Annotated in this window: 37 protein-coding genes, 1 tRNA gene, 1 CRISPR repeat array and 1 riboswitch; of the genes, 15 read left to right on the top strand and 23 right to left on the bottom strand. The window is 73.8% G+C overall.

Features of this window, described 5'->3' with window-relative positions; all coding sequences use genetic code 11:
- From ABD879_RS16975 to ABD879_RS16960, 4 genes are all read left to right on the top strand, one after another.
- The coding region (locus tag ABD879_RS16975; RefSeq protein ID WP_345022396.1) for a hypothetical protein at nt 1–194 on the top strand (194 nt) is incomplete at its 5' end.
- Nucleotides 191–1285 (top strand): hypothetical protein, encoded by a 1095-nt coding sequence (locus tag ABD879_RS16970; RefSeq protein WP_345022395.1) that lies wholly within the window; start codon nt 191–193, stop codon nt 1283–1285. The genes ABD879_RS16975 and ABD879_RS16970, both read left to right, overlap by 4 nt.
- 99 nt (nt 1286–1384) lie before the next feature.
- A complete protein-coding gene (locus ABD879_RS16965) occupies nt 1385–2851 on the top strand; it encodes a hypothetical protein (RefSeq protein ID WP_345022394.1) in 1467 nt (488 codons plus the stop codon).
- Nucleotides 2848–4233 carry an AAA domain-containing protein gene (locus ABD879_RS16960; RefSeq protein WP_345022393.1) on the top strand — a complete coding sequence of 462 codons (1386 nt, stop codon included), beginning with the start codon at nt 2848–2850 and terminating at the stop codon, nt 4231–4233. The genes ABD879_RS16965 and ABD879_RS16960 overlap by 4 nt, the downstream gene beginning before the upstream one ends.
- 40 nt (nt 4234–4273) lie before the next feature.
- Here ABD879_RS16960 and ABD879_RS16955 read toward each other — a convergent pair whose 3' ends face one another.
- On the bottom strand, nt 4274–5080 hold the full coding sequence (locus ABD879_RS16955) for an ABC transporter ATP-binding protein (RefSeq protein ID WP_345022392.1): 807 nt from the start codon (nt 5078–5080) through the stop codon (nt 4274–4276).
- Between the two features lie 255 nt (nt 5081–5335).
- Between ABD879_RS16955 and ABD879_RS16950 the strand changes: the two genes are divergently transcribed.
- Together ABD879_RS16950 and ABD879_RS16945 are read left to right on the top strand one after the other, a co-directional pair.
- Nucleotides 5336–5851, top strand: coding sequence for a hypothetical protein (locus tag ABD879_RS16950; RefSeq protein ID WP_345022391.1), 516 nt, complete (start codon nt 5336–5338; stop codon nt 5849–5851).
- Between the two features lie 267 nt (nt 5852–6118).
- Complete coding sequence (locus ABD879_RS16945; RefSeq protein ID WP_345022390.1) at nt 6119–6907, top strand: hypothetical protein; 789 nt, start codon at nt 6119–6121, stop codon at nt 6905–6907.
- Nucleotides 6908–6998: 91 nt separating this feature from the next.
- Here ABD879_RS16945 and ABD879_RS16940 read toward each other — a convergent pair whose 3' ends face one another.
- From ABD879_RS16940 to ABD879_RS16925, 4 genes are all read right to left on the bottom strand, one after another.
- Complete coding sequence (locus ABD879_RS16940) at nt 6999–8546, bottom strand: coiled-coil domain-containing protein (RefSeq protein ID WP_345022389.1); 1548 nt, start codon at nt 8544–8546, stop codon at nt 6999–7001.
- Nucleotides 8547–8651: 105 nt separating this feature from the next.
- Nucleotides 8652–12599 (bottom strand): ATP-dependent RNA helicase HrpA, encoded by a 3948-nt coding sequence (gene hrpA, locus ABD879_RS16935; RefSeq protein WP_378268819.1) that lies wholly within the window; start codon nt 12597–12599, stop codon nt 8652–8654.
- Between the two features lie 350 nt (nt 12600–12949).
- Nucleotides 12950–13855: an SDR family oxidoreductase gene (locus ABD879_RS16930; protein WP_345022386.1), complete on the bottom strand. Its 906-nt coding sequence runs from the start codon at nt 13853–13855 to the stop codon at nt 12950–12952.
- The gene (locus tag ABD879_RS16925; RefSeq protein ID WP_345022385.1) at nt 13852–14646 is read right to left on the bottom strand and encodes an SDR family oxidoreductase; all 795 of its coding nucleotides are present in this window, start codon (nt 14644–14646) and stop codon (nt 13852–13854) included. Before ABD879_RS16925 ends, ABD879_RS16930 begins: the two co-directional genes overlap by 4 nt.
- Nucleotides 14647–14711: 65 nt before the next feature.
- On the opposite strand from ABD879_RS16925, the gene ABD879_RS16920 reads away from it, so the two are divergent.
- The 4 genes from ABD879_RS16920 to ABD879_RS16905 are packed head-to-tail and all read left to right on the top strand — an operon-like array spanning nt 14712 to nt 18158.
- Nucleotides 14712–15485, top strand: coding sequence for an enoyl-CoA hydratase family protein (locus tag ABD879_RS16920; protein WP_345022384.1), 774 nt, complete (start codon nt 14712–14714; stop codon nt 15483–15485).
- The gene (locus ABD879_RS16915) at nt 15482–16342 is read left to right on the top strand and encodes a CoA transferase subunit A (protein WP_345022383.1); all 861 of its coding nucleotides are present in this window, start codon (nt 15482–15484) and stop codon (nt 16340–16342) included. Before ABD879_RS16920 ends, ABD879_RS16915 begins: the two co-directional genes overlap by 4 nt.
- Nucleotides 16339–17070, top strand: a complete 732-nt coding sequence (locus ABD879_RS16910) for a CoA-transferase subunit beta (RefSeq protein WP_345022382.1) — start codon at nt 16339–16341, stop codon at nt 17068–17070. The genes ABD879_RS16915 and ABD879_RS16910 overlap by 4 nt, the downstream gene beginning before the upstream one ends.
- Complete coding sequence (locus tag ABD879_RS16905; RefSeq protein WP_345022381.1) at nt 17067–18158, top strand: NAD(P)H-dependent flavin oxidoreductase; 1092 nt, start codon at nt 17067–17069, stop codon at nt 18156–18158. Before ABD879_RS16910 ends, ABD879_RS16905 begins: the two co-directional genes overlap by 4 nt.
- A gap of 7 nt (nt 18159–18165) precedes the next feature.
- On the opposite strand, the gene ABD879_RS16900 is transcribed toward ABD879_RS16905, so the two are convergent.
- A complete protein-coding gene (locus ABD879_RS16900) occupies nt 18166–18786 on the bottom strand; it encodes a TetR/AcrR family transcriptional regulator (protein ID WP_345022380.1) in 621 nt (206 codons plus the stop codon).
- A gap of 60 nt (nt 18787–18846) precedes the next feature.
- Here ABD879_RS16900 and ABD879_RS16895 point away from each other — a divergent pair, with 60 nt between their 5' ends.
- Nucleotides 18847–19425 (top strand): peroxiredoxin-like family protein, encoded by a 579-nt coding sequence (locus ABD879_RS16895; protein ID WP_345022379.1) that lies wholly within the window; start codon nt 18847–18849, stop codon nt 19423–19425.
- A 210-nt stretch (nt 19426–19635) separates the two neighbouring features.
- Nucleotides 19636–21303 carry a long-chain fatty acid--CoA ligase gene (locus ABD879_RS16890; RefSeq protein WP_345022378.1) on the top strand — a complete coding sequence of 556 codons (1668 nt, stop codon included), beginning with the start codon at nt 19636–19638 and terminating at the stop codon, nt 21301–21303.
- Between the two features lie 199 nt (nt 21304–21502).
- Nucleotides 21503–22018: direct repeats of the CRISPR family, unit length 28 nt; unit sequence GGAACATCCCCGCGTGCGCGGGGCCGAC.
- Nucleotides 22019–22093: 75 nt separating this feature from the next.
- Here ABD879_RS16890 and ABD879_RS16885 read toward each other — a convergent pair.
- Nucleotides 22094–22324 (bottom strand): hypothetical protein, encoded by a 231-nt coding sequence (locus ABD879_RS16885; protein ID WP_345022377.1) that lies wholly within the window; start codon nt 22322–22324, stop codon nt 22094–22096.
- 66 nt (nt 22325–22390) lie between these two features.
- Between ABD879_RS16885 and ABD879_RS16880 the strand changes: the two genes are divergently transcribed.
- Nucleotides 22391–22552, top strand: coding sequence for a hypothetical protein (locus tag ABD879_RS16880; RefSeq protein ID WP_345022376.1), 162 nt, complete (start codon nt 22391–22393; stop codon nt 22550–22552).
- Between the two features lie 13 nt (nt 22553–22565).
- Here the strand turns inward: ABD879_RS16880 and ABD879_RS16875 are convergent, their stop codons facing one another.
- The 14 genes from ABD879_RS16875 to ABD879_RS16810 all read right to left on the bottom strand — a co-directional run bounded on the left by ABD879_RS16875 (nt 22566) and on the right by ABD879_RS16810 (nt 40286).
- Nucleotides 22566–23234, bottom strand: a complete 669-nt coding sequence (locus ABD879_RS16875; protein ID WP_345022374.1) for a TetR/AcrR family transcriptional regulator — start codon at nt 23232–23234, stop codon at nt 22566–22568.
- 290 nt (nt 23235–23524) lie between these two features.
- A complete protein-coding gene (locus ABD879_RS16870; protein WP_345022373.1) occupies nt 23525–24130 on the bottom strand; it encodes a hypothetical protein in 606 nt (201 codons plus the stop codon).
- Between the two features lie 294 nt (nt 24131–24424).
- Nucleotides 24425–25606 carry an acyl-CoA dehydrogenase family protein gene (locus tag ABD879_RS16865; protein ID WP_345022372.1) on the bottom strand — a complete coding sequence of 394 codons (1182 nt, stop codon included), beginning with the start codon at nt 25604–25606 and terminating at the stop codon, nt 24425–24427.
- A gap of 97 nt (nt 25607–25703) precedes the next feature.
- Nucleotides 25704–26510, bottom strand: coding sequence for an HTD2 family dehydratase (locus ABD879_RS16860; protein ID WP_345022371.1), 807 nt, complete (start codon nt 26508–26510; stop codon nt 25704–25706).
- Nucleotides 26507–27652: a CoA transferase gene (locus tag ABD879_RS16855; RefSeq protein ID WP_345022370.1), complete on the bottom strand. Its 1146-nt coding sequence runs from the start codon at nt 27650–27652 to the stop codon at nt 26507–26509. Before ABD879_RS16855 ends, ABD879_RS16860 begins: the two co-directional genes overlap by 4 nt.
- Nucleotides 27653–27686: 34 nt before the next feature.
- Nucleotides 27687–28841, bottom strand: a complete 1155-nt coding sequence (locus ABD879_RS16850) for an acetyl-CoA C-acetyltransferase (RefSeq protein WP_345022369.1) — start codon at nt 28839–28841, stop codon at nt 27687–27689.
- A gap of 25 nt (nt 28842–28866) precedes the next feature.
- Entirely contained in the window at nt 28867–29484 is a 618-nt protein-coding gene (locus ABD879_RS16845) for a TetR/AcrR family transcriptional regulator (RefSeq protein ID WP_345022368.1), read from the bottom strand.
- A 13-nt stretch (nt 29485–29497) separates the two neighbouring features.
- Nucleotides 29498–30283 (bottom strand): SDR family oxidoreductase, encoded by a 786-nt coding sequence (locus ABD879_RS16840; RefSeq protein WP_345022367.1) that lies wholly within the window; start codon nt 30281–30283, stop codon nt 29498–29500.
- Nucleotides 30280–31494 carry an acyl-CoA dehydrogenase family protein gene (locus ABD879_RS16835; protein WP_345022366.1) on the bottom strand — a complete coding sequence of 405 codons (1215 nt, stop codon included), beginning with the start codon at nt 31492–31494 and terminating at the stop codon, nt 30280–30282. The genes ABD879_RS16840 and ABD879_RS16835 overlap by 4 nt, the downstream gene beginning before the upstream one ends.
- A gap of 64 nt (nt 31495–31558) precedes the next feature.
- On the bottom strand, nt 31559–34039 hold the full coding sequence (locus tag ABD879_RS16830; protein WP_345022365.1) for a SpoIIE family protein phosphatase: 2481 nt from the start codon (nt 34037–34039) through the stop codon (nt 31559–31561).
- Nucleotides 34040–34129: 90 nt separating this feature from the next.
- Nucleotides 34130–35413: a glycosyltransferase gene (locus ABD879_RS16825; RefSeq protein ID WP_345022364.1), complete on the bottom strand. Its 1284-nt coding sequence runs from the start codon at nt 35411–35413 to the stop codon at nt 34130–34132.
- Nucleotides 35406–38243, bottom strand: coding sequence for a bifunctional glycosyltransferase/CDP-glycerol:glycerophosphate glycerophosphotransferase (locus tag ABD879_RS16820; RefSeq protein WP_345022363.1), 2838 nt, complete (start codon nt 38241–38243; stop codon nt 35406–35408). The genes ABD879_RS16825 and ABD879_RS16820 overlap by 8 nt, the downstream gene beginning before the upstream one ends.
- Before the next feature lie 197 nt (nt 38244–38440).
- The gene (locus tag ABD879_RS16815) at nt 38441–39112 is read right to left on the bottom strand and encodes a CHAP domain-containing protein (RefSeq protein WP_345022361.1); all 672 of its coding nucleotides are present in this window, start codon (nt 39110–39112) and stop codon (nt 38441–38443) included.
- 56 nt (nt 39113–39168) lie between these two features.
- Nucleotides 39169–39320: riboswitch (cyclic di-AMP (ydaO/yuaA leader) on the bottom strand.
- Nucleotides 39321–39551: 231 nt separating this feature from the next.
- On the bottom strand, nt 39552–40286 hold the full coding sequence (locus ABD879_RS16810) for a serine hydrolase (protein ID WP_345022360.1): 735 nt from the start codon (nt 40284–40286) through the stop codon (nt 39552–39554).
- 197 nt (nt 40287–40483) lie between these two features.
- On the opposite strand from ABD879_RS16810, the gene ABD879_RS16805 reads away from it, so the two are divergent.
- Nucleotides 40484–40557, top strand: a tRNA-Pro gene (locus ABD879_RS16805).
- A 437-nt stretch (nt 40558–40994) separates the two neighbouring features.
- Nucleotides 40995–42239, top strand: a complete 1245-nt coding sequence (locus ABD879_RS16800) for a hypothetical protein (protein ID WP_345022359.1) — start codon at nt 40995–40997, stop codon at nt 42237–42239.
- Here the strand turns inward: ABD879_RS16800 and ABD879_RS16795 are convergent.
- Complete coding sequence (locus ABD879_RS16795; protein ID WP_345022358.1) at nt 42194–42745, bottom strand: GNAT family N-acetyltransferase; 552 nt, start codon at nt 42743–42745, stop codon at nt 42194–42196. The genes ABD879_RS16800 and ABD879_RS16795 overlap by 46 nt on opposite strands.
- A 1266-nt stretch (nt 42746–44011) precedes the next feature.
- The coding region (locus ABD879_RS16790) for a transposase (protein WP_345022397.1) at nt 44012–44168 on the bottom strand (157 nt) is incomplete at its 5' end.

The following is a 44168-nucleotide window of genomic DNA, read 5'->3' as shown; positions in this document are numbered from 1 at the left end:
CCGGCGCCTCGCGCAAGAGCGGCACCGCCGCACGCAAGAGCACCGCCGCCGCATCCCGCACGAAGACGCCCCGGCGCCGCTCGTCCGCGCCGGCCCGGGGCGGCGAGGCGGCACCCCGCACCTCCCGTCGGACGAGCGACCCGGCCCCGCCGCGGCGCCGTCCGGACGGCGCCAGCAACGGAGACGACCGATGACCGACACCGCACTCGCCCTCGACCGGCTGCGCGGCGGCGCGCCGCCGCGCAACCACGACGCCCGCACCATCGCCGCGCTGACCGCCAACCCCGGCTGCGCGCGGCGCGGCCTGATGGACGCGGCCGGGGTGGACAAGGACGCCGTCGCCCGCGCGCTGGGCTTCCCCGCGCAGTTCGGCCAGTCGCAGTTCGCCATCACGCGCGGCAACGCGTTCGAGGCGCAGGTGAAGGCCGACGGCTGCGCCGAGCTGCTCACCCTGCTGCGCGACCGCCTCGGCCTGCAGCTGCCCGAGGTCGCCTACGACGACCTGGAGGTGGTCGGCGGCAACGAGGGCCGCGAGCTGCGCTACACGCGCACCCGGCGGCTGCTGGCGCGGGCGCTGGAGTCGGGCGAGGGCACGCTGTTCGACCATCCGCTGCTGCGGCTGGACATCGCCGGGCAGCCCGCCTACCTGGAGCCCGACGTCATCGCCTTCCAGCTCGAAGGGCGCTTCCACGTCATCGAGATCAAGTCGTTCGCGGTGATCGACGGGCAGGCCGAGCCGGACCAGGTGGCCGCCGCCGCCCGCCAGTCCGCGGTGTACGTGCTGGCGCTGCGCCGCCTGCTGGCCGAGCTGGGCGCGCCCGCCGACCGGGTGTCGCACGAGGTGTTCCTGGTGTGCCCGGAGAACTTCTCCAACCGGCCGACGGCGTCGCTGCTGGACGTGCGGCCGCAGCTGGCCGTGCTGGAGCGGCAGCTGGCCCGGCTCACCCGCGTCGACCGCATCCTGGAGGAGCTGCCGGACGACCTGACCTTCGCGCCCGGCGACGCGCTGCCCGAGGCGGTGCGGACGGTGGCGGCCCGCTACGCGCCCGAGTGCATGTCCACCTGCGAGATGGCGTTCTTCTGCCGGGAGGAGGCGCGCGCGTGCGGCTCGACGGGCGCGCTCGGCCGGTCGGTGCGCGACGACCTGGGCGGCGTCGACTCGATCGGCACCGCGCTGGGGCTGGCCGACGGCACCATCGAGCCGTCGCCCGACCTGGTCGAGACCGCCGAGCAGCTGCGCACCGCCGCCCGGCTGCGCCGCGAGGCCCTGGAGGGTGCCGCGTGACCCGCGCCCCGCGCACGCCGGCGGAGGGGGCCCGGTGATGAACGGGCCGGAGGGGACGCGGCGCCTTCCCGGCGCCGCGGGGGCCCGCGGGGGCCAGGGGTGAGCGCGCTGACGTCGCTGGCGCGGCTGGAGGCGGTCGCCACGGGCCGCGCGCAGCCGCTGGCCACGGTGCGGCACTGCCATCTGGCCGAGGCGCCGCTGGTGATGGTGCCGCTGAAGCTGGCCGGTGAGGCGGCCGCGCCGCTGGCGGTGATGCTCGGCACGCGCCCGTCCGACCCGGCGCTGCTGGTGGTGCCGCAGCCGCGCAACCGCGACCTGCGGTTCGCGTTCGCCGCCGACCTGGCCAAGGTGGTGCTGGACCACGTGGAGGCCAGCCGCGGGTCGGTGGAGCAGCTGCCGCCGGGACGCGACGGCGAGGCCAAGACCCGCTACAGCGACGCGCCGCAGCTGCTGGTGCCCAACCGGGGCGGGGTGGCGTTCCTGCGGATGCTGGGGCGTTCCACCCGGTTCCGCCGCACCGAGGGCCCGTACGCGGTGGACGCGGCGGTCCCGGCGCTGGGCCGGTGGCTGACCTGGTTCACCGAGCGCCACGACCACCCGGGCAGCTCGCTGCTGCTGGCGATGACCGAGGTGCTGCGGCTGCACTGGGCGACCGGGCAGAGCTCCCTGGAGGACGGCAACCTGGCGGCGCTGCTGGGGTGGATCGACCCGCCGGAGGGCATGGACGGCCCCGCGGCGGCGGCGCTCGCCGAGGACCCGGTGGCCTGTCCCCCGGCCGGTCCGGCGACCGACCCGACGTTCGACAACGAGGTGCTGGCCCCGGCCATCGCCGCCTACAACGAGGGGGCGCCGCAGGCGGAGGAGAAGATCCGCCAGGCGTTGGAGAGCCAGCTCGCCCCGACCTGGGAGCTGATGTGGCGGGCGGTGCGGCTGCTGCGCGGACTGCCGGAGGGCGCCAGCGTGCCCGCCCGCTGGGAGCGCGACCGCGATGCGTTCACCTACTACCACCAGACCTTCGGCGAGGGGTATCCGCAGGCGCGCCGCGACCCGCCGGTGCGGGCGGCGCGGCGGCTGCACGACCTGGAGCGCGCCCAGGAGAGCTACGAGGCGCAGCGCGCGTTCGACGATCCGCTGGTGATGGCCGAGCACCGGCTCGCGGGCCAGGCGTTCGGCGGCGTGGTCACCGAGTGCGACCCGACCCGGCTGGACGAGTCGGGCAAGCGGCCCCGGCTGCGGCCGTACCTGCGGGTCGGCACCGAGGACCCGGTGCAGCTGGAGCCCGGCACGACGGTGTGCAGCGCCGACCGGCCCGCGCTCAAGGGCCGGGTGGTGGAGGTCGGCGCGGGCGGTGTGCTGCTGGAGCTGACCGGCGGGATGGGGCGCAGGCTGACGCCCGAGCCCGGGACGGTTCCGCAGGTCGGCGACCGGGTGTGCTTCACCTCGCGGGTCGCCGACTCCTGGGGCGCGGCCCGGTTCCCCGACCGGGAGGAGACGCCGTGGACGCACGGCGGCCCGACCGAGGACTACGTGCCCACCGACGAGGACGCCGCGGAGGAGTGGTCATGACGGACCGTACGGTCGCAACGGGCGCGCGCCCGCCGGCTGCGGGGCCGCTGCGCCTGGTGCGCGGGCCGCAGGACGAGCCCGACCCCGCGGTCGCGGCGGCCCGGGTCGTGGACGCGGTGCTGGCCGACCTGGCGGGCGAGCACCGGGGCGTGGTGGTCGACTCCCCGCCCGGCGCGGGCAAGTCGACGCTGGTGGTGCGGGCCGCGGCGCACCTGGCCGAGGCCGGGGAGCGCCTGATGATCGTCGCGCAGACCAACGAGCAGGTCGACGACCTCATCGACCGGATCGCCGCCAGGCATCCGGGGCTGAGCATCGGGCGGCTGTCGGCGTCGGCCTACGCGCCGTCCGCGCGGGTCGCCGCGCACCCGTCGGTGCGGGTCGCGCAGAAGGCCGACGACCTGGCCGACCGCGACATCGTGATCGCCACGGCGGCCAAGTGGGCGACGCTGGCGGACGGGTCGTGGCCGTGGGCGATCGTGGACGAGGCGTACCAGATGCGCTCGGACATGCTGCTACGCATCGCCGGCCGGTTCGAGCGGGCGCTGTTCGTCGGCGACCCCGGGCAGCTCGACCCGTTCTCCACCGTGGAGGTGGAGCGGTGGGCGGGGCTGACCTGGGACCCGCTGCGCAGCGCCGTGGCGGTGCTGCTGGCGCACAACCCCGACCTTCCGGTGCACCGGCTGCCGGTGTCGTGGCGGCTGCCCGCGTCGGCGGCGCCGCTGGTGTCGGAGGCGTTCTACCCGTTCACCGGGTTCCGTTCGGGCACCGGGCCGGGCGACCGGCGGCTGGAGTTCGGCGCGGGCGGCATGGGCACCACCTACGACCGGGCGCTGGAGGAGGCCGCGGCCACCGGCTGGGCGCTGTACGAGCTGCCCGCCCGGCACACGCTGCGCACCGACGCCGAGGCGGTGCGGGCGACGGCGGCGCTGGCGGTGCGGCTGCTGCAGCGCGGCCCGGTCGCCCACTCCGAGCTGGGCAGCAGGCCGGTGGGCGCGGACCGGGTGGCGATCGGCGCGGCGCACCGCGACCAGGTCGCCGCGATCCGCGCGGCGCTGGGCCCGCTGGGCGAGGGCATCACCGTCGACACCGCCAACCGGCTGCAGGGCCGCGAGTACGACGTGACGATCGTGCTGCACCCGCTGTCGGGCCGCCGCGACGCCACCGCGTTCCACCTGGAGTCGGGGCGGCTGTGCGTGCTGACCTCGCGGCACCGGCACGCGTGCGTGGTGGTCGCCCGCGCCGGGATCCCCGAGCTGCTGGACGCCCACCCGTCCACCGAGCCGGTGCATCTGGGCGTTCCGGTGAAGTTCCCGGACGGGTGGGAGGCCAATCAGGCGGTGCTGGCGCACCTGGCCGCCCACCGCGTGGCCGCCGACGCCTGACGCCCTCCCCCGCCGCGCGCGTTCTTGCGGGCGGGCCCGGCTAGGGGGTTCCGGCGGTGGCGGCCCAGCGGCCGTTGTGCCGGGTGATCGTCACGGGGTGCTCGAAGCACGCGCTGACCTGCTCGGTGGTGAGCACCTGGTCGGCCGGTCCGGCGGCCAGCACCCGGCCGCCGTTGAGCAGGAGGGCGTGGGTGGTGCTGGTGGGCAGCTCCTCCAGGTGGTGGGTGACCAGCACGGTGGTCAGGTCGCGGCGCCGCCGCCGCAGCTCGTCCAGGCCGGCCAGCAGGCGTTCGCGGGCGGCCAGGTCCAGGCCGGTGGCGGGCTCGTCGAGCAGCAGCAGCGGCGGGTCGGGCATCAGCGCCCGCGCGATGAGGGTGCGGCCGCGCTCGCCCTGCGACAGGGTGGGCCAGCGGGCGTCGGCGCGGTGCGACAAACCCATCAGCCCGATCAGCTCGTCGGCGCGGGCCAGCTCCTCGCCGGTGGGCGTCCAGCGCGGCATCAGCTCGATGGTGCCCGTCACGCCGGTGAGGACGACCTCGCGGACGGTGCGCGCCGACTGCAGCGGGTGCCGCGGGTTGACCTGCCCGATGAGGGTGCGCAGCTCGTGCACGTTGACCCGGCCGAGGCGGTGCCCGAGGATCTCGGCGGAGCCGCGCGTGGGATGGGTGTAGGCGCCGAGGATGCCGAGCAGCGTGCTCTTGCCCGCGCCGTTGGGGCCGAGCAGCGCCCAGTGCTCGCCGGCGAGCACCGTCATCGACACCTGGTCCAGCAGCGTCCGGCCGTCGCGGACCACGTCCACCTTGTCGGCGTTGAGGACGACATCGGTGCGGGCGGGAGCGAGTGGCACGCATACCTCCTCGGACAGGCTCGGACGGGCTCGGACGGGGAACCGGCGCGGACGGCCGGATGCGGCGGCCGGAGGCGAAAGGGACGGGGCTGCCGGGATCGCCGGAAGCGCACCGGGAAGAGGATCATCAAGGTACCCGACGGTGCGGCGTGCCCGCCCGCCAGGGCGCCGCTCGTCGCGGTGACCGCCCGGACGGACGAGCACGGCCGCGGCCGGATACTGTGAGAGCCGGTGGCCGGCGAACCGGGGAGGGACATGGAGGACATCGGCTTCATGTGCGCCCGCTGCGGCGGCGAGGTGCATGACGTGACGCACAACCGCGAGGGCACGCTGGACGGCGTCGGCTACCGCCACAACCGGCGGGTGGAGCCGTGGGACCACGAGCTGGAACTGGCCGTGGGCGCCCCCGAGCAGCGCGACCGCACGTGCGACTTCTGCGGCTGCCCCGGGCCGAGCTGGCTGTACTACCCCACCCTGGACCCCGACGACACCGACATCTTCGAGGTCGAGCTGGACACCACCCACCTGTCGGACGACGACACGGCGGTGGCCGTGCTCAACATGCTCTACCCCTGGTACGCCTGCGACACGTGCTCGGTGCTGGTCGCCGACCGCAACGTCGAGCAGCTGATCGCCCGGGCGCTGGAGCGCACGCCCGTCCCCGAGGACGGTCCGGTGGACGAGGCGACGGTGCGCGCCCGGCTCACCGGGTCGCTGTCGGTGTTCTTCAGCACCCGGCCGGGCCGCCCCCAGCCGTCCCGCGCGCTGTGACCGCGCTGTCGTCCTGACGGAAACGGCCGCCCTGACGCGAACGGGGGGAACGGTCGCCCGCTCCGCCGCGTCACAGTCTCGCGGGCGCGGGCCCCGGCGGGACGTGCCCGCCGCCGGGAGTGGTCCTCGGCGCGGCCGCCCGTTCCCGGGCCGGACATGGACCGTTGCTGACGGTAGTAGCGGCAGCTCACCCGGGGGCCGGCCTGTCGGGGCGGCTCACTATTATCGGCGGGGTTTCATGCCGTAGCGGACTACGGGGGATTTCAGTTGATCATAGATGCGCGGTTCCGGGGTCCCGAGGGCTCGGGAAACGGCGGCTACGTGGCCGGGCTGCTCGCCGGCCACCTGTCCACCGACACGGTGACCGTCACGCTGCGCCGTCCGCCGCCGCTCGGCACCGAGCTGCGGGTGAGCGTGGACGACGAACGCGGGCTCAGCGCGCGGCTGTGGGACGGCGAGGCGGTGGTCGCCGAGGCCCTGGCGGGCGCGATCGTGGTGCCCCCGGTGGCACCCGTGCCGTACGAGGAGGCGCTCGCGGCGGCCGCCGGCTTCCGCGGCGCGGCCGACCATCCGTTCCCCGGCTGCTTCGTGTGCGGCACCGACCGCGACCCCGGCGACGGGCTGCGGCTGGCGCCCGGCCGGGTGGCCGACGACACCGTGGCGGCCCCGTGGACGCCGGCCGAGGAGCCGGGCCCCGAGCTGGTGTGGGCGGCGCTGGACTGCCCCGGCGCGTGGGCGTTCCTCCAGCCGGGCCGAGCGTCGGTGCTGGGCACGATGACCGCGCAGGTCACCGGGCTTCCCGCGGCGGGCGAGCGGTGCGTGGTGATGGGCCTGGCGCGCACCCGCGAGGGCCGCAAGACCCACGCGGCGACGGCGCTGTACGGGGCGGACGGCCGGCTGCTCGGCCGGGCCGAGCAGATCTGGATCGAGGTGGATCCCGCGCGGTTCGCGCCGTCCGCCGCGTCCGCCCCCGCGGCCAAGCCCGAGATGTCCCCTCCGGTGAACCTCTCGGTGGAGGAGACCGCCCCGGCGACCGAGCACTGCTGGTCGTCCTGACCGCGGGTCGCACGTCCGGCGGCCGCCCGCCTTCCCCGGCGCCGGCGCGGCGGCGTTCCCGGTGGCGCCGCCAGGGGCGCCGGCGGGGGTGTCACGGACCGGCGAACAGCGGGTCCTCTCGGTCGGCCGACGTGCCGCCCTGCTGCCCGCCGGCACCTCCCGACGGGCCGCCCTGGACGGGGAGGCCGGGGACGGTCGGCGACGCGCCCTGCTCGCCGCCCTGCTGCCCCAACAGCGCGTTCGGGTAGGGCGGGGGCGTCCCGAACTGCGGCGAATGCCCGGCCGGGGGCGGCGGGGCGGGCACGAAGTTCGACGCGAGCGTGTTCTGCGTGAGCTGGTCGATCTGACGGCGCGCCCGGTCGGCCTCGGCGCGGGCCGCGTCGCGCTCCTCGGCCAGCGCGGCGAGGGCGGCCTGCTGCTCGGCCACCGACTGGGCCAGCTGCCGCAGCTGCAGCGCCTGGTCGTTGACCTTGGTGGCCAGCTCGTCGCGTTCGGCGGTGGCCTGCCGGGCCTGCGCGAGCGCGGCGTCGCGTTCCTTGACGGCCTCCTCGGCGCGGGCGTTGGCCCGCACCACCTCGGCCTCGGCCTCCGACTGGGCGCGCAGCGCGGCCGCCCGCTCGGCCTCGGCCTTGCTGGCCGACTGCATGGCGCGCTGCCGCTGCGCCTCGGTGTCGCGCATGGCGGCGCGCAGGTCCTCGGCGCCCTGCTTGGCGACGGCGGCCTCCACCCGCTGGGCCTCGACCGCGCTTTCGGCCTCGGCCAGCTTGGCGTGCAGGGCGACCAGTTCGGCGCGGGTGTTCTCCAGCGCGGCCAGCAGTTCGGTCTCGCGGGCGGCGATGCGGTCGCGTTCGCTCTCGGCGGCCAGCTTGGCCGACACCGCCTGCTGGGCGATCTGGTGGGCCTCCTCCCACGCCTGCTGGGCGGCGTCCCGCTTGGAGGTGGCCAGCTTGGCCTCCTCGCGGGCCTTGGCGGCGGCGCGTTCGGCCTCCTCGGCGCGCTTGCGGGCCGCGGCGGCCTCCTGCCAGGCCTCCTCGGCGCGCCGCTGGGACGCGTCGCGCTCGCTCTGCGCGACGGCCAGCTCGCGGGCGGCCTCGGCCCGCACCTCGGCGACCCGCCGCTCCACGCCGGCGACGCTCAGCTCCTGGGTGAGCGACTCGGCGAGCAGGTCGGCGGTGCGCTCCAGCCGCTCCACCATCTCCCAGGTGGCGGCGACCTGCCCGGTCAGGCCGGGCGCGTCCCGGCCGCGTTCGCGCCGTTCGCGCGCCTCGCGGGCGCAGGCGCCGTCGTTGTCCTGGCAGTAGCGGACGGTGCGCACGGCCCCGACCGGCTGCGGCACCGGGCGGCCGCAGTTGGCGCACGGCCAGACCGCGACGGGGTCCCCCACCCGCGCCACGGCGGCGTCGGGGCCGGGCTGGGCCGCCACGGCGGAGGTCCCGGTCGTGGCGACCGCCTTCTCCCCACCGGTGTTCCCGGCGGTGCTCTCGTCGCCGTTCCCGGCGGCGTTGTCGGCGGTGGCGTTCTCGGAAGCGGCGGAGGAGCCCTCGGCCGGCTGCGCGCCGCCTGCCTCTGCGACAGCGGATTCGGGAGTCACGGTCTGCCCCCCGGGACCGCTGTTGTCGCGCTCATCGCTGTTAGGCATGAGATGAACCTTACGCACTAGTGCACGTGGCCGCAGTGACTTGCGGGGCGTCAGAGATGATCAACACTCGGGCGGCGGCCGCCGGGCGGCCGCCGGCGCCCCGCCTCAGACCGCGATCTGCGCCATCGCCTTGCGGATGCGCTTGTCCGACACCGGCACGCGCGTGCCGAGCTGCTGGGCGAACAGCGACACCCGCAGCTCCTCCAGCAGCCAGCGGATCTGCCGGACCGCCTCCTCGTCGCGGCGCGCCGGCGGCAGCCGGTTCAGCAGCGCCTCGTACTCCTGCTCCACCTGGTGGACCTGGAAGGTCAGCTGCCGGTCGCGGCCGGGGTTCTCCGGCAGCTTGTCCAGCCGGATCCGCACGGCCCGCAGGTAGCGGGGCAGGTCGGGCAGCCGGTGCCAGCCGGTCGCGGTGACGAACCCGGGGCGGATCAGCCGGCCGAGGTGCTCGCGCACGTCGGTCAGGGCCGGCACCAGCGTGAGGCTGGTCGTGCCGCGCAGGCGCCGGTCGATCTCGTGCGCCTCGGCCAGGATCCGCTCGACCTGCGCCACGATCGCGGCGGTGGCGTCGTGCAGTTCGGCGCGCACGTGGTCGTACAGGCGGCGGAACCCCGCCTCGTCCCACGCCGGCCCGCCCGCCTCGGCGATCAGCCGGTCGGCGGCGGCGGTGACGCAGTCGTCGAACAGCTTGGCCACCGAGCCGTGCGGGTTGTGGCTGAGCGCCAGCTTGCCCTGGTTCGTCAGCCCCTTCTGGATGAGCTTGGCCGGGGACGTGCAGTTGAGCAGCACCAGGCGGCGGGTGCCGAGCCACATGGCGCGGCGCTGCTCGGCCTCGGTCTCGTACATGCGGACGGCGACCGTGTCGCCCTCGTCGGTCAGCGCCGGATACGCCTTGACCTCGTACCCGCCCTGGCTGCGCGCGTAGGTGCGCGGCAGCTCGCCGATCGTCCACTCGCGCAGCCCGGCGCGTTCGATGCCCTCGCCCGACGCGGCCTTGGCCAGCGTGCCGCGCATCGTGCCGCGCAGCTTGCGCTTCAGCGCGTCCAGGTCGGTGTGCTCGCCGAGGACGCGGCCGCGTTCGTCCACCACCCGGAAGGTCATCCGCAGGTGGGCGGGCAGGCGCGCCAGGTCCCAGTCCTCCCGGGCCACCGGCACGCCGGTCATGGCGGTCAGCTCGCGTTCCAGCGCGGCCAGCAGCGGCTCGGTGCGCGGCGCCACCCGCTCCAGGACGCGCCGCGCGAAGTCGGGCGCCGGGACGAAGTTGACGCGCACCGGCTTGGGCAGCGACCGGATCAGCTCGGTGACCAGCTCCTGCCGCAGCCCCGGCACCTGCCACTCGAACCCGTCGGGCCGCACCTGGTTGAGGATCTGCACGGGGATGTGCACGGTGACGCCGTCGGCGTCGGTGCCCGGCTCGAACTGGTAGGTCAGCCGCAGCCGCAGCGGCCCCTGCTGCCAGGCGTCGGGGTAGTCGGCCTCGCTGACGTCGCCCGCGCCCTGGTTGATGAGCATCGACTTCTCGAAGTTCAGCAGGTCGGGCTGGGTGCGTCCGGCCTTCTTCCACCAGGCGTCGAAGTGCCGGCCCGACACCACCTCCGGCGGGATCCGCTCGTCGTAGAAGTCGAACAGCGTCTCGTCGTCGACGAGGATGTCGCGGCGCCGCGCCCGGTGCTCCAGCTCCTCCACCTCGTCCAGCAGCGCCCGGTTGTCGTGGAAGAACCGGTGCCGGGTGTCCCAGTCGCCCTCGACCAGCGCGTGCCGGATGAACAGCTCCCGCGACAGCTCCGGGTCGATGCGGCCGTAGTTGACGCGGCGCTGCGCCACGATCGGCACCCCGTACAGGGTGACCTTCTCGTACGCCATGACCGCCGCCTGCTTCTTGGACCAGTGCGGCTCGCTGTAGGAGCGTTTGACCAGGTGCTGGGCGAGCGGTTCGACCCACTCCGGTTCGATGCGGGCGTTGATGCGGCCCCACAGCCGGGAGGTCTCCACCAGCTCGGCGGACATCACCCAGCGGGGCGGCTTCTTGGCCAGCGCCGACCCGGGGAACAGGGCGAACCTGGCGCCGCGCGCGCCCAGGTACTCGACCTGCGGGCGCCGCCGCTGGCCGCCCTCGTCCTTCTTGCGGTCGTCCTGCAGGCCGATGTGCGACAGCAGGCCCGACAGCAGCGCCATGTGGATGCGGTCGGGGTCGGCGTCGGCGCTGTTGACCGTGACGCCCAGCGCCTTGGCGACCTGCTTGAGCTGGGAGTGCAGGTCCTGCCACTCCCGCACCCGCAGGTAGTGCAGGAACTCCTCGCGGCACATCCGCCGGAACGCGCTGCCCGACAGCTCGCGCTGCCGGTCCCGCAGGTAGTTCCACAGGTTCAGGTAGGCCAGGAAGTCCGACGTCGGGTCGGCGAAGCGGCGGTGCTTGTCGTCGGCGGCCTGCTGGTGCTCGGCGGGCCGCTCCCGCGGGTCCTGGATGGACAGCGCCGAGGCGATCACCAGCACCTCGCGGACGCAGCCGGCCTCGTCGGCCGCCAGGATCATCCGGCCCAGCCGCGGGTCGATCGGCAGCTGCGCCAGCCGGCGGCCCAGCGGGGTGAGCCGCTTGCGCGGGTCCTTCTCGGCCGGGTCGATGGCGCCCAGCTCGTGCAGCAGGTCCATGCCCGCCTTGACGTTGCGGCGGTCCGGCGGCTCGACGAACGGGAACGCGGCGATGTCGCCCAGCCCCAGCGCCGTCATCTGCAGGATGACCGACGCCAGGTTGGTGCGCAGGATCTCCGGCTCGGTGAACTCCGGACGCGACTCGAAGTCCTCCTGCGAGTACAGGCGGATGCAGATGCCCTCCGACACGCGCCCGCAGCGGCCCTTGCGCTGGTTGGCCGACGCCTGCGAGATCGGCTCGATCGGCAGCCGCTGCACCTTGAGCCGGTGGCTGTAGCGGGAGATGCGCGCGGTGCCGGGGTCGATGACGTACTTGATGCCGGGCACGGTCAGGGAGGTCTCGGCGACGTTGGTGGCCAGCACGATGCGGCGTCCGGAGTGCGGCTGGAACACCCGGTGCTGCTCGGCCGCCGACAGCCGCGCGTACAGCGGCAGCACCTCCGTCTGCGGCCCGCGCCGCCCCTTGAGGTGCTTGGCCAGGGCGTCGGCCGTGTCGCGGATCTCCCGTTCGCCGCTGAGGAACACCAGGATGTCGCCCGGCGCCTCGCCGGACAGCTCGTCCACCGCGTCGCAGATCGCCTGGATCTGGTCGCGGTCGGGGTCGGCCTGCGGGTCGTCGGGGTCGACCAGCGGCCGGTAGCGGACCTCCACCGGATACGTCCGGCCCGACACCTCCACGATCGGCGCGTCGTCGAAGTGCTTGGAGAACCGCTCGGGGTCGATGGTGGCCGAGGTGATGACCACCTTGAGGTCGGGCCGCTTGGGCAGGATCTCCTTGACGTACCCGAGCAGGAAGTCGATGTTGAGGCTGCGCTCGTGCGCCTCGTCGATGATCAGTGTGTCGTAGCGGCGCAGCAGCCGGTCGGTCTGGATCTCGGCCAGCAGGATGCCGTCGGTCATCAGCTTGACCAGCGTGTCGTCGCTGGACCGGTCGGTGAAGCGCACCTTGTAGCCGACCGCCTCGCCGAGCTCGGTGCCCAGCTCCTCGGCGATCCGGTCGGCCACGGTGCGGGCGGCCAGCCGCCGCGGCTGGGTGTGGCCGATCGAGCCGAGCACGCCGCGGCCCAGCTCCAGGCAGATCTTGGGGAGCTGGGTGGTCTTGCCGGACCCGGTCTCCCCCGCCACGATCACCACCTGGTGGTCGCGCACCGCCGCCAGGATGTCGTCCCTCTTCTGCGACACCGGCAGCGCGTCCGGATAGGTGATCGCCGGGACGGCCGCGCGGCGCCGCGCCACCCGCCGCTCGGCGGCCTCGACCTCCTCGCCGATCTTCTCCAGCACCCGGGCGCGGCGCCGCTCGTCCCGCAGCTTCTGCACACCGTCCAGGCGGCGGCGCAGCCGGTGCGCGTCGTAGATCGTCAGCTCGGGCAGGCGCGCGCGCAGGTCGGCGAGCGGCGATTTCACGTGCGTCCTCATTACCGTCGAACGGGTGGCCAAGGGCGGGGCGGGGCGGCCGGCGGCGCCGGGCGGGCGTCCCCGCAACCTTGGCACCGTAGCCGGGACGACGCGCCCGAGGCGATCGGTTTTCCCGGCCGTCCCAGGCTCTAACAACATCATCCACACGCCGGGCATTCCAGTACCGGCGCCCCGCCCGCGCTCGTGGAACCGCGCGGGCGCCCCGGTCGGCGGTGCGGCTTTGCAGCCGGACGGCCGTCCGGACGGTGTTTTCGGCGGCGGTTCGACGCAGGCGGCGGCCTTGACATAGTAAGGTTCGCCTGGGCTCGATGCGGGATCGCCTTGCCCGGGCGCCGGGGTCAGGCCCCGTAGACGGGCTCGGGGGCGGGGGCGTCGGCGAGCAGGCCGGCGACGACGTCGTCCAGTTCGGACGGGTCCCAGCGGCCGCCCTTGTCGATCACCGGGCCGTGCCGGAAGCCGTCCATCACGCAGATCCGCCCGCCCTCGACCTCGAAGACGCGTCCGGTGACGCCCCGCGAACGCGCCGACCCGAGCCAGACCACCAGCGGCGAGACGTTCTCCGGCGCCATCGCGTCGAACCCCCCTTCGGGGGGCGGCGCCATCGTCCGCGCGAAGACCTCCTCGGTCATGCGGGTGCGGGCGGCCGGCGCGATCGCGTTGACGGTCACGCCATAGCGGGCCAGTTCGGCGGCGGCGACCAGGGTGAGGCCGACGATCCCGGCCTTGGCGGCCGAGTAGTTGCCCTGGCCGACGCTGCCGAGCAGCCCGGCGCCGGAGGAGGTGTTGACCACGCGGGCGTCCACGGCCCGGCCCGCCTTGCTCTCGGCGCGCCAGTGCCGGGCGGCGTGCTTGAGCGGCAGGAAGTGGCCCTTGAGGTGGACGCGCATGACCGCGTCCCACTCCTCCTCGGTGAGGTTGACCAGCATCCGGTCGCGCAGGAACCCGGCGTTGTTGACCAGGGCGTCCAGGCGTCCGAACGCCTCCAGGGCGGTGGCGACCAGGGCGGCCGCGCCGTCCTCGGTGGCGATGTCGTGGACGCTGGCGACGGCGCGGCCGCCCAGCCGCTCGATCTCCTCGACGACGCGCCGGGCGGGGCCGCCGGCCGCGTCGCCGGTGCCGTCGCGGGCCACGCCCAGGTCGTTGACGACGACGGCGGCGCCCTGGCGGGCGAACTCCAGGGCGTGGGCGCGGCCGAGGCCGCGGCCCGCCCCGGTGACGGCCACGACGCGGTCGGTGCATATCACTGGGCGTCCTCCTCGTGTCGGCCGGGCCTGTTGGCGGTGGCGGCGTCCAGGAAGGCGGGGCGTTCGCCGCCGCCGTGCATGAGCAGTGCGGAGCCGGTGACGTAGGCGGCCAGGTCCGAGGCGAGATAGACGCAGGCGGCGCCGGCGTCGGCGTACGGGTCGGCCAGGCGGCCCAGGGGGACGGTGCGTTCGACGGCGGCGATGCCCGCCTCATCGCCGTAGTGCAGGTGCGCGCTCTCGGTGCGGACCATGCCGAGGACCAGGGCGTTCACCCGGATGTCGGGGGCCCATTCGACGGCCAGGGAGGCCGCCAGGCTGTGCAGGCCCGCCTTGGCGGCGCCGTAGGCGGCGGTGCCGGGCGAGGGCCGCACCCCGCTCACGCTGCCGACCATGATGACGGAGCCGCCGCCGGGCCGGGCCCGCATGCGGGCGGCGGCGGCCCGGGCGCAGATCAGCGGGGCGGTCAGGTTCAGCTCGATGATCTTGGCGTGGGTGCGCGGGTCGCCGTCCGACAGCGGCAGGTACGGGGTGCCGCCCGCGTTGTTGACCAGCACGTCGATCCGGTCGAGGCCGTCCATGAAGTCCTGCACGGCGTCCGGGTCGCGCACGTCGAGGGAGACGAAGCGGGCGGTGCGGCCGCCCGCCGACGGCGGCTCCGGCGGCTCGCGGCGGGCGACGGCGACGACGTCGGCCCCGGCGGCCAGGAACGCCCGGCTGATGCCGCGTCCCACGCCCCGCACGCCCCCGGTGACCACGGCCAGGCGGCCGCTCAGATCCAGCGTCAGCGCCATCGGGCCCTCCCGGCGGGTTCCTGCTACCGTTCTGTTCTAACAAATGTTTGGTGGAAAGGTAGCGCATGGGAGTCTCCACCACGACCCACCCCGACGGGGTGGCGGAGATCGTCGTCACCGCGCCCCCGGTCAACGCGCTCACCGTCCGGGGCTGGTACGACCTGGCCGACGCCGTGCTGGCGGCCGGACGCGACCCGGACGTCGGGGCGGTGGTGCTCCGCGCCGACGGACGCGGCTTCAACGCGGGCGTCGACATCAAGGAGCTGCAGGCCGCCGACGGGCACACCGCGCTGGTCGGCGCCAACCGGGGCTGCTACGCGGCGTTCGCGGCGGTGTACGACTGCGAGGTCCCGGTCGTGGCGGCGGTGCACGGGTTCTGCCTGGGCGGCGGCGTCGGGCTGGCCGGCAACGCCGACGTCGTGGTGGCCGCCGAGGACGCCTACTTCGGCCTGCCCGAGGTGGACCGGGGCGCGCTGGGCGCCGCCACCCACCTGGCCCGGCTCGTCCCCCACCACCTGATGCGCGCCATGGTCTACACCTGCCGCAACGTCACCGCCGAGGAGCTGCACCGGCACGGGTCGGTGCTGGAGGTCGTCCCGGCGGCGCGGCTGCGCGACGCGGCGATGGCGGTGGCCCGCGACATCGCGGCCAAGGACCGGTACGTGATCCGGCGGGCCAAGGAGTCGCTGAACGGCATCGACCCGGTCGACGTCAAGCGCAGCTACCGGTTCGAGCAGGGCTTCACCTTCGAGTTGAACCTGACCGGCGCGGGCGACCGGCACCGCGACGCCTTCGTCCGCGGCGGCCGGGCCGGCCGGGCCGCCGAGGAGGGCCGATGAGCAAGGTCATGACCGTGGACGAGGTCGTCGCGTCGCTGGCCAGCGGCATGACGGTCGGGATCGGCGGCTGGGGGTCGCGGCGCAAGCCGATGGCGCTGGTGCGGGCGATCTGCCGGTCGCCGGTCACCGATCTGACGGTGGTGTCCTGCGGCGGCCCGGACGTGGGGCTGCTGTGCGCGTACGGCAAGGTCCGCAGGCTGGTCGCGCCGTTCGTGACGCTCGACTCGATCCCGCTGGAGCCGCACTTCCGGGCGGCGCGGCAGAACGGGGCGATCGAGCTGACCGAGTACGACGAGGGCATGTTCATGTTCGGGCTGTACGCGGCGGCGCACCGGCTGCCGTTCCTGCCGACGCCGGCGGGCCTGGGCTCGGACGTGCTGCGCGTCAACCCCGGGCTGCGCACCGTCCGCTCGCCGTACGCCGACGGCACCGAGCTGATCGCCGTGCCCCCGCTGGCGATGGACGTCGCGCTGGTCCACATGAACCGCGCCGACGCGCGCGGCAACGGCCGGTACCTCGGCCCCGACCCCTACATGGACGACCTGTTCGCCAAGGCCGCCGACCGCGCGTACGTGTCCTGCGAACGCCTCGTGGACACCGGCGACCTGCTCAAGGAGGGACCGGTGCAGTCACTGCTGATCAGCCGCGCGCATGTCACCGGCGTGGTGGAGACGCCGGGCGGCGCGCACTTCACCGCCTGCGAGCCCGACCACGGCCGCGACGAGGCGTTCCAGCGGCTGTACGCCAGATCTGCGGCCGATCCCGCAGAGTGGCGGGCCTTCCGCGACCGCTTCCTGTCGGGCGACGAGGCCGCCTACCAGGACGCCGTCCGCACCTGGCAGGAGGAGTCGCGGTGAGCGCGGCGACGCGGGCCGAGGTGTGCGCGGTGGCGTGCGCGGAGCTGTTCCGCGGGGACGGGGAGATCGTCGCGGCGGCGGTGTCCGGCACGGTGCCCGCGCTGGGGGCGCGGCTGGCGCGGATGACGTTCGAGCCGGACCTGCTGACCACCGACGGCGGGCCGCACCTGACCGCGGAACCGGTGCCGCTGGGCGCGCCCGCCGGCGCGGTCGAGGGCTGGCTGCCGTTCCGCGACCACCTGTGGCTGGTGCTGAACGGCCGCCGGCACGTGGTCCTGGGCGCCAGCCAGATCGACCGGTACGGCAACTCCAACATCTCCTGCATCGGCGACTGGGAGCACCCGGCGCGGCAGCTGCTCGGCGTGCGGGGGGCGCCCGGCAACACCCGCGTCAACACCACCAGCTACTGGATCCCCCGGCATTCGCCCCGCGTGTTCACCGAGAAGGTCGACTTCGTCAGCGGCATCGGCGGCGACCGGGGCGCCTTCGAGCTGCGCGCGGTGGTGACCGACCTCGCCGTTCTGGACTTCGGCACCCCGGACCGGCGGATGCGGCTGCGCTCCACGCACCCGGGGGTGGCGGTCGAGGAGGTCGTCGCCCGCACCGGGTTCGACCTGGTCGTCCCGGACGAGGTGCCCGAGACTCGCTCGCCCACCGCCGAGGAGCTGCGGCTCATGCGCGAGGTGCTCGACCCCAGGGGGCTGCGCGACCGCGAGGTCCCCGGATGAGCGGCGAGGCGGCCGGCCGGGCGGCGGGGCGGGTGCTCGACACGCCGCTGACGCGGCTGACCGGCGTCCGGCACCCGGTCATGCAGACGGGCATGGGCTGGGTGGCCGGGCCGCGCCTGGTGACGGCGGTGGCGAACGCGGGCGGCCTCGGCGTGCTGGCGTCGGCGACCATGCCGGTCGACCGGCTGGCCGCGGCGATCCGCGAGGTCAAGGAGCGCACCGACGCGCCGTTCGGGGTGAACCTGCGGGCCGACGCCGGCGACGCGGACGAGCGCGTCGACCTGATCGTCAAGGAGGGGGTGCGGGTCGCCTCGTTCGCCCTGGCGCCCAGGCGCGAGCTGATCGCCCGGCTCAAGGACGCGGGCGTGGTGGTGATCCCGTCGGTGGGGGCCCGGCGGCACGCCGAGAAGGTCGCCGGCTGGGGCGCGGACGCGGTGCTGGTGCAGGGCGGCGAGGGCGGCGGGCACACCGGCCCGGTCGCCACGACGCTGCTGCTCCCCCAGGTCGTGGACGCCGTCGACATCCCCGTGATCGCCGCCGGCGGGTTCTTCGACGGGCGCGGCCTGGCCGCCGCGCTGGCCTACGGGGCGGCGGGCGTGGCGATGGGCACCCGGTTCCTGCTGACCGCCGACAGCTCCGTGCCCGACGCGGTCAAGCAGGTCTACCTGCGCGCCGCCGAGACCGTGGTGACCCGGCAGGTCGACGGGCTGCCGCACCGGGTGCTGCGCAGCGGCCTGGTGGACGGCCTCGAACGCTCCGGCCGCCTCACCCGCCTGGCCCGGGCGGTGCGCAACGCCGCCCGGTTCCGGCGGATCTCCGGCCTGTCGTGGCGGGCGATGCTGGCCGACGGGCGGGCGATGCGGCGCGGCCGGGACCTGTCGTGGTCGCAGGTGCTCATGGCCGCCAACACCCCGATGCTGCTGAAGGCCGCGATGGTCGACGGGCGTCCCGACCTCGGCGTCATGGCGTCCGGCCAGGTCGTGGCGGTGATCGACGACCTGCCCACGTGCGCGGAGCTGATCGGCCGGATCGTCCGCGAGGCCGCCGAGGCGATCGCCGCGCAGCAGTCGGTGCTCGTGCGGGATTAGCGGCGGGTCAGCGGGCGTCCCCCGCGATCCCGGCGAGGACGGCGGCCAGCCCCCCGTCGAACTCCTCCTCGGGCGCAAGGCCCCGCGCGCCGCGGGCGGTCTCGGCGAGCCGGGGGTAGGCGTCGTCCGGCAGGGCGGCGATCGCATCGGTGCCGGGCCCGGCCAGCGGGCTGAGATGTTCGAGCTGGATGGCGCCGAGGAGGTAGCCGAGCAGGGCGCGCAGCGCGATGACGCGGCCGCGGGCGTCGAATCCCGCCCCGGCCAGCACGTCCGTCACCGCCTCCCCCCAGCGCAGCAGGGCGGGCGAGCGGTGCCGGTGCGTCATCGTCAGCGGGACGATCGCCGGATGCGCGGCGACCGCGTCGCGCACCCGCCGCACCAGCGTCGCGACCTGCTCGCGCCAGGGCGCGCCGGGCGGCGGCTCGGTGTCGACCGAGCCGAGCACCAGCTCCACGACCAGCCCCTCCAGCTCCCGCCGGTCGTCGACGTACCGGTACAGCGACATCGTCCCCATGCCCAGTTCCTGAGCGACCGCCCGCATGGTGAGCGCGGGCAGGCCGCCCCGGTCGATCACGGCGAGGGCGGCCTCGGCGATGCGGGCGGGGCTGAGCGAACGCGGCCTGGGCATGCGTACAAGATACGCCTACGCTTGTAGGCGTATCTTGTACGCCTACGTCGGAGGTTCCCCATGCCCAGGCTTTCGGCGGGCGCACCGGTGCCCGCCCGCGAACTGGCCGCCGTCGGGGGCGCGCCGGTGCCCGTGCCCGACCCGGACCGGCTCGTCCACCTGCAGTTCCGGCGCTTCGCCGGATGCCCGGTCTGCAACCTGCACCTGCGGTCGGTGGCACGGCGGCACGCCGAGATCGAGGCGGCGGGCGTCCGCGAGGTCGCGGTGTTCCACTCCCCCGCCGAGGAGCTGCTCCCGTACGCGGCCGACCTGCCGTTCGCGCTCGTCGCCGACCCCGGCAAGCGGCTGTACCGGGAGTTCGGCGTGGAGACCGGCCGCCGCGCGCTGCTCGACCCGCGCGTGTGGGGCCCGATCCTCGTCGCGCTCTCCCGCTCGGCGTGGCGGGTGGCACTCCGGCGCGACCGCACGCCGACCGCGCGCCGGCCCCACGGACGGCTCGGCCTGCCCGCCGACTTCCTCATAGCCCCGGACGGCCGCATCGTCGCCGCCGGGTACGGTCGGCACGCCTACGACCAGTGGCCCGTCGACGAGCTGCTCGCCCTGGCCGCCGAGGCCCGGCGCACGACGACGGCCACGTGACCGACGCCCGGCGGTGAGCCCGTGGCGCGGCGAGCCGCGCCACGGGGACGGGCTCCCCTCCTCGGCGGCACCGGAACCGCCCTCGCACCCGTTGACGCCGCGAACGGGACGCCCCTAACGTTTAACCGACCGGTCGGTATGTGTTCTCGGACACAGTGACCGGCCGGAGGGTCTGCCGGAACACGCCTTCGCCCACCCCCGGAGAAACGCATGATCCGAAGCACGATGCAGGACTTCCCGCTCACCGTCGGCGCGATACTCAGGCACGGGTCCCGGGTGTTCGGCGGAAGCGAATGCGTGACCTGGACCGGCGCGGGCGCCCGCCGCGCCACGTACGCGCAGGTGGCCGAGAACGCCGAGCGGCTCGCCGCCGCGCTGTCCCGGCTCGGGGTGCGCACCGGCGAGGCGGTCGGCACGTTCTGCTGGAACCACCAGGAGCACCTGGAGGCCTACTTCGCCGTTCCCGCCATGGGCGCGGTGCTGCACACCCTCAACATCCGGCTGTTCCCCGACCAGCTGGCGCACATCATCGGCCACGCCGAGGACCGCGTCGTCATCGTCGACGACAACCTCGTCCCGCTGCTGGCGCGGGTCGCCGGGCGGGTGCCCTGCGTGGAGACCTACATCGTGGTGGGCGACGGCGACGCGAGCGCGCTGGAGGAGGCCTCCGGCGGCCGGGCGCGCGTGCTGCGCTACCGCGAGCTGCTGGCCGCCGAGGAGCCGGGCTTCGACTGGCCCGAGATCGACGAGCGCGCGGCCGCGTCGATGTGCTACACCAGCGGCACCACCGGCGACCCCAAGGGCGTGGTGTACTCGCACCGCTCGACGTTCCTGCACGCAATGGCGGTGCAGTCGGCGTCGCTGGTGGGCATCACCGAGGCCGACCGGGTGCTGGCGATCGTCCCGATGTTCCACGTCAACGCCTGGGGGCTGCCGTACGGGGCGCTGATGTCGGGGGCGTCCCTGCACATGCCCGGACCGTTCCTGCAGCCCGAGCACCTCACCCGGTTCATCGCGGCCGAGCGCAGCACCGTGGCGTCCGCGGTCCCGACGATCTGGAGCGGCATCCTGGAGTACGGCGCCGAGCACGAGATCGACCTGTCGTCGCTGCGCACCGGCACCTCCGGCGGCGCCGCCGCGCCGCGCGCCCTGCTGGAGCGCTTCGAGGAGCGCTACGGCCTGCGCATCATCCAGGGCTGGGGGATGACCGAGACCAGCCCGCTGGGCGGCATGGCGTTCCCGCCGCCCGGCGTGCGGCCCGGCACGCCCGAGGACGTGGACTGGCGGATGCGGTCCGGCCGGGTCGCGGCGGGCGTGGAGATGCGCATCGTCGGCGACGACGGCGAGGAGCTGCCGTGGGACGGCACGTCCGTCGGCGAGATCGAGGTCCGCGGGCCGTGGATCACCGGCTCCTACCACCGCGACCCGGCGCCGGAGAAGTTCCACGACGGCTGGCTGCGCACCGGCGACATCGGCACGATCGACGAGCGCGGCTTCTTCCAGATCACCGACCGGGCCAAGGACGTCATCAAGTCGGGCGGCGAGTGGATCTCCTCGGTGGAGCTGGAGAACCACCTGATGGCGCATCCGGACGTGCTGGAGGCCGCGGTGATCGGCGTGCCCGACCCGCGGTGGACCGAGCGCCCGCTGGCGTGCGTGGTGCGGCGGCGGGGCGCGGCCGTCACGGCGGCGGAGCTGGCGGCCTTCCTGGACGGCAAGGTGGCGCGCTGGCAGGTGCCGGAGAACTGGACGTTCCTCGACGAGATCCCCAAGACGACCGTCGGCAAGTTCGACAAGAAGCCGCTGCGGGCGCGGTTCCGCGAGGGCGCCTTCGACGTGGAGCGCGTGGAGCGGGCCGCGCGCGCCGCGCGGGCCTGAACCCGCGACCCGCTCAACCGGACACCGCGCCCTGGTCGCCCTTTCCGGGGCGGCCGGGCGCGGCCGCCGGTCCTTCGGGACGCGCACGCAACCCGTTAAGAAACAAGTCGGCGGGAACATCGGCGCGGAAGACGCCCTCCCGCTGCCCCTCCTCCACGGGGCCGACCTTAATGCCAGGGGTGTTTTCCGAGTTCTTCTCGGAACATCCCCGCGTGCGCGGGGCCGACGTACGGGTTCTAGGGGGTGATGTGCGGTGGCTAGGAACATCCCCGCGTGCGCGGGGCCGACCGAGTGCCCCGGGTGCGCGTGCTACACCGGCCGGGAACATCCCGCGTGCGCGGGGCCGACGCCCATTCCCGAGCCCGCTTTGTCAGAATCCGCGGAACATCCCCGCGTGCGCGGGGCCGACCCCTACGACGACGGGTGGCACGCCTACGTCCGGGGAACATCCCCGCGTGCGCGGGGCCGACCGCGGGCAGTTCGGTCCCTAGAAAACATGGATGAGGAACATCCCCGCGTGCGCGGGGCCGACACGTGGCGGCCGACCTTGCCGAGCCGGGCGACGGGAACATCCCCGCGTGCGCGGGGCCGACGACACGGCCGAGCTGGTCAAGATGGCGCGTCAGGGAACATCCCCGCGTGCGCGGGGCCGACACGGGGGAGGGTGTTCAGCTGGGCGTTGTCGAGGGAACATCCCCGCGTGCGCGGGGCCGACACTTGCTGACCTGCGACTCTACAACAGCGAAGCCGAGTTTTCATTCAGTTGGATTCTCCTACCGACGACCGCAGGCTACCGCAACACGGGCCGGTACACCGGCGCCGACCGCGCCAGCCCCGCCGACAGCAGCACCCGGCCCACCGCCGGGTACCGCACCTCCACCCACCGCACCACAGCGGCGAACACCGCCGCCACGACCGGCGTGACCACAGCGGTCACCGCGCCCGCGGCGAGGCCGACACCGAGCCGGGCGGCCTGGCCGACGACGACGCCGACCAGGATGGGCACGATCGTGCGGATCACCAAGCACGCATCGCGGCCCCCTCACATGCAGCAGCACGGGCCACGCTGCCCCGCTTCTGGACCGCCTTGACCAGCGGCACCCACCTGCCGCGGGTCCTGGAAGACAGCAACGTGCAGATAACACGGGACGGCCGCGGCGGAGTACTCGCACAGCACCTAGACGACGTCATCGAGTACGAGAACAGCCTCATCGACGTGGAGCGGGCCGCGCGCGCCGCGCAGAGCTGAGCCCGCGCCCCGCTCAGTCGGACGCCGCTCCCCGGTCGTCCTCCTCGGGACGGCGGGGCCCGGCCGCCGGACCTTCGGGACGCGCACGCAACCCGTTGAGGAACAGGTCGACGTAGTACTCGCTGATCTGCCGCGCGTCCAGCGGCCCGTCCTGCCGGTACCAAGTACTGACCTGATGGACCGCACCGAAGAAGTAGTGCACCGACAAGTCGGCGGGAACATCGGCGCGGAAGACGCCCTCCCGCTGCCCCTCCTCCACCAAGGCACGAAACTCCTCGTGGTAGCGGCGCCGCTCGGCCCGCACCGCACGGCGACGCTCCTTGGGCAGCATGTGCATGGAGCGGAAGAAGACGATGAACTCGTCCAGGTACTGGAAGCTGGTCGACAGCACGTCGACCGCGGCCGCGCGCAGCCGTTCCTCCACCGGTCCGGTGCCGCCGGCGAACTCGCGCAGCCGCCGCGTCTGCAGGCCGAGGAGCCGGTGGTAGATCTCGTAGAGCAGGTCGTCCTTGGCGCCGAAGTAGTGGTACATGGCGCCCTTGGTGACCCCGGCGGCGGCGACGATCTCCTGGACCGAGGTGCTCTCGTAGCCCTTCTCCGCGAACAGCCGCGTCGCCACGGCCAGCAGGCGGTCCGGGATGGACGCGTAGGCGGACGCGTCCCCCGCCAGCCGCTGCGTCATGGCTCTCCCCTGTCCTCGGGCCGGTCCCGCCGAGGGGACGGCCTGCGCTCGTGAACGGCGATCAGCGTACCGGCGCCGGTCTTCCGGGGCGGCGCCGGAGACCTCGTTCCCGTCACCGCACCGCCGTGCCGCCGGACCGGCCGCCGACGGGTTTCCGCCCCGATCATACGCCGCCGAGACCGACTGGTCGGTATGCCGTTCGAACGCCTTCCGGGCCCGCACGCCCGGAGAACGGAAGCGCCATGCGGAAGCGCCGGCCCGCGCGACCGCGTCGCGCGGGCCGGCCGCCGTCAGCCCATCCAGACGACGGGGGCGCTGCGGTACTCGCCGTCCTCGTACTTCGCGCCGGCCACCGTCCGGCCTGCGCTCGCCGCCTGCAGCCGGCAGGTCCGGTAGGTCGCGCCGGCGGAGGCGAACGACCGGTCGGGCAGGGTGCGGTCGCACCCGGGCATGCCGCCGACCACGACGGCGCCGGTGCTCCCGCCGTCCGGGCCGACCCCCTGCAGCAACGGCGCGGCGCTGTGGGACAGGTCGGTGCCGCCGACGTTCTGCACGGTGTAGCGGATGTAGTAGGGCGTCATTCCGGCCGCGCGGGAGCCGAACTTCTGCTGGAAGGCCGCCTGGTCGCCCCGCTCGATCGCGGTGACCGTGATGCCGATCGTGCCGGTCCGGTACGGGACGACGGCGCGCTGCCCGATGCGCAGCCTGGTCCCCGGCGGTGTCACCCGCGCGTTCCCGGCCGGTGCCCGGGCGCCGCCCTCGGCGGCGGCCGCGGACGCCGAGCTGCTGGTCGGTGGCGGCGGCGCGGCCGCGCCCTCGGAGTCGGAGCCGGAGTCGAGCACACCGCACCCGGCGAGCGCCAGCGACGCAGCCCCCAGAGGCCCGACGAGCCTCATGCGTCTCATGCGAGTCATGGCGGGGTCTTCCCTTCGGACGTGTCGTGTCAGGAATGCTGCGAAACAGCCGGGAAGGGAACGCGCCCCGTGCCTGACGGAGACGTCAGGGCGGCGGACCGGTGTCGCGGACGGCGGCGAGCTGCGCGGCCCAGGGCACGACCACGACGCGACGGCGGCGCACCGCCGTCCCCTCCCCCGGACGGCGCCCAACAGTACGCCGACCGGGCGGGCCGTGGTTGACGCCCGGTGCACAGCCGTTTGACCGCCGGTGCACAGGTCTTCGCGGCGGGACGGTCAGCTCTCCTCCAGCAGGCGCCGCCCGATCACCATCCGCTGGATGTCGGCCGTGCCCTCGCCGATCAGCAGCATGGGCGCCTCGCGGTAGAGCCGCTCGATCTCGTACTCGGTGGAGTAGCCGTATCCGCCGTGGACGCGGAAGGCGTCCTCGACGACCTCCTTGCAGTACTCGCTGGCCAGGTATTTGGCCATCCCGGCCTCCAGGTCGTTGCGTTCGCCGGAGTCCTTGCGGCGGGCGGCCATCACCGTCATCTGGTGCGCGGCCTCCACCTTGGTGGCCATCTCGGCGAGGCGGAACAGCACGGCCTGGTGCTCGGCGATCGGCCGGCCGAACGTCTCGCGCTGTTTGGCGTAGGACAGCGCCAGCTCGTAGGCGCGCCGCGCCACCCCGCAGGCGCGCGCCGCCACGTTGACGCGGCCGACCTCCACGCCGTCCATCATGTGGTAGAAGCCCCGCCCGGGCTCCCCGCCGAGCACCTGCCCGGCGTCGATGCGGTACCCGTCGAACAGCAGCTCGGTCGTGTCGACGCCCTTGTACCCCATCTTGCCGATCTTGCCGGGGATGGTCAGGCCGGGCGCGACCTCCCCGAACCCGGGCTCCTTGTCCACCAGGAACGTGGTCATGCCCCGGTGCCCGGCGGCGGGGTCGGTCTTGACGAGCACGGCGACCAGGTTCGCCGTGGCGCCGTTGGTCAGCCACATCTTCTGCCCGTCGATCACGTACCCGTCGCCGTCGCGCGTCGCGCGGGTGCGGATCGCCGCCACGTCCGATCCGCATCCCGGCTCCGACATGGAGAAGGCCCCGCGCACCTCCCCCGCGGCCATGCGCGGCAGGTACCGCGCCCGCTGCTCGTCCGTGCCGTGCTGGACGATCATCCAGGCGACGATGAAGTGCGTGTTGACGATCCCCGACAGGCTCATCCAGCCGCGCGACAGCTCCTCGACGACCAGCGCGTAGGTCAGCAGGGACTCGCCGAGCCCGCCGTGCTCCTCGGGGATCGTCAGCCCGAACAGCCCGAGCCGCCGCATGCGGTCGACCAGCTCGCGCGGGTAGGCGTCGGCGTGCTCCAGTTCGGTCGCGACCGGCAGCACCTCCTTGTCCACGAAGGCCCGGACGGTCGCGATGATCTCCCGCTGCTCGTCGGTCAGCCCGTAGGTCTGCTGCAACCTGTCGCCCATGCCACCAACCTCCCAGAGTCTTCCGGCCCGGCGCCGTGAAGGATCGTCGCTGTCGGTTCGGTCCCGCCTGCGGGCCGCCCCCGGCGGCGGTCCCCGGTCAGGCGAACGTCGCGGTCATGGCCGTGACACCCGCCGGGGCCTCGATGGACAGCCGGCCGTCCGGCGAGCCGGCCGCGACGAACGGCTGCCCGACGTAGACGGGCTTGCGGGCGCGGAACGCCAGCTCGCCCACCGCGCGGCCGGCGCGGCGCGGAAGCTCCAGGCACAGGATCGCCAGCAGGGGGCCGTGCACGACCAGCGCCGGGTGGCCCTCCACCTCGGTCGTGTAGACCGGGTCGTAGTGGATGCGGTGGGCGTTGTAGGTCAGCGCGCTGAACCGGAACAGCAGCACCGGGTCGGCGGTCACCGGCAGCGTCCACGGCGCCTCCACCTTCGGCGGCTCGTAGGAGGGGGCGGTGGGGGGTGCGGCCGGGTCGCCGCTGCGGTAGACGAGGTCCTGCTCCTCGACGGCGATCTCGGCGCCGTCGCGCAGGTAGGTGTGGCGGACGGTGACGAACAGCAGCTCGCCGCTGCGGCCGTGCTTGAGCCGGGTGTCGGCGGTCTCCGAGCGGCGGGTGAGGGTGTCGCCGAGGCGGATCGGCCGGTGCAGGGTGAGCCGGCCTCCGGCGAACATGCGGCGCCGGTCGGGGATCGGGGGCAGGAAGTGGCCGTCGCGGGGGTGGCCGTCGGCGCCCAGGTCGCCGGTGCGGGGGCGGTCGAGGAAGTACAGCCACTGCCACAGCGGCGGCAGTTCCGGGCCGGGCGGGTCGGCGTCCAGCAGTGCCGCCAGCGCCTGGGCGGGCTCGGGGTGGATGGTCTCCGTGCGCTCCTGCGGGCCGGGTTCCCATCCGTTGATGTCGATCAAGCGACCACTCCCTTCGCGCGCAGGCCGGCCGGGTCCAGCCCCAGTTCGGCCAGGACGTCGTCGGTGTGCTCGCCCAGCCGCGGGGCGGGCGCGACCGTGCGCCGTCCGGTGTCCAGGGGCGAGGCCGGGGCGTGCACGCGGCCGACGCCTGGCTGATCGATCTGCTGGAGCAGGGGGCTGCTCGCGGGGTCGAGGTCGGTGAAGCGGCGGTAGGGGGCGTACAGCACCGACGTCGGTTTGAGGGCCCGGTCGACCTCGGCGAGGGTGCGTCCGGCGAACCAGGGGGCGAGCAGGGCGAACAGGGACTCGCGGTGCCGGAAGCGGTCGCCGTCCCGGGTGAAGTCGGCGCCCAGCAGCCGTTCCAGTTCGGCCACGGTCGCGGTCAGTTCGGTGGCCGCGCACAGGTCGGCGAAGTGCCGGGCGGTCAGCGCCACCACCATGACGCGTTCGCCGTCGGCGAGGGGGAAGTCGCGGCCGAGCCCGCCGTACAGGTCGTTGCCGATGCGGGGACGCTCCGCGCCCAGCTGCGCCTCGGCGAGGAAGCCCAGGTTGCCGGCCATGGCCACCGCCACGTCGTGCAGGGCCAGGGTGATGCGCGCGCCGGCGCCCGTGCGGGTGCGGCGCCGGTCGGCCGCCAGCAGGCCCACGGCCGCGTACAGCCCGCAGGCCATGTCCCAGGCGGGCAGCACGTGGTTGACCGGGCCGGCGTGGTCGGCGGGCCCGGTGACCAGCGGGAAACCGATCTCGGCGTTGACGGTGTAGTCGACCGCGGCGGTGCCGTCGGCGCGGCCCTGGATCTGCAGGTGGATCAGGTCGGGGCGGGTCTTGGAGAGCGTCTCGTACGACAGCCAGGACCGGCCGACCGCGTTGGTCAGCACGGTTCCGGCGTCGGCCACCAGGCGGGTGACGACGTCGCGTCCCTCCGGGGAGCGGAAGTCGACCGTGACCGACCGCTTGCCCTTGTTGAGCCCGGTCCACACCAGGCTGGCGCCGGACGGGGCCAGCGGGTGGCGTCCCACGTCGGCCGCGCCGCCGAGCGGGTCGACGCGAATCACCTCGGCGCCCAGTTGGGCCAGTGTCATGCCGCCGAGCGGGGCCGCGACGAAACTCGACACCTCGATGATCCGCAGGCCCTCAAGCACCCGATCATTATGCAACCCCGCGTCCGCGGCGGTTTCAGAGGCGTTCGATGATGGTGACGTTGGCCTGGCCGCCGCCCTCGCACATGGTCTGCAGCCCGTAGCGGCCGCCCGTGCGCTCCAGCTCGTACAGCAGGGACGTCATGAGGCGGGCGCCGGTGGCGCCGAGGGGATGGCCGAGCGCGATGGCGCCGCCGTTGGGGTTGGTGCGGGCCGGGTCGGCGCCGGTCTCCTTCAGCCAGGCCAGCACCACCGACGCGAACGCCTCGTTGATCTCGATGGCGTCCATGTCGCCGATCTTCATTCCGGTGCGGCGCAGCGCGTGCGCGGTCGCGGGGATCGGCGCCGACAGCATCCGGATCGGGTCCTCGCCGCGCGCGGAGATGTGGTGGACGCGGGCGCGGGGCGTCAGGCCGTGGTCGCGCACGGCGCGTTCGGACGCCACCAGCAGCGCGGCGGCGCCGTCGGAGATCTGCGCGGCGAGCGCGGCGGTGAGGCGCCCGCCGTCCACCAGGGTCGGCAGCGCGGCCATCCTGTCGGGGGAGGTGTCGCGGCGCGGCCCCTCGTCGGCGGCGACGCCGTCGTAGGGGACGGTCTCCCGGGCGAACCGCCCCTCGTCGATCGCGCGGATCGCGCGCCGGTGCGAGGTGTAGGCGTAGGCCTCCATCTCCTCCCGCGAGATGTCCCAGTCGCGGGCGATCATCTCGGCGCCGGTGAACTGCGACACCTCGGCGTCGCCGTACCGGCGCCTCCAGCCCGCGGACCCGGCGAACGGGCCGGAGGTGTGGCCGAGGGGCTCGGCGGCGGTCATCGCATAGCCGATGGGGATCTGCGACATGTTCTGCACGCCGCCCGCCACCACCAGGTCGGCGGTGCCCGACAGCACCGCCTGCGCGGCGAAGTGCACCGCCTGCTGGGACGAGCCGCACTGCCGGTCGACGGTCACGCCGGGGACCTGCTCGGGCAGCCCGGCCGCCAGCCAGCAGGTGCGCGCGATGTCCCCGGCCTGCGGCCCGACGGTGTCCACGCAGCCGAAGACGACGTCGTCGACGGCGGCCGGATCGGCGTCCACCCGGTCCATCAGCGCCGTCAGCACATGCGCGCCCAGATCGGCGGGGTGCGCCCCGGACAGGCCGCCGCCGCGCCTGCCGACCGGTGTGCGGACCGCCTCGACGATGAATGCCTCGGCCACCTCGGGCCTCCCTCCTGCCGCCTGCTCAGGCCTGGATGCCCTCCAGGACCATGGCCAGGTACTGCTTGGCGATGTCGTCGGCCGCCAGCCGCCCGCCGGGCCGGTACCAGTTCGCCGCCACCCACACGGTGTCGCGGATGAACCGGTACACCAGCGGCAGGTCGAGGTCGGGGCGGAACGCGCCCTCCCGCACGCCCCGCTCCAGCAGCGACATCCACATCTCCTCGAAGCGGCGGTCCGATTCGAGCAGGTAGGCGAAGCGCTCGCCGGCGGCGGCCAGGTGGCGGGACTCGTTCTGGTAGACGACCACGGCGGCCCGGTGCCGGTCGATCGACCGGAACGACTCCACGATGACGGCCTCCACGGTCTCGCGTGCGCCGAGCCCGGCGGCCAGCACGCGGTCGTAGGCGGCCCACATCTCGTTCAGGAACGTCGAGAGGATCTCGTCGACCATCGACTCCTTGGAGTCGAAGTGGTAGTACAGGCTGCCGCCGAGGATCCCGGCCGCGTCGGCGACCTGGCGGACGGTGGTGGCGGCGTAGCCCTTGGCCGCGAAGACCTCGGCCGCGGTGGCGAGCAGCTCGGCGCGGCGTTCCGCGCGCGCGGCGGCGGTTCCCTCGGTGTCGCGCCGTCGTGGGCTCATGGGCGGTGTGCTCCTATGGGTGCCTGCTGGAAACGGAGACCACCTCGCCCGTCATGTAGGACGAGTAGTCGCTGGCCAGGAAGACGATAACGTTGGCCACCTCCCAGGGCTGGGCGTGGCGGCCGAACGCCTCCCGGCGCGTCAGCTCGTCCAGCAGCTCCTGCGACGTCACCTTCACCAGGTGCGGGTGCATCGCCAGCGACGGGGCCACCGCGTTGACGCGGACGCCGTGCGGGGCGGCCTCCAGCGCCACGCAGCGGGTCAGCGCCATCACCCCGGCCTTGGCGGCGGCATAGTGGGCCTGGCCGCGCTGCGCCCGCCAGCCGATCACCGAGGCGTTGTTGACGATGGCGCCCGAGCCGCGCTCCCGCATGATCCGCAGCGCGGCCCGGGTGCAGCGCATGGTGCCGTTGAGGGTGACGTCCAGGACGCGGTGCCACTGCTCGTCGGTCATGTCGGCCAGTTCGGCGGTGCCGCCCAGCCCGGCGTTGTTGACGGCGACGTCGAGGCGTCCGAAGCGTTCGAGCGCGGCCGCGTACAGCGCCCGCACCTCGTCCTCGGCGGTGACGTCGCAGCGGCGGGCGGCCACCCGGCCGGCGCCGAACTCCTTCTCCAGCGCGGCGTGCGTCTCGGCCAGGCGCCGCTCGTGCGCGTCGGACACCATGACGGCGGCGCCCTCCTCCAGGCAGCGGCGCGCGGTCGCGCCGCCGATCCCGGTCCCGGCGGCGGCGGTGACCACCACGACGCGGTCGCGCAGCAGGCCGTGCCCTTCCACGTACCGCGGTTCCGCCCCGGTCATGCGGCCCCCTTCGGCTCGCGCGGCAGGCCGAGCACGCGCTCGGCGATGATGTTGCGCTGGATCTCGTTGGACCCGGCGTAGATGGTGTCGGCGCGGGAGAACAGGAACAGCCGCTGCCAGTCGTTCAGGTCGTAGGGTGCGCCGTCGGCGACGAGCCCCGCCGCGCCGAGGACGTCCATGGCCAGCTCCCCCAGCTCCCGGTGCCAGGTCGCCCACACCAGCTTGGAGATGGACGACTCGGGGCCGGGGGCGCCCGCGGCGACGCCCGCCATGGTGCGCACCGCGTTCAGCCGCATGATCTCCAGGCCCATCCAGGCGCGGGTGAGCCGGTCGCGCAGCAGCGGGTCGTCGACGGCGCCGGTGCGGCGGGCCAGCTCGATCACGCCCTGCAGTTCGCGGCGGAACCCGACCTGCTGGCCGAGCGTGGCGACGCCGCGTTCGAAGCCGAGCGTCGCCATCGCGATCCGCCAGCCGTCGCCGGGCGCGCCGACGATGTTGGCGGCGTCGGTGCGGGCGCCGTCGAAGAACACCTCGTTGAACTCCGAGGTGCCGGTCATCTGCACGATCGGGCGGACCTCCACCCCGTCCTGGCGCATCGGGACCAGCAGGTACGACAGCCCGGCGTGCCGCGTGGAGCCGGGTTCGGTGCGGCACAGCACGAAGCACCAGTCCGCCTCTGCCGCCAGGGAGGTCCACACCTTCTGCCCGGTGACGCGCCACTGCCCGCCGACCAGTTCGGCGCGGGTCTGCACGCCGGCCAAATCGGAGCCGGCGTCCGGTTCGGAGTAGCCCTGGCACCACAGCTCCTGCGCCGCGGCGATCGGCGGCAGGAACCGGGCGCGCTGCGCGTCGGTGCCGAACGCGATGATCGTCGGGCCGAGCAGGTTCTCCCCGATGTGGCCGACCCGGGCGGGCGCGCGGGCCAGCGCGTACTCCTCGTGGAAGATCACCTGCTGGGCGAGGGTGGCGCCGCGGCCGCCGTGCTCGACCGGCCAGCCGAGGCAGGTCCAGCCCGCCGCGGCCAGGTGCCGCTCCCACGCCAGCCGGACCGGGAACGCCTCGTGCTCGCGGCCCGGGCCGCCCAGGCCCCGGGCGGCGGCGAACTCGCCGGTCAGATTGGTCTGCAGCCAGTCGCGGACCTCGGCGCGGAAGGCGCGGTCGGCCGCGCTCTCCCGGCCGGGCGCGCGGCCCGTACCGTCCCGCGTGCTCACACCGCAGGACTCTACCAAACGATTGTTAGAAAGTATTGCCCCGCCGTCCCGCCGCGCCGGCCGGCTAGGCCACGCGGACGATGAACAGCGTCGTGTCGTCGGCGAACGGGTCGTAGGCCATCCGGGTCAGCACCAGGTCCAGCAGCCGGTCCGGCTCGCCGTCGTGCTTCTCCACGATCCGCGCCAGCCGGTCGATCTGCTCGTCCAGGTCGCTGTCGCGCCGCTCCACCAGGCCGTCGGTGTAGAGCACCACCAGGTCGCCCGGCTGCAGCTGCGTGGTGATCGTCCGGTACGTCAGCCGCGGGAAGGCGCCCAGCAGCGGGTCGGGCGTGTCGTCCAGCAGCCGGGCCCGCCCGTCGCGCACCAGCAGCGGCGGCGGATGGCCGGCGATCGACCACTTCATGCGGCAGGTCTCGGGCTCGAAATGGGCGATCACGGCGGTGCCGGTGGCGGTCGGCTCCAGGTCGTTGGCCAGGTCGTTCAGCCAGCCCATCAGGCGCCCGGCGGGCTCGCCGGTGTAGGCCAGGGCCAGCAGCCCGTGCCGCATGCGCGCCATGTCGGCGGTGGCGGCCAGGCCGTGGCCGCTGCAGTCCCCGACGGCGAACAGCCCCCGCCCGTCCGACAGCACCCGCGTCACGTGCCAGTCGCCGCCGATGCGCGCGGTGTTCTCGGCGGGGATGCTGCGGACCGCCGCCCGCAGCCCGCTCGCCCCGGCCAGCATCAGGTCGGGCGGCAGGATCGCACGGCGCAGCGCCAGCGCCACCTGCCGCTCCCGGGCCGACTGGCCCTGCAGGCGCAGCAGGTCGCGGCGGGTCTCGGCGAGGGCGCCCTCCAGGGACCGGCGGTGGCTGATGTCCTGGGTCAGCATCCGCACGCCGACCAGCAGGCCCGAGGAGTCCAGCACCGGCTCGGCGTACAGCCACAGGTGCCGCCGCTCGCCGTCCGGGGTGCGGATGCGGTGCTCGTACTGGACGGGCTCGCGCCGGTCCAGCACGGTGTGCAGCGCGTCCTCGGCCAGCGGCAGGTCCTCGGGGACCACGACCTCCGACAGCTCCTTGAGCGTGACCGGCCCGTCCTGCTCCGTGCGGCCGTAGTTGGCCAGCATCTGCGGCGACCAGTCCTGCTCGCCCGTCGCCACGTCCCACTCGGCGAAGCCGATGCGCGCCAGCCGCTCGGCCTGCTCCAGCCGCCGCGCCGTGCGCTCCTCCTCGTCGTGGAAGCGCCAGACCATGCAGATGCCGGTGGGGACGCGCACGGACCGGACGGTGACCCGCATGGTGCGCGAGGTGCCGTTGAGGCTGGTGGTGTAGCAGAACGGGCCGCGGGCGAACGGGCGGCCCGTCTCCAGCACGTCGACGTGGGCGGCGAACAGGCCGCTCAGCACCACGCCCGGGTCGGTCCGCAGCAGCCGCCGCCCCCGCAGCTCGCGGCCGCCGCGGCCGAACGGGTCCCTGGCCTGCTCGTTGAGCGCGGCGTAGACGAAGTCGACCACGCGCCCCTCCGGGGAGCGGACCGGCACCAGCCAGGCCGCCGAGACGATCGCCGCGTCCAGGATCGCCCGCGCCACCGGGTCGTCCGGGGTGGCGGCCAGCAGGTCGGCGTCGGCCTGGGCGTCCTCGGTGATCGGCCGCCCCAGCAGTTCCTCGACGACCACCAGGGGGTCGACGTCCTCGTGCGCGCCGCTGCGCGCCCGCAGCGCGGTCTCCCGGACCACGGCGTAGGTGTCGCCGCCCGTCTCCCGGGCCGCCGGACGCTCGCCGACCAGCAGCGAGGCCGTCTCCTCCAGATCCATGCCGAGGTCGCGGGCCAGCCAGATCAGGTGCTGCAGCGCCTCGCCGGGCTGGCAGCCGAGCCGGTCGGCCAGCCGCACCCGGGCCTCGGCGATCACGGCGCGTTGCCGCGCCGCGGCCTGCATCCCCTGCAGCATCGGCATGCGCCGCCCCATCCCGGGGGTGCTCGCGTCCTCACCGGCCCCGTCGCGGGAGTCCTCCTCGGAGGCACCGGCCTCGCGGCCCTCATCCCGCTTCGGGGTCTCCGCGTGCTCCTGCGCGTGTTCGGGCGCGGCCGGGGCGGGCGCGGGCGGCTGCTCCTCCTGCTGCCGCCCGGCGGCCCCCGGGGGCCTGCTCTCCTTCGGGGGGCCGCCGTCCGGCCGGGGGGCACCGGCCCCGTCCGGCCCCGCGCCCGGCGGCGTCGCCGCGCCCGACGCCCTGCTTGACGCCTCGCCCGATGCCTTGCTTGATGACTTGCTTGATGATTCGTCCTGCACCTCGGCCGACACGTCGCCCGACGTCTCGCCCGGCGTCTCGTCCGGCGCCTTGGCCGCCGCCTGCGCCGGCGCCGTCTCTCCGGAAACCCCCGCTGCGGCGTTCCGCGTTCCCCCGCCGCCCGCCGCAAGCCGCGGCTCGCCGGGCGCGGAGGAGCCCGCACCGGGCGCACCGGCGGCGGTCCGGGCGTGCTCGGCCCCGGGCCCGCCCCCTCCGGCGACATCGTCCGGCCGCGGCCGCCCACCGGGCGGCTGCTTCCACCCCGCGTCCACGATTTCCACAACACCGGAATATAGGTCGAACCGCAATGAGTGTCGGAATCGCCGACAAACCAGTCGGAGGGCGTGGATCGCGGCTTTATAAAGCCCGGGTCAAGAATCCACCTCGGAGGCTTCACCTGCCCGTACGCCGGTCGGAGATCTTCTGATCCGCCGCCATGGCGCAGCAAACTTCGCATCAAAAGATGTTTCTGAAATCGGCTCCGCAACGAGCGGCACGTTCCGGTGCAGCAGCGTGAACAGCCTTTCCCAGCGGTCCAGGACGGCGTCGGGACGGTACCGCCCCACCGACGCGCGGGCCCGCGCCCCCATGGCCCGGCGCAGCGCGTCGTCCCGGATGAGCCGCTCCAGGGCCTCCGCGAGGGCGGCGGTGTCGCCCGGCGGCACGAGCAGCCCGTCCTGCCCGTCGGTGAGCAGGGCCCGGACGCCGGGGGCGCAGTCGAAGGCCACCGTCGGCAGGCCGTAGGCCATCGCCTCCAGCACCGACATCGGGAACCCCTCGGCCCGGGACGGCAGGACGAAAATCGAGGAGCCGGCGAGCGCCGTCTCGACGTCGGAGACGACCCCGCGGAACTCCACCGACGTGGCGATCTCGGGGATCGAGGCGGCCTGGCGGCGCAGCGCGTCCTCCTCGGGGCCGGCCCCGTACACGCGCAGCAGCCAGCCGGGGTACCGGGACGCGACCCGCGCCCACGCCTCCAGCAGGAGGTCCACGCCCTTCTCGGCCGACAGCCGCCCCACGCACGCCACGATGGGCGCGTCGAGCGTCGGCAGGCGGCGCGGCGCCACGTGCAGGGGGTTGGGCATGTGCCCGACGTTGGTCATGCCGTCGCGCGCCCAGGCGTCGGCGTCCTCGGCGGTGAGCGCCAGCAGCCGGTCGCAGTGGGCGAACAGCTCCCTGACGCGGGTGTAGCGGGACGACCGGCGGGTGGCCTCGTACGACTCGTGCGTCATGCCGATGACCTTGAGCCCGGTGGTGTCGGCGGCGCGGACCCACTCCATCGCCCACACCTGCGCCGCGATGACCACGCCGCCGGGGCGCGCCCCCGCGAACAGCTCCGACAGGCGCGCCGCCCCCTGGCGGAGGGTCCTGGTGCGCCACAGGTCGCGCCCGTAGGCGGCGACGTTGAGGCGCTGGCGGACGGAGTAGGGGCGCCACGCCATCGCGGGAGGCCGCCACTGGTCGTGCAGGGTGACGACGGTGTACGAGCCGTCCGCCTGGTAGTCGTGCCGCTCTGCGGCGTGGGTGACGCCGACGAGGGTGACGCGGTGCCCGCGTCCGGCCAGCAGGCGCGCGAAGTGGTGCGCCCACCGTTGCAGACCCCCCACGGCGTCGGTGTTGTTGCACACGATGAACACGTCCCTGGGCTCAGCCATCGCGGGCCCCCTCCCTGACGGTGGTGAAGAACCGCTCCACGACGGCGCGGGCGGCGGTGCCCCGGTCGTACTCGCCGAACCGCTGGACGAAGGCGCGGCGGCGCGGGGCGTAGCGGGCCGCGACGCGGTCCAGGTCGGCGAGGGCGGCGACCAGGTCGTCCTCGGTGGCGGTGACCGGGCCCGGGGCGTGCTCGGTCAGGTCGAAGTAGCCGCCGCCCAGCGCCTGCGGGTCGGGCACGTGCAGGATCATCGGCCGGTCCAGCAGCGCGTAGTCGAACATCAGGGACGAGTGGTCGGTGACCAGCGCGTCGGCGAGCAGGAGCAGCGGCGTGACGTCGGGCAGGCGGCCGGCGTCGACGGCGCGGATGCCGGCCGCCGCGCACCGCCGGGCGCGGCACAGGTAGTGCGGCCGCACCAGCAGGACCATCGCGCCGCCGAGTTCGCGGGCGAACCGCTGCGGGTCGATCGGCGGGTCGACGTACCGCACCGGCCGCCCGTCCGGGCCGAGGCGGAACGTGGGCGCGTACAGCACCACCCTGCGCCCGTCGTCCAGGCCGAGGGAGCGGCGCAGGGCCTGCGCCTCCGCGGCCGTGTCGGGATCGCCGTTGACGAGGGGGTCGTTGCGCGGATAGCCGGCCGGCAGCAGTTCGGCGCGCACACCGAGTCCTTTGACGAGCGTGTCGGCGTCGTGCCGCGAGCGGATCAGGAAGCAGTCGAAGCGTTCCACCATGCGGCTCAGCCGCGCGCGCTCGGCCGGCCCGGCGGACTTGATGCGGGGCTGGTCGAAGCCCATGAGCTTGTAGGCCGAGCCGTGCCAGGTCTGGATGTAGGTGGTCTCCGGCCGCTTGCGCAGCCCGCCGGGGAAGCCCTGGTTGTCGATCCAGAACTGGGCGCGGGCCAGTTCCCAGTGGTAGGCCCACGAGTTCCGGCGCACCAGCACGGCGTCCTCGGGGAAGCCGCGGGGCGAGGACTCGTACGCCCACACGGCACGTACCGGAACCCCGGCCCGGCACAGCTCGCGGTGGATGTACTTGGGGTTGTCGGCGTAGTGGCGCCCCATGTGGCTCTCGAAGACGACCGTGCCCGTGCGCACGGGCAGCCGGCTCAGCACGTGGTTGAACACGGCCCTCTTGGTGGCGCGGGACATGGCCGCACGCCGGGCGGCCCTGTAAAGGCGCCGCACGGCCGCCAGCATGCGGCGGGCGGCCCGAAGAACGGGGCGCCCCAGAGGCGCTCTCGCGGCCGCCCTAGCGGTGCGCCACGCGCGTCCGTCCCTGTGCAGGACGAAGGCCAGGTGCCCCCCGGTGGTGGTGTAGGGGCGCAGCCCCCGGGCCGCGAGCCGTGAGAGGCGGGGACGCACCGGCAGCAGCACGCGCTCCGCCGAACCGCCGAGTTCCCTGCCGGACAGGCGCGTGACGACCTCCTCGCCGTCCACGTCGAGGCGCAGCCGCACGTCCCACACCGCGTCGCCCGCGCCCACGGGGCGAACCCGCCGGGGATCGAAGTCCGCCTCCCACACGAGCCGATCCCCCGCATGGGCGACGGTCGCTGCGACGCGGAACATCCGCCGGGGCCTCTTCCTGGCGTACAGCTCCAGGACCGCCGTCACGGTCGCGTCCCCCGCCACCTTGCCCAGGGGGTTGAGAACGTGGCCGCGCAAGCGCGCGCGGCCGTCCCGCACCGTCAGCTCGGTGGCCACGTTGAGGGGGCGCAGCTCACCGAGCGAGCAGTGCTGCAGCCCAAGATGCGTCACGTCCAGGATCCGGCGTGCCCGGTCCGACGACGCGTACCGCCCGCTCCAGAAGACGCGTCCGTCGTCCCGGCGCAACGCGGCACCGAGCACGGACGAGCCGCCCCGGTACTCCGCCGCAGCCAACGCCCCGTCCTGGTCGCCCTCGCGCAACAGGTACGCGGCGATGGCCGCCATCGGGTGGGCCTCCTCGTACACCCGGGGGTGGAGGCCGGCCAGATAGTCGGCGGCCAGCGCGCGGAACCCCTCCCGGTAGGCGGCGTCGCGGCACGGCAGGTCGCGCATGTACAGCAGCAGGTCGTGGTTGACAAACTTGACGTCCTTGGCGAGCCGCAGCTCCTCGTCGCCGTGCCGCAGCAGCAGCGCGTCGATGCGCCGGTGGATCTCCAGCCGGTCGGCGAAGTTGGCCAGTTCCGAACGCCGGCTGGAGATGGACCGCGCATGCGGCTCGACCAGCCAGTTGTAGACGCGGTGCGGGATGAGCGCCGTCCGGGACGCCGCCAGGTACGCCTCCGCCGTGAACAACAGGTCCTCATAGTGCAGCCGCTCGGCGAAACGCAGCCCGTGCCCCTCCAGGAAGGCGCGCCGGTAGAGCTTGTTGGTGGCGAGGGTGTCGTACAGCAGGTCCGGGTTGTCGCGCAGCGCGCCGTAGACCGCCGTCCTCCGGTAGAGCCACGGGTACCAGGGCCGCTCCCGGCCGCGCACCCGGCCCGTGTGGACGCGCGTGCACAGCCCGGAGACCAGGTCGGCGCCGGTGTCCTCGGCCGCGGTCAGCAGGTTGAGGCAGGCGTGCGGGTCCAGGACGTCGTCGCTGTCGAGGAACATCACGTACCGGCCGCGCGCCCGCGCCACCCCCGCGTTGCGCGGACGGCCGCACCCGCCGGAGTTGACCGGCAGCCGCACCGCCCGCACCCGCCCCGGATGCTCGGCGGCCAGCCGTTCGGCCACCGGCCCGGTCTCGTCGGCGCTCCCGTCGTCCACGACCACGACCTCGACGGCGCCCAGCGACTGCCTCAGCGCCGAACCGACCGCCCGGGGCAGCCGGCCCGCGTCGTTGTAGGCGATCACGACCACGCTCACGTCAGGGCCGTGCGGGACGTGCCCGTGCGGCCCTGCCCTCATGGACGTGTCCTCCCCCCGTCCCTGCTCGCGTGCCGGATACCTTTCCGGCCACCGCAACGACGGAGTAGAAGACACCACAAAAAAAGTGAATGATTGCGGCATTCAGGACGACAAAGGGCGCCCGGCATACGCCGGACGCCCTCGTCCACCGGACGTCAGTCGGCGTCGTAGTCCGGGTACCCGTACCCGGCGACGAGCGACTTGGACCGCACCCGCTTCTCCACGGCGTCGTTGGTGTTGCCCTCGACGGTGGTGATGGTGCCGTCCCCGTTGTCCTTGACGACCAGGCCGACGTGGTCGATACCGCTGATGCCGCCGTCGGGCCCGTTCTGCCAGTCGAAGAACACCACGGCCCCGGGCTTGGCCTTGTGCCCCCAGCGCCCCTTCTTGGCGAACCACCTGGCGTGCTGGACGGTGTAGGCGTCCCACCCCATGTCCTTGACACCGAGCTGCGCGCCCACCCAGGACACGAACATGTTGCACCACTCGGCGCCGTTGTAGTCGTCCACGCTGAAACCGCCGTCGCGCTCGGCCGTCATCTTCGCGTTGGGCGTCGACACGAACCAGTCGTGGTACTTGGTCTGCCGGCCGGGCCCCTCCTTGACGCCGACCTGCTCCAGGGCCAGGCGGATCGCCTCGGACGGCTCGACCTTGCGGATCGGCACCGCGTATCCCTCGGGCTTGTCACCGATGGAGACGGCCTTGTGCGCCTTCTCCACCTGCACCTGGGCGACGGTCCCCTTGTCCTGGGGCTGCCCCTCGGCGGAAGGGCCGATCAGCGCGAAGCCGACGGCCCCGGCCAGCACCGTCCCCACGGCGACCCCCACACCCAGGCGAGCCTCGAGGGAATGAGAAGCGGTTCGATCGGGCATGCAGAGAACTCCTTGTCTCCCATGACGCCTACCGGGTTAGCTGACGGATTCGGGCATGGAAGAGCCCTACGGCGCGCATCGTCGGCACGCCGATTCACCCCTGGGCCTGATCGGCCCGACGTGGGTTCCCGGCTCCGGTCCTCGCATCAGGCGCCGGACACGGATTCGGCCACGGCCGCCGCTGCCCACAGCGGCCGCTCACTGGTCTGAACTCGAAAGGGGGGCGCGTCCTCGCGCGCCACGGCCGCGCCCCGGGTCCCTCCCCGGGCCACGACAGGCCACGACGCATGGCGCGCGTCGCGGGATTCGGTCCGACGTTATCAGATCCCCACGCCAGAGCAAAAAAGGTAAAGCCGCTCTGACCTGCGACAACATCAAAACCGATCCCCTGTGGTCACAGGGTGCACACCTGTCGCGTCAGTGCCGTGATCCTGGCCGCCGCGGTGGCGTAGGACGTCCCCGCCGGCTGCAGCGTGAGAACCGCCACGACGTACCGCTCCCCCGGCCCCACGAGCCCGGTCGTATGCAGGACCGGCCGCCCCAGCCCCAGGTCCCCCGGCACCACCCCGGACGTCCCCTGCCCGAAGCCCGACCAGCCCTGCTTGACCGCCCACGGCTTCGACACCGCCCGCGGAATCCCGAAGTACTGGTCGTAGCCGTCCGTCCCCCGCCGGGTGGCCCTGCGCAGCTCCCGCAGCACGACATCGCGGTGCCGGGGCCGCGCCTTCTCCAGCAGATACCGGTACGCCTTCACCACGTCCGCGGCGCTGAGCGCGGTGTACCCCCAGAACCCGGGCTTGTCCGCGGGCGGCGGCCTGGTGTCGGTGAGCCCCATCCGGCGCGCCATCCGCTCGACGATCGCCCCGCGCCCACCGCGCCTCCACAACGCCGTCGCCGCCGCGTCGTCACTGGACCGCAGCATCAACCCCAGCCGCGGATCGACGTCCCGGCTCCGCTCCAGATGATCGAGCGCGATGAGGATCTTCACCACCGACGCCGACCGGAACACCTGGTGCGGCCGGTACTGCCGCACCGTCCTGCCGCTCTCCCGGTCGAACACCACGTACCCGACCCGCGTCCCCCGAGGCACCTTCGGCGTCGGGACCGCCTTCCGCGTCTCGGGAGTCACACTGGGAGCCGGCTCCACCGCACTGCTGCTCACCGCCCCCGGGACCCGCTCCGTCTCCCGGCCACACCCACAGAGCGCCCCGGCCACAACCACCAGAGCCACCCCGCCCCGGCCCGCCCGAGCCCAGGCTCCCGCTATCTCGGTACGCATGACCCCGCAGACTGCGCTACAGTAATCACGCCTGCTGCGGCAGGCGCCGGGACGTAGCGCAGTTTGGCAGCGCACTTGACTGGGGGTCAAGGGGTCGTGGGTTCAAATCCCGCCGTCCCGACAGGTCAGAGGCCGGTTCCGATCATTCGGAACCGGCCTTTCGTCGTCCGTACGGCCAGGATGTACAGCTACGGCCCCGTACCCGGTGGTCCCCAAGTGGTCCCCATCAGCGCCCACCAGCCGCCTCAGCGCGCCCCTGGCGGCCTCCCTCAGCACCTGGGCATAGACCTCCCCCGTGATGCCGATCTGGCCACGCCGAAGAATCTGCATCGCCTCACGCGGATGGACGTCCAGCGCGGCCCAGCAGCGAACCGCACGTGCGCCGCACGCCATGAACCTTGATCAACCGCACCCCCGCACGCTCGGCCCCCCCTTTGAAGCTGCGGTTGACGTTCCGCAGCCCGATCAGACGCCCCATCCGCGTCGTGAAGATCAGCCCCCTTGCCCGTCCAGCGCTCCCCACGCGCCGTGCACTCGCTTTCCTGACGCTTCTGCCGGATGCGCAGTGCGGCGAAAGTTCACTACGACGGGTATCTGTCGAGGATCGCGCGTGACCTGAAGACACCGTCCCCCCAACTCGCGCGAGCCGTCGACTCTGCACTCGGTGCGGAGGGCCGGCTTGCAGCTCTCCGCACCGTTGGTGAGGAGCGCTCGCTGGAACCGGGTACCCGGGAGGAGGATGAGGACGAGATGGAACGGCGCACTCTCCTACAGGCGCTCGCGGCACTCGGTCTGCCCGCGTCTCCGATCTCCGAAGCCCTCCGGAACATCCGGATCAGCGTCCACCGCACCGTCGGCGGCGGAGAGGACGGTCACATCGACGAGTGGGACGAGATCGTCGTCGAGTACGGTCACCTGTACGTGCCGACACCTCCGCGTCGCCTGCTGCTCGACCTGGCGAGCGACCTGGTGACCGTCCAGCAGATCATCAAGCGCAAGCAGCAGGAGGACGCCCGGAGGAACCGAGCCCACAGCACGTCCGCGCCCTGGAGCCGCGTCGCCGCCGAACTCTGCGCGCTCATGGCCAAGACGCTCAGCAACCTCGGGCGACCGCGCGAGGCCCGCGAATGGTGGAGGACCGCGCAGAGCGCCGCTGAGGCGTCCGGTGACACAGATCTCGCCCTGTGGATCGCGGGGGGACGACTGGCGCATGGGCTCTATGAGCGCCGCCCCGCCGCCGTCCTCCTCGCCAGGGCGGACAAGGTGCTCGAACGTGTCTCGGATGCCCCGTCCCGCGGCCTCCTGCACGTCCGGGGGGTGCGCGCACAGCTGCTGGCGCCGGCGGGAGATGCCGACGAGGCGACGGCGGAGCTTCAGATGTGCGGCGAGATGTCCGGGACACTACCGCCGTCGATCACCAGCGAGGTGCACTCCATTGCCGGCTGGGCCGAGGACCGGCTCCGGTACATCCAGGCGTGGGTGCATGCCCATCTGGGCGAGCGGGAGCAGCTCGACGGTGCGGTCGAGCACGCGCACCGGGTCGTGGCCGCCGAGGCGCGGCGCTTCCGTGCGCAGTTCGGCCTTCTGCAGGCGTTCGGTCACGTTCGCGCCGGGGACGTCAGCGGGGGCGTCAGGCTCGCTCACGTCGTCTACAGCCGTCAGCCGGTCGAGCACCGAACCACCATGGTGACCAGCCTGGCCGAGCAAGTCCTCGAAGCCGTCCCGCTTCAGCGCAGTGGCGAGCAGATCGTCACCGACTACCGCGAACTGCTGGCCGGCTCCGGACGCAAGGCGATCACGTAGAGGTCGAACCACGGCTCGGTCTCCCCCACGCCGCCCGGCGCTCGTCCCACCTTCCGCCAGCCCCACCGCTCGTACATCTGTTGTACTTGGCGTTCGTGCGGTGCCGTGGCGAGCGTCGCCCGATCCTCCCGGCGCGGCCGGAGAAGTTCGTCCATGAGTCGTCGCCCGATCCCGCGCCCCCGGCAGGACGGTGTCACCGCAAGATCGATCACAGCGAAGGTCCGGGCGCCGGTCTCGGTCGTGAAGCCCGGCGGCGGTGGAGGCTCCAGGCCCGCCCACCAACCCGTCCCGGCCGATAGCGGCAAGCCGTAGACGAACCCCACGAGCACCCGATCGATCCGGGCGATCACCGCCTCGAATCCACTGGACTCGGTCTGCCGGGACGTGCGACGTTCGTGATCGGCGAGGTCATAGTCCGGGAACGCTTCGGCGTAGACAGCCTGAATCTCGGCAAAGCAACTACGAGTGCCCGCGCCGTCCAGACGTTCGAGCTCCAATGCACCCATGGCTCCATCATCCGCGCACGAACACCGTCCGGCATCCGACTTCGGCACTCCGGTTCGGTGCCGCCGCAGTCCATCCTCACAAGCAGGGCCGACCCTTCCTGTGCTCACGCGCCGACGAAACGGCGGATGGAGTCCATGGCGGTTCTTGCTGATCGGGGCAAGAGCAGCATGCTTGTGACGATCACGCCGAGAAGAAAGACGAAGCAGAACAATTGTGAGTTTTCGGATCCCAGGGCTTGAAGCAGGGCGAGAACGATACCTGTTAGGACGGTGGTAAGGGTAAAGAGAACGATGGCGCTATCAACGTGGCGGTCGTCGCTGTCGCGGGTAAGCTGCTTTTGCCGTTGATCTCGCCGCCGACATCTACACCAGTCTGCTGCCGCAGCTGGCCCGGCAGTCCGCCGAAAACGCCGCCGCCGTCCTGAACGCCGACAACCACGCCGCATCCACCAGGCGCTGTCTCAGGCGTCTTTTGCCACGCGTGTGCTGAAGGCAGCATGCTGCAGTCCGAGGTGGAAAGTCGATCAGCGGGGCAGCCTTGCGTGGGCCCCCTTTCATGCCCGTTTTCCTGCGTTCCGGACCACCCCCGCCTGCGCAGGTAGCCCCCACTGATCACCTGTTCAGCAAGATCACTTTGCGCACCTGGAGAGATACCTCCGCTTAGCCTGGGAGGCCGCTTCCTCGGGCTGCGCGTACTGTCTGGCCGTGTCCAGCACTCGGTGCCTTCTGCTGATGACCGCGCTGGTCGCACGCGTGGGCCGCTCCTGTCTCTAGGCCGTGTCCGGTGGATCATGGTCGCCCCGCAGCACTGCGGTGGTCCCCGGTAGTGCGCGCTTGGTGCGGCGGGTGGCACTGCCGCGTCGTCGCTTGAGCCGGTTGGTGACATTGCGGCGTCGGTGGGGCGGTCGTGTCGGAGACGGGCGAGCGGCTGCCGTACCGGCCCGCTACCGGCGGTGTCACGGAGCCGCACAGGCGGCGGACGACCCGGCTGCCAAGATCCGCCGGGCATGGCCAGGCGTGTCTGGTGGATCATGGTGGGCCCGCAGCAGTGCGGCGACCAGGGCGTTCCCGACCACCTTGCGGTGTCGGCAAGGCGGCCGCAGCGGCGACGGTCGGGGGCCGCCATCCCCGGCCGGTCGCGGCTTGACGGCGGCGAAACCGCAGACTCACAGCACACAGCGGACGACCCGGCCGACGCGCCCACCCGCACTCAAGAGCTGGACGCCAAAATCCACCGGAGGCGGCCTAGGGCGTGTCGTCAAAGTGTCATGGCCGCATCAGCAGGGCGGCCAACGTGACGGCGGCCTGGAAGGAACTGGCGGTCTTGCAGTAGCGGGTGGCGATGCCGCGCCACTGCTTGAGCCGGTCGAAACAGCGCTCGACGACGTTGCGCCGCCGATAGATGCGCAGGCCGAAGACGGGC

The sequence above is a fragment of the Actinomadura keratinilytica genome (assembly GCF_039539665.1).
GTDB classification, from domain to species: domain Bacteria; phylum Actinomycetota; class Actinomycetes; order Streptosporangiales; family Streptosporangiaceae; genus Spirillospora; species Spirillospora keratinilytica.
This window is presented reverse-complemented; position numbering and strand designations above follow the sequence as displayed.

What these genes read in the sequence shown, in the direction of transcription:
- ABD879_RS16875 (WP_345022374.1), bottom strand. Translation starts at nt 23,234, where the DNA reads ATGACGCAGCGGCTGGCGGGGGACGCGTCCGCCTACGCGTCCATCCCG.
- ABD879_RS16870 (WP_345022373.1), bottom strand. Translation starts at nt 24,130, where the DNA reads ATGAGGCTCGTCGGGCCTCTGGGGGCTGCGTCGCTGGCGCTCGCCGGG.
- ABD879_RS16890 (WP_345022378.1), top strand. Translation starts at nt 19,636, where the DNA reads ATGATCCGAAGCACGATGCAGGACTTCCCGCTCACCGTCGGCGCGATA.
- ABD879_RS16840 (WP_345022367.1), bottom strand. Translation starts at nt 30,283, where the DNA reads ATGACCGGGGCGGAACCGCGGTACGTGGAAGGGCACGGCCTGCTGCGC.
- ABD879_RS16970 (WP_345022395.1), top strand. Translation starts at nt 191, where the DNA reads ATGACCGACACCGCACTCGCCCTCGACCGGCTGCGCGGCGGCGCGCCG.
- ABD879_RS16865 (WP_345022372.1), bottom strand. Translation starts at nt 25,606, where the DNA reads ATGGGCGACAGGTTGCAGCAGACCTACGGGCTGACCGACGAGCAGCGG.
- ABD879_RS16825 (WP_345022364.1), bottom strand. Translation starts at nt 35,413, where the DNA reads ATGGCTGAGCCCAGGGACGTGTTCATCGTGTGCAACAACACCGACGCC.
- ABD879_RS16920 (WP_345022384.1), top strand. Translation starts at nt 14,712, where the DNA reads ATGGGAGTCTCCACCACGACCCACCCCGACGGGGTGGCGGAGATCGTC.
- ABD879_RS16925 (WP_345022385.1), bottom strand. Translation starts at nt 14,646, where the DNA reads ATGGCGCTGACGCTGGATCTGAGCGGCCGCCTGGCCGTGGTCACCGGG.
- ABD879_RS16895 (WP_345022379.1), top strand. Translation starts at nt 18,847, where the DNA reads ATGCCCAGGCTTTCGGCGGGCGCACCGGTGCCCGCCCGCGAACTGGCC.
- ABD879_RS16795 (WP_345022358.1), bottom strand. Translation starts at nt 42,745, where the DNA reads ATGGGTGCATTGGAGCTCGAACGTCTGGACGGCGCGGGCACTCGTAGT.
- ABD879_RS16915 (WP_345022383.1), top strand. Translation starts at nt 15,482, where the DNA reads ATGAGCAAGGTCATGACCGTGGACGAGGTCGTCGCGTCGCTGGCCAGC.
- ABD879_RS16905 (WP_345022381.1), top strand. Translation starts at nt 17,067, where the DNA reads ATGAGCGGCGAGGCGGCCGGCCGGGCGGCGGGGCGGGTGCTCGACACG.
- ABD879_RS16950 (WP_345022391.1), top strand. Translation starts at nt 5,336, where the DNA reads ATGGAGGACATCGGCTTCATGTGCGCCCGCTGCGGCGGCGAGGTGCAT.
- ABD879_RS16845 (WP_345022368.1), bottom strand. Translation starts at nt 29,484, where the DNA reads ATGAGCCCACGACGGCGCGACACCGAGGGAACCGCCGCCGCGCGCGCG.
- ABD879_RS16960 (WP_345022393.1), top strand. Translation starts at nt 2,848, where the DNA reads ATGACGGACCGTACGGTCGCAACGGGCGCGCGCCCGCCGGCTGCGGGG.
- ABD879_RS16940 (WP_345022389.1), bottom strand. Translation starts at nt 8,546, where the DNA reads ATGCCTAACAGCGATGAGCGCGACAACAGCGGTCCCGGGGGGCAGACC.
- ABD879_RS16900 (WP_345022380.1), bottom strand. Translation starts at nt 18,786, where the DNA reads ATGCCCAGGCCGCGTTCGCTCAGCCCCGCCCGCATCGCCGAGGCCGCC.
- ABD879_RS16800 (WP_345022359.1), top strand. Translation starts at nt 40,995, where the DNA reads ATGCGCAGTGCGGCGAAAGTTCACTACGACGGGTATCTGTCGAGGATC.